We start from the raw sequence: 45705 nt of genomic DNA, 5'->3' as shown, positions 1-45705 counted from the left end.
TCTAGGGTAAACTTTAATTGGGTCATTATTAATCTCTCCTCATTGTTTATCGTCGTTGAAAACATTGTAACCAAGAGGGATTAATTTGACCCTTTTCCTTTTTACACAATTATATGGACTTAATCAGCGATTGAGGTGAATTTGCACAAGGAGTGTTGAATTTGCGGATACAGGCGTTGAATTTGCACATAGGAGAGTTGAACTTGCGTTTATAAGCATTGAATTTGCGGATACGGGTGTTTAATTTGTACTTATAGTCATGGAACTTGCGGATAAGCTTTTTTAATTTGCATATATGCCTAGGAAGGCACTCAATCTTATGAACTTGTACGTACATAGGTTAACTTGTATTCAATCCGTGGATAATAGTTTTTAATTTGTGCAAAATACCAATCATCTTGATTATATTATTTATTTGCAGGAGGTCATCAATCATTGATAATACTCAATAGTTACGAAAAAATTTAGTTACTTGACTTTATTAACTAACTAAAATATAATTACTTACGAAAAGTAACTTAAAATGTTTGATGGAGGAATATAAATGAAATATCAAAATAAACCATACACTTATGTGGAATTAGTAGAGTTAAAAGTAATGGATTTAGAGCGTTCCCTTAGTTTTTACGAAAATATAATTGGATTTAAAGTGTTGAAAAAAATGGACAATAAAGTGCTTCTTACTGCAGATGGAGAAACAGCTTTAGTTTCTTTAGAACAACGAGCAAATTTGGAGCCGAAACAACAAAGAACAACTGGCTTGTATCACTTTGCATTACTTCTTCCAAGTCGTGAAGATCTTGGAGCTATATTAAAACATTTCATTGAGCTTCGTATGCCACTAGGTTCAGCAGATCATTTAGTGAGTGAAGCGTTATATTTAAATGATCCAGACGGAAATGGCATTGAAATTTATCGAGATCGTCCAGATACAGAGTGGACTTGGAAAAATGATCACGTGGATATGGCGACTCTCGCAATTGATGCTCAAGGTGTTTTAGCGGAAGGCGCGAGCAAAAAATGGGTAGGTTTGCCGGAAGATACAGTAATGGGGCATATTCACTTACATGTTGCTAACTTAGATTCTACCGAAAAGTTTTATCGCGCTTTAGGTTTTGAAGTAGTGACTCCATATCCAGGAGCATTGTTTATGGCTACTGGAAAGTATCATCATCATATTGGCTTGAATACATGGAACGGGGAAGGCGCACCTGCTGCTCCTGAAAACATAGTTGGAATGGAAGCATATACTTTAGTATATCCAAGCAATGAAGAATTACATGCTGCGCTTGAAAGCTTAAAAGGAATCGAAGCACCTTTAATAGAAGAAAACGGTGTTTACATTACAAAAGATCCATCACAAAATAAAATCAAACTAATTGTTAAGTAAAATTTATAAAGTGTGTTTCATGTCAATTTTCATTGGCTTTGAGCACACTTTTTTTTATTCACTCGGATAGTTGCTTAGTTCTCTCGCATAAGTCTTTCAATCTCTCGGATAGCAATGCTATTCTCTCGAAACGGATAATAAATACATTTAAAAGTAAATATTCCCACCCCTAATAAAAAAAAGATTCAAAACACAAAGTTTTGAATCTTCTTCTCCCTCATTACAATGCTTTTAGCATTCCGCCATCTACAACAAGGCTTTGCCCGGTCATATATGTGTTTGCTTCCGAACACAAAAATGCAATTATATTTGCAAATTCCTCTGGTTCTCCATATCTCCCAATTGGAATTACGTTTTTATATCCTTCTCGAATTTCATCAAGCGACAAATTCTGCTTTTCAGCCGCAATCTCATCTAGTTCGGTGACACGATCTGTCTGGATTCGTCCTGGGCCGACAGTGTTTATTAATATATTATGCTTTGCATACTCACGAGCGATGCTTTTTGAGAGGCCAACTATTCCTAAACGAAACGTATTCGACAAAATAAGACCATCTAGCACCTCTTTTGTTGAAGAGGAAGCAATATTGACGATTCGACCGAAATTTTGTTCTTTCATAGAAGGGAGCGCTAGACGAATGGAGCGAATATAGCTTAATAGATTTTTCTCAAATGCAGTATTCCAATCTTCATCTGTTACTTGTGCAAACCCACCAGGAGTAGGGCCTCCTGCATTATTTACGAGAATATCTACCCCGCCAAATTTGGCGATAGCTGTTTCGAAAAGTCGAACGATGTCTTCTTCTTTTGTCACATCACATACCGAATAATGAACATTTGGATTGTTACTAATTGTTTTAATTTCCTCTAATGTATGTTTAAGCTCGTCCTCATTTCGACTTGATATGAGCACTTTTGCGCCTTCTATAGCAAATTGTAATGCTGTTGCTTTTCCAAGCCCTTTACTGGACGCTGTTAAGATAACCCGTTTGTTGGAAAGACCTAAATTCATATAACATCTTCCTTTCATAAAGTACTATTATAATCCTACATTGAATTTTCAGATTTGTCTTTATAATAGTTTTGTAAAGATAATGTTAAGAATCTAAAAATACACTCTTTTCTGCGAATCTATATGCTATATTTCCTATTGGGAGGTCGGGTACCTATGAAAAAATGGTCTAGTATTCCGTTGCGAATGAAGTATTTAATAGCTATTTTTAGTTCTTTTATCTTATTTGGTGTAATGACAATTTTATTGGTTATTCAAGTCGTCCACAATCAAGAACTATCCGACAAATTAAAGATTTCTTCGGAAAATGTCGAAAAGGCGGATATAATGCGAGCGGAAGTAGCCAGCCTATACATTGCTATTTCGCATTATGCTGGCGATCCATTACCAGAGTTTGAAAAAGATTATGAGACAAAAAAAGCGAGTCTAGAAGAGCTAGTTGAAACAAGTAGTAAGCGTATCGAACATTTAGACTGGGAAGCATTCACACAAACTTTGAGTAGTATTCAAACGACATACGAAAACAATTTGAAAAAATCCGTTGAAAATAAAGAGAACGTAGCAAAGCGAAGACAATTGCAGTCAATTAATAAAAAACAATTAGAACTAACCCAAATGCTAGATGGGACAAGACAAGAAGAGTCAAACAAACGACTATTAATAATAGAAGAAATGAATAAAAATCAGCAAAATACAATTATAGTAGTTGTCGTTTCTTTCATAATAGCTGGATTTTTATCAATCGCATTATTACTATTAACAAATCGACAAATAAAAGAACAGCTTGCTTCTGTTGCATCTTCAGCAAAAGAAATATCAAAAGGGAATTTACTTATCAAACCTATCCGTATTTCGACAAAAGACGAGATTGGTGAAGTTTCCATTGCTATGAATCAAATGAAAACAAGCTTAACAAGTATGGTACATACAATTAAACAAACTGCTGAAAAATTAAGTAGAGATAGCAACACTTTAAATAATTATTCGAATGAGACTGTAGCAAGCACGAATACGGTACAAGTTGCGATTAATGAAACAAGTGAAAATATGCTTGAACAAAAACAAGCATCCATTGGAATTAGAGCTTTTCTAGAAGAATTTTCTCAGACCTTTAGAGGAGTAACAGAAAAGGTAGTGGAATTAAACAATCATGCGACTTTTGCAGTACAAATAGCCGATGAAAGTGCAGATACAATGAAAAACGCTGCAACAGAAGCTGCGCGATTAAGGTCATTGTTCAAAGCAGCTGATAAAGAAAGACAATTGTTACAAGAGCGAACAGAAGAAATTGCTAGAATGACATCTATCGTGCAAACCATTTCAAAACAAACTAATCTATTAGCTTTAAATGCTGGTATTGAAGCAGCACGTTCTGGTGAACACGGAAAAGGATTTGCAGTTGTTGCAGATGAAGTGAAAAAATTAGCAGATGAAGTATCGAGAACGGCAAATACTATTCATGATATTTCTAACTCCATTAAATTACAAGGACATGAAATGGCAGAAGTGTTTGCAGAAGGACTCACTACATCTAAAAATAATGCAGCATCATTTCAATTATTACATGAAAAATTTGATACTATTGTTTCCTTCATTCATGAATCAAAAAATCAAAATGATCTTATGACGAATTCCATTATTACTATAGAAGAAGAAAAAAATGCTTCTGAAAAGCTTATTTTTGATTTAACAGAATCCATAGAAGAGAATACAATTCATATGGAACAGACCGTCCAATTACTATTATCTAACGTTCAAACGATAGAATCGCTTTCCGAACTTATTAATGACGTAAGCGAACAAGCGAATATTTTGGAAGCATCTACATCTCGTTTTATTGTGTAACAAAAGCCCATGAAGTCATGTTTTTGACTTTATGGGCTTGTTTTTTTTTGAAAAGCGTGTAGTCATCAGCTTTTCAGGCGAAACATATTCAAAAAAGTCTATCTAATATTAGACGTTTTTGTAACACAATTGTTACATAACTGTAAAATTAAAAAGTCATATTCCGTGGTAAGATGGTTTTAGATAATTTTCAGAAAACTTAAGTCTTTTGGAGGAACAATATGAGTTTAAGATATACGTCGAGAAAAATCATTGCTATATTTATATTATCCATACTTTTAGTCACAGCACCTTTCGCAGGAAATACTGAAGCATCAAGTACAGTAGATTCAAATGAACTAGTGGCAACAGCTAAAAACTTAATAGGTATTAAATATCGTGGTGGTGGAACAACTACTTCTGGTTTCGATTGTTCAGGATTTGTGACTTACGTATTCGACAACTTAGGCATTGATCTTCCAAGAACTTCATCTGGTATGCATAGTTCTGGATCAAAAGTTGCGAAAAGTGATTTAATTGCTGGGGACTTAGTATTTTTCAATACAACTGGTAAAGGTGTATCTCACGTTGGTATTTACATTGGTGATGGGAAGTTCATACATTCTGCATCATCCCAAGGAGTATCAGTAAGTCAACTGAATGACCCATACTATTGGGGCAAACGCTACATAGGAGCGAAAAGAGTAGCGAATGTATCAGTGGCATTAAACAAATAAAACATATACTCATATGCTCTATCGTATAATTTACGGTAGAGCATTTTTTTATTGTATTTGTGGGAAGGTATTATTTGATATATCTCATAAACTTTTTCGTATTGAAAAAAGTAAGAGCTGACAAAACTTGATCTTCTGAAAGGAGGAACTAAAATGCTCTATAAAGGATATGAGTATTTCAAATTTACATTTTACAAAGTATTTTCAAAAAGGCACATGCACAATTATTAGTATATGTACTACTCATTTAAAAAATGCATATTTTTTGATTGTTTTTTATTTAATTGGTGATGCTAATAGTATCTACATCATAATTACAAAGTTCGACAAAAAATAAATAATTTCTTTCGAAAAAGAAGGATATTTTAATGAGGATGTAGAAGTATACTATTAGAGTTATATCAAAGGAGGGCTTTACATGCTAAACTTTAACGTTCGTGGAGAAAATATCGAGGTGACTCCTGCAATTCGAGATCACGTTGAGGGGAAAATTGAAAAAGTTGCCCGTTACTTCAACGAAGAAATTCAAGCAACAGCTAATGTAAATCTGAAAGTATATAACGACAAACAAACTAAAGTAGAAGTAACAATTCCGATGAAAAACTTAACTCTTCGTGCAGAAGAGAGAAATGCAGATATGTATGCGGCAGTGGACCTAATCGTAAATAAGCTAGAGCGTCAAATTCGAAAATATAAAACAAAAGTAAATCGTAAATTCCGTGAGCGTGAAGGTGTTGGTACTTACTTTGCTACAATTGATGTGCAAGAATCTCCTACAGATCAAGTGGATGAAGAAGAATACAATATTGTACGCACAAAGCAATTTGACCTAAAACCAATGGATCAAGAGGAAGCAGTGCTTCAAATGAATATGTTAGGGCATAACTTCTATATCTTCACTGATGCAGAATCGAACGGAACACATATTGTTTATAAACGAAAAGACGGCAGATATGGGTTAATTGAAACAAATTAATATTATTTCTCGAACTCTCCTCCATGCAAGAGGAGAGTTTTTTGTTGCTAAGAAAATGATAAAATCAGGTACTGTTGATATCAGCGAAGGGCAGAGTTCAGTATATCTAGATGCGATTTGTTATAATTGACTTGGATAATACATTTAAACATTTCTATTTTATGGTAGAAACATACGATCATGCATCTCCCAAGTTATTTGCACCGCTATGTATCGAATGGTAAAATGTATAATAAGACTGAATGGGAAGTGAATATACATGCTTGGCGTATTAAATAAAGTATTTGATTTAAATAAACGTGACTTAAAACGATTAGAAAAAGTAGCCGATCAAGTGGAAGCATTAGCAAGTGAAATGGATTCCAAGTCGGACGATGAATTACGCGCTAAAACAGACGAATTTCGAACTCGTTATGCAAATGGAGAGACGTTAGATCAATTATTACCAGAGGCATTTGCTGTAGTTCGTGAAGCCGCAAAACGTGTGCTAGGAATGTATCCATTCCGCGTTCAAATTATGGGTTCGGTTGCTCTACATGAAGGAAATATTGCAGAAATGAAAACTGGTGAAGGTAAAACACTTACTTCTACTATGTCTGTATATTTAAATGCAATTCCAGGCCTAGGCTCACATGTAGTAACAGTCAACGAATATTTATCGAGTCGTGACGCAACTGAAATGGGACAACTTTATGAATTTTTAGGAATGACTGTTGGATTAAATTTAAACTCATTATCTAAAGAAGAAAAGCGAGAAGCTTACGCTGCGGATATTACATATTCCACAAACAATGAGCTTGGCTTTGATTATTTACGCGATAATATGGTGTTGTACAAAGAAGATAAAGTACAACGTCCACTTCATTATGCCGTAATAGATGAAGTTGACTCAATTTTAATCGACGAAGCGAGAACACCATTAATCATTTCGGGACAAGCTTCGAAATCAGCACTTCTATACAAACAAGCAAATGCGTTTGTTCGAACTTTAACAAAAGATGAAGATTTTACTTACGAAGAGTCCACAAAAGGTGTGACATTAACGGATACAGGTGTAGAAAAAGTAGAAAATGCATTCAATATTGATAACTTGTTCGACTTAACACATGTCCGTTTGAACCACGCAGTTAATCAATCATTGAAAGCACATGCATCAATGCATTTAGATGTCGATTATGTAGTGCAGGATGAGGAAGTAGTAATTGTAGACTCGTTTACTGGTCGTCTGATGAAAGGACGTCGCTATAGCGATGGATTACATCAAGCGATTGAAGCAAAAGAAGGATTAGAAATTCAAAATGAATCGATGACAATGGCGACTATTACTTTCCAAAACTTCTTCCGTATGTATGATAAATTGTCAGGTATGACTGGTACAGCGAAAACAGAAGAAGAGGAATTCCGTAATATTTATAATATGAATGTTATTGCGATTCCTACAAACCGACCTATTACTCGTGATGATCGCCCGGATTTGATTTATGCGTCTATGAACGGAAAATTTGAAGCAGTTGCTTCTGACATTGCAGAAAGACATAAAATAGGTCAACCAGTTTTGATTGGTACTGTAGCTATTGAAACATCTGAAATTATTTCTAATTTGTTAACAAAACACGGCATTAAGCATAGTGTATTAAATGCGAAAAACCATGAGCATGAAGCAGAGATAATTGCAACAGCTGGTCATATGGGTTCCGTAACAATTGCTACAAACATGGCTGGACGTGGGACAGATATTAAGCTTGGTGAAGGTGTTTTAGAAGTAGGCGGTCTAGCTGTAATCGGTACTGAGCGTCATGAATCACGTCGTATTGACAACCAATTACGTGGTCGTTCTGGACGACAAGGAGATGCAGGGGTTACACAATTCTATCTTTCAATGGAAGATGAATTAATGCGTCGATTTGGTTCAGATAATATGCGTAATATGATGGCGAAACTAGGGATGGATGATTCTCAACCAATTCAATCTAAAATGGTTTCTCGTGCAGTTGAGTCAGCACAAAAACGTGTAGAAGGAAATAACTTCGATTCACGTAAGCGTTTATTACAATATGATGATGTACTTCGTCAACAACGTGAAATTATTTATAAAGAGCGTTTAGAAGTTTTAGAAACGGATAATATGCGTTCACTTGTGGAAAAAATGATGTTTGAAGTTATTAATCGCTTAGTTGGTTCACACACACAATCTGAAAATAAAGCAGAGTGGAGTCTAAAAGGTATCGAGGACTATATTCAAGCGAATTTACTGCCAGAAGGTGTCATTACCCAACAAAATTTAGATGACTTATCTTCAGATGAAATTGTAGAAAAAATCAAAGAAGAAGTAATTCGTTTCTATAATGCAAAAGAAGAAGAAATGACTTCTGAACGTATGCGTGAATTTGAAAAGGTAGTATTACTTCGTTCGATTGATTCTAAATGGATTGATCATATTGATGCTATGGATCAGCTTCGCCAAGGAATTCACTTACGTGCATATGGACAAAATGACCCTCTTCGTGAGTATCAAAGTGAAGGTTTTGCAATGTTTGAAGCAATGGTTGAATCCATTCAAGAAGATGTTGCTAAATATGCAATGAAAGCAGAAATACGAAACAATCTAGAGCGTGAAGAAGTTGCAAAAGGGCAAGCAGTGAATCCGAAAGAAGAAGGAGAAGCTGTCAAGAAAAAGCCAGTTCGTAATCAGACAGCAGTAGGTCGAAATGATTTATGCCCTTGTGGAAGTGGGAAAAAATTTAAAAACTGTCATGGTGCCGTGCAATAACCAAAAGCGTAAATAATGTGTCTGCTCAATAGCCACACCTTTGACTAGCCTGAGCATGACCTAGCCAATAACTGAAAGAAATGTATCTACAATAGAAATTTAGAAATTCGGAGGAACAATTAGTATGGTAGAAATAGCAGTAGTGAGAAATGAATTAGATAGAACAGCAGGGAAACTAAAAGACTTCAGGGGGTCTCTTTGACTTAGAAAACAAAGAAGTACGTATTCAAGAACTTGAAGAACTTATGACTTTTCCTGATTTCTGGGATGATGCACAAGGCGCTCAAAAAGTGATAAATGAGTTAAATGCATTAAAAGGTATTGTAGAACAATTCAATGAATTGGTTTCCACACAAGAAAATTTAGAAATGACACTTGAGTTAATAAAAGAAGAACCTGATGAAGAATTGCAAGAGGAATTAGGTAACGAATTAAAAGAATATAGTACCCAACTTGCAGATTTTGAGCTGCAGTTACTATTAAGTGAACCTTATGACAAGCATAATGCGATTTTAGAATTGCATCCGGGTGCGGGAGGTACGGAATCACAAGATTGGGGTTCTATTTTACTTCGTATGTATCAACGATGGGCAGATAAACATGGTTTTAAAGTGGAAACAATCGATTATTTGCCAGGGGATGAAGCTGGCATAAAGTCAGTAACTTTACTGATTAAAGGCCATAACGCTTACGGTTACTTAAAAGCAGAAAAAGGAGTACATCGACTCGTTCGAATTTCTCCATTTGACTCTTCTGGACGCCGTCATACATCATTCGTTTCTTGCGAAGTTATGCCAGAGTTCAATGAAGAAATTGAAATCGAAATTCGCACAGAAGATTTAAAAATTGATACGTATCGTGCAACTGGTGCTGGTGGTCAGCATATCAATACGACCGACTCAGCCGTTCGTATTACACATTTACCAACAAATACTGTTGTTACTTGCCAAACAGAACGTTCACAGATTAAAAACCGTGAACAGGCGATGAAATTATTGAAATCAAAATTGTATCAATTAAAAATAGAAGAACAAGAAGCACAGCTTGCAGAAATTCGTGGAGAACAAAAAGAAATTGGATGGGGAAGTCAAATTCGATCTTATGTATTCCATCCTTACTCTATGGTAAAAGATCATCGTACAAATGAAGAAAGTGGCAACGTCCACGCTGTAGTAGATGGTGAACTAGACCAATTTATTCATGCATATTTGAGATCAAAAATAAATTAATAGACGAAAAAAACTCCAATGTTATAATTAGATAACATTGGAGTTTTTTATTTGTTCTGAAATAACTGAAGATTAAAAGGTAGGGTGGAAAAGATGAATATTAATGAGTTAAAGAGAAATGATCTAGTGAAAAAGAATTTTATTATGTTTTTAACTTATGCACTAGCAGCAACTTTTGGATTGTTTGCTCAAATTGCATTGAAAGCAGAAATGGCAATAATCATTTCAATTGTGATACCCTTATCCATAGCTATCATCGCTTTTATAATGTCGAAGAAAGTTCTTGCGATGAGAGTCACTTTTCCTTATATTCTCCTTTTAGTTGGCGGAGCAACTGCTGTAGGAATGAGTATTTCCAATGAAGTAAGTATTGGAACAATTGTTTTAGCCTTATTTATTCTAATATTAGGCGGATTACATAATACGCAAGTTGTTTTTCTTATTGGTTATCTATTATCTATTATTGCAGTAATAATAAATGTGTTATTAGATGAAAAAGGAATATTGGTCGACCAAGCTGCAAATGTATTTCTCGTTCAGTTTATAATGGCTTTAGGTATATTTATGCAAGTAAGACTAAGTAAAGAATACTTCAGAAATGTGGAAAAGCTAGTAGAGAATGCAGAAGAAAAAGCGGTAGAAGATGAACTGTTAACAGAAAAGCTCTCAAAAGCCGTAACTATTATTTCTTCTAATTTAGAGCAAATACGTACAAGCATGCATGCTTCTAATAATGCACAGCAAGAAATGCTTCAAGCGGTAAATGAAGTAAGTGTTGGGTCTCAAAGGCAAGCTGATCATGTAATAGATATTGTGAAGCATACAGAGGCAACATTCGATTCAATAAAAGAAATGATTAATCATTTAAATGCGATTGTCTATCAAGCTGAAACCGCTGAAAAAAATGCATCAGATGGATCACAAGCGATGAATACGATGAAAGAGGAAATGGATCAGTTTACAGTATTTTTTGTCGAGTTAAATCAAACCTTTAAAGAGCTGTCAGAAAAAATTAATGAAACAAATATTTTTGCAAATGAGATTCGACAGATTACGGAGCAGACAAATTTACTGGCCCTTAACGCATCCATTGAAGCAGCAAGAGCAGGGGAACATGGAAAAGGATTTGCTGTTGTGGCGGAAGAGATACGTAAACTTGCAGGTGTTACAAACCAAACATTAGAAAAAATAGATGGAAATTTATATGAGGTTAATAAGTATAATGAAGCAGCACTGGGTAAACTAGAAGACGGTGTTGCTCGGATTAATATGCAAGTGCATGCAGCAGAGACATCCAATCATTCATTTAATAAATTGTTTGAAGTAATGCAGTCCTTACAAAAAATGTTAGCTCAATTTTTAATAGATGTTGATATTATTGCTAAAAATAGTGAATCGATTCATACAAGTACGAATGAATTTGCTGCAATTATCGAAGAAAGCACTGCTACTGTGGAACAATTAAATGCAACAATAGTCAACATTACTGCAGATCAAAGGTCTATTTCTACTTATATAGATCGAACGTACGAAGAAACACAATCAATTCAACGATAAAATATAGAAGATGTCCAAAAATCTTGGGCATCTTTTTTCAATGAGTGTTCAAACAATTCCAAAATGATTTATATTAATACGAATAACCAAGATGAAAGTAGGAATGCTATTAATAAGAGAATAACAGAGGAGTGACTAAACTTTCCAATAAAAGGGGATGTTAAGTGTTGGTAATGCCAAAATTCGATTTGTCATACTGTTTGGTAGTACGTTCACTAAATTGAAACATTTGGTAAAAGCTTGGATTCACTTGCGTTTGTTATTGTTTGGATGCATATGATGTCCGTAGGGAAGGTTTTAAAAGAGCCTTACTTTGGTATAATAAAAGTGTAATTCAAAAGTGTAATTCAATTATTGTTGAGGGAGAGGAAAACATGAAGAAAAAGCTTTTAGCAGTATTATTTGCAGCAGTTTTAATGTTAGCAGCATGTGGTGGAGCTAAAGAATCAAAACCAGCAGATACTTCAACAGACACAGGTACAACTACAACTACTGAAACTGCATCAGTAGATCCAGAAAAAATTGTAAAAGCGAAATGTACAAGTTGTCATGGTGGAAATCTGGAAGGTCAAGGTAGTTTCCCTGCACTAAGTGATGTAGGATCTCGACTTTCTAACGATGAAATTTTAAATGTTATTGAAAACGGTAGAGGCGGAATGCCAGGTGGACTTATTACTGGCGATGATGCAAAAGCGGTTGCAGATTGGTTAGCGACTAAAAAATAAGCTGTTCAAAATGGCTTTACTTTCTAAAAATTAGTTACTAAAAATGAACTGATTTCAGATTAAGACAAAAGGTTTCGGAAATGTTGGACATTCCCGAAACCTTTTCTAATTTTCAAATTTGCCACATGGGGTTGTCCAACAATCCAATAAATAAGAAAATCGTTGAAACGGTTCCCTTTCCGGAGGCCACTGAAAAAGTGTCATTCAAATAAATTATCTATCTGCTAGGAGAATTTAGCGCTTTGGCATTCGCTTTCCGCGGGCGAGAATGAGCCTCCTCCTACGCTTCGCTTCGTGTGGGGTCTCGTCTGTCTCACTTTTCCCGCAGGAGTCTCATGCGTCGCGCTAAATTCTTTAAATGAACTACAGCAAATAGTTCCTATAAAAATAATAACTTTGAGTTTTTCAGTGGCCACCCTTTCCGCAGGCGTTGCCTCAGCCTCCTCGCTTCGAGGGCACTGAAAAACCTACGTTTTTATCATTTCAATCTTTATAAATGAAAAAATAAGGCACTTCTTGCTCGTTATTTAACAAAAAGTGCCTTATTTACTTATTCTTGCTCGTTTTTGCTTAAAAGCTTCAAGATTCTCTTCAAATTAACTGCAAATATCGTTGTTGCCCCTTGAATTTGCATGGCAAATAGACCTACGCTTGATGCTGTATCATAGCCGTGTCCATTCTTCAATTCACAGTTTTTCGCTTCAATTTTATAATAGTAAGTACTTGAACATCCGAATTGGGGGAACGGCATTCCGACCATTATCTAAACAATATTTTGTTTTCAACTCCTCTAAAACGAAGGAGAAGTCTACCAATTCATTTATTTGATGAAGTATATTATCTTTAGGAACGACCAAATCTTAAATCGCCATGAATGGGCTAAAATTAAGGGTTTCTTGGTTAGAAACCATTTTACACACCACCATTAGTTAGTCTCTCTATTATAAACGAAGAAGGTTTTTAGAAGAATAGGTGGATGCTAGTTGATTGGAGGGGAAGGCGGCGACTCCAGCCGGAATAGTATGAGCTGAAGACCCTGGACTGAGCGTAGCGAAATTAATTATTGCGACGAGCTTGCGCAGGAGCAAGGGAAGCGGCTGAAGCCATGCCGGCGGAAAGCGTCCGCCTGGAACGGAAATCAACGATTTCCCAATAAAAAGAGAGTATGTGAACAACTTGTCATTCACAATACTCTCTATGAAATCTCTTGGAGGACTTTTTCAGTGCCCTCAGCGTAGCGAAGAGGAGGCTTGGCGATTCGTTCGCGGAAAGCAAGTAGCTTTTTCCGGCCTTAATTAGTATTCAGCCTTAAATCAGTTGCCCAAAAAAGCAACTGATTTTTTTTGACAATAAAAGAAGGAATATGGATGAATTATGTAGAATGTAAGTATTATTAGGTAATTTGTATGTGTGCAAAATAACCTATGCGGGATGAAACATGTAAAATAAGGTGGAGAACATCCCTAATATTACCTACAAATTGAAATGTAATTGTAACAAACGAACAGGGTTCTAATGTTATAATAGCAATGTCGAATTTTATAAAGTGAAACTAATTAGGTGGTTTAAAAATGATCGAAATGATAAATGTCTACAAAAAGTATCCGAACGGAATCGTTGCTGCTAATGGTATTGATGTAGAAATTAAGCAAGGTGAATTTGTTTATGTTGTCGGCCCAAGTGGTGCAGGAAAATCGACTTTCATCAAAATGATGTATCGAGAGGAAAGACCAACTACAGGAGATATACTAATAAATGGAGTTAATTTAGCGACATTAAAAGCCAATAAAGTTCCATATTTACGAAGACAAATTGGAGTGGTATTTCAAGATTTTAAATTACTACCTCGCTTAAATGTATATGAGAACGTTGCATTTGCATTGGAAGTTATTGAAGAATCTCCTAAAGTAATTCGAAAGCGTGTTATGGAAGTATTAGAACTGGTAGGACTGAAGCACAAAGCAAGAATGTTTCCTACAGAACTTTCTGGTGGGGAACAGCAACGAGTATCGATTGCTCGTTCTATTGTAAATACACCAAAACTTGTGATCGCAGATGAACCGACAGGAAACTTAGATCCAGAAACATCATGGGAAATTATGAATATTTTCGAAGAAATTAATGCTCGAGGAACTACAATTATTATGGCAACACATAATAGAGAAATTGTAAATACAATGAGACACCGTGTTATTGCTGTTGAGGGTGGATTAATCACTCGAGACGAATACGGAGGAGAATACGGTTATGAAGGGTAGAACAATAGGAAGACATTTTAGAGATAGTTTGAAGAGCATAAGTCGAAATGGTTGGATGACCTTTGCTTCTGTCAGTGCAGTAACAGTTACATTGCTACTTGTTGGTGTATTTGTCATGATTATGATGAATTTAAATAAAGTAGCGGATGACCTCGAAAGAGATGTAGAAATAAAAGTAATTGTTGATTTAACAGCGGATGAGGCATCTATTACAAAATTAGAAGAAGAAATTAAAAAGGTTTCTGGAGTCGCTGAAGTGGTGTATTCGCCAAAGGAAGATGAGCTTAACAAACTAATGCTGGATTTTGGTGATGATTTACGTTTGTTTGAACAACAAAACCCTTTACATAATGTTTTCTATGCTAAAGCAGTAAACCCGCAAGAGACAGCGGCTGTAGCAGAGAAAATAAATAAGTTAGATAATACATTTGAGGTCAAATATGGAGAAGGGAAAATAGAAAAACTATTTTCTTTCTTGAACACTAGTCGAAATGTTGGGATAGTACTAATCTTAGCGCTATTATTTACAGCAATGTTCTTAATCTCCAATACTATTAGAATTACGATCGTTGCTAGACGAAGAGATATTGAAATTATGAAGCTTGTAGGAGCTACAAATTGGTTCATTCGAATCCCATTTATTTTAGAGGGAATGTGGCTTGGTATTCTAGGTGCGATTTTGCCAATAACGTTAGTTACAGTACTCTATTACAATATTCATAAAGTATTAGAGCCAAAGCTTGCCCAGGGAAATCTATTTGAACTGCTCGATTTTTCTCCATTCATCTACCAAGTAAATGGCTTGATCTTATTAATGGGTGTACTAATCGGGATCTGGGGAAGTTTCATGTCAGTACGAAAATTTTTACGAGTATAAGAAGGTAGCTTGAAAGGAGCAATAAGTTTTGAGAAAACAGTCTAAATGGGTGCTACGAGTTTTAGCAGTGGCTACATCAGCTGCACTTTTAATTTCAGGACCAAGTGCACTAGCTAATTCTTTGAATGACTTGAAAAAAGAACATAAACAATTAGAACAAAAGAAAGATACGATTAACTCAAACATTAAAGAAACAGAAAACAAAATTGATCAAAATGAGTCGAAAATTGATCAAATTATGGCACAAATTCAAGCATTAGATACAGAAATTTTGGAAACAGAAAAGAACATTTCAACCGTTTTAAATGAAATAAAACTAACGACAACCGAAATCGAAACATTGCATGCTTCAATTACAGAATTGGAACGAAAAATTGAAGAACGTGATGCACTTTTAAAGGAACGTATTCGTGCAGTTCAAGTAAATGGCGGATCTGTTAGTTATTTAGACGTATTACTTGGTGCAAATAGTTTTATCGATTTCATTGACCGTTTTTCAGCTGTAAATACATTAATGGAAGCTGATCGAAACATTTTAAAAGAACAAGCAGACGATAAAAAACAACTAGAAGAACAAAAAGCTAGTTTAGAGAAAAAATTACAACAGCAAGAAGAAAGCAAAAGCAAGCTTGTGAGTTTGAAAGATTCTCTAGATAACCAAAAGGCTTCTAAAGGAACTTTAGTAGACCAATTGGAAGCAGAGCAAAGCAAGCTAGAGCAACAAAAAGAAGTAATGGAAACAGAATATGAAGAGATTTTAAATTTAAGCCAAGATGTGCAAGATAAAATAGTCGCTGAACAAAAACGTCTTGCAGAAGTTGCAAGAAAAGCAGCGGAGGAAAAGAAACGTAGAGAAGCGGAAGAAAGAAAACGTCAACAAGCTGCTGGTGGTGGATCAAATGTAGCTATTCCTGATGTCTCTGCAGGTTCTTGGACGAAGCCTGCGTCTGGAAGGTTTACTTCTGGTTATGGCTATAGAGTACATCCGATTTACGGAACAGGAAAAATGCATTATGGAGTTGACTTCGCAAACAGCACTGGAACTCCTGTAGTTTCTGCTGCAGATGGAGTAGTATCATATGCCTCGCCATTAAGTACATATGGTAATGTCATTATGGTAACACACTCAATTGATGGTCAGATTTTCACATCTTTATATGCACATTTGAGTAGTATTAAAGTAAATGTTGGACAAGTAGTTTCAAAAGGAGATCTAATTGGTGCAATTGGAACGACTGGTAACTCTACGGGACCACATTTACATTTCGAAATTCATTTAGGAAACTGGGAAGGTATGGCGAAAAACTCAGTTAATCCATTAAGATATATCTCTATATAAAAGAGCGGCTTATGCCGCTTTTTCTTTATATCTGGATAAAGGACATACAAGAGAAAGAAGTGAAATATTTGCAAGTTACTGAATGGTATATTGTTGGGTCCATGACATTGTCATCTGCTTGGGTGGCAGTTCTTGCAGCTTTTTTCCTAACTTGGATTGTATTATGGAAGTTGTATGACAAACAAATGAGAGAAATTCTTGTAGACGTTGCTTTCACATTTATTATCGTATGGAAGTTAAGTGTGATTCTTACTGATTTTAGTATGGTTATCAAATTTCCACTATCGATATTATATTTTAATGGAGGAAAGACGGGAGTCATTTTAGGTACACTATTTGCTTCTTTTAAACTTTATGTTTCACTGAAAAAACGAAATTTTTTGCTCCAAGATATTCAAGCTGTTCTAGTTGGATATATTAGCATTCAAACTAGTTATCAAATTTTGCAGGTACTTTTAAATGAAGGTTTATGGTGGCAGGAAGCGATTACAACTATTTCTTTTAGTATATATGTCGTTTTTGTTTCATTTTGTTTGCCGAAAATGGAAAAAGTAAACCAATTTATTAGTATTGCCTTCGTATTTATGCATATAATAGTAGCAGTGCTTCAACCTAATGGATTTTTTCAAACACCTTTATTTGTAACAGTATTTTTTGCATTCTTTATAAACTTCTTGTTGTATAAAAGTGAACGCTTGAAAAAATGAAAATTCGGAGGAAATATTGTGAAGAAAATAGTTGGTTTAGTAATCATCGGATGTCTAGTTGCCATCGCTACAATCTCTTTTGTTCGAAATAATGTAGACAAAACAGAAGCATTTTCCAATGAACAAATGGGAACTGATCTAGCTACAAATCCTGCGAATGAGGGTATTGGGAAAGGTGATAGTGCACCTAACTTTACGCTTACTACACTAGATGGTAAAAAGGTAAAATTGTCTGATTATAAGGGGAAGAAAGTTGTATTAAACTTTTGGGCAACGTGGTGCCCACCTTGTAAAGCAGAAATGCCACATATGCAGAACTATTATGAAGATATGGCGGAACAAGAAAACGTGGAAATTTTAGCAGTTAATTTGACAAGTTCCGATGTTGGAATTGATAAAGTGAAAGCGTTTCAAGAGGATTATGCCTTAAGTTTTCCTATCCCTTTAGATGAGGAAGGTAAAGTAGGAGAAACTTATCGAGCTATTACGATTCCAACTACATATATGATTGATACAACTGGAACTATCCAAAATAAAATTGTCGGTCCAATGGATGAGCAAATGTTGGCGGATTTTGTTAAAAACCTTAAATAAGAACCGATTTTTGCGCGAGTATTAAACTCTACTTTCACCACATATATTAGTGGAAAAGTAGGAGGTATAGCTTGCGCAAAAGTCGGATTTTTTTATACGTTTTTTTGTTAATTATTTTGCTTGGTGTTTTGTATTTTTGGATTGGGAAGCCTTCGGATAAACAAGCATCATCAATCGTTAGTAACAGTCAAGTGATTGATGAAGCGTTTCAATTAATAAAAAAAGAAGCTGTGTTTTCCAAAAAAGATAATATTATCGTTGAAGGTGCAATACGTGGGATGGCAGAAGCTTTAGAAGATCCTCATAGTACGTATTTAACAAAAGAAGAGGCCTTGGCACACGAAGCATCACTCGCAGAGGAACGCGTCGGAATTGGAGTAGAAATAACACTCTCTGGTGGAAAATTTATTGTCGTTTCTCCTTTGAAAGATTCACCTGCATTCAAAGCAGGATTAAAGCCACAAGATGAAATTGTTCGGGTTAATGGAGAAAGACTGGATGGAAAGACAATGGCAGAGCTCGTAAAAATGCTTAGCGGAGAAAAAGGTACAAGTTTGAAAATGACAGTTTATCGTTCAAGTGAAGAACGCCATGTAGAGCTACATATGAAACGAGAAACGATTGCCATGCATACTGTAACGAGTGAAGTGTATGAAGCCGATGACTTTTCTATTGGAATCGTCACAATTTCTTTATTTGGAGAAAAAACAGGTGAAGAATGGCTGAAACAAACAAAAGCATTAGTAGATAGAGGAATAGATGGATTACTAATCGACGTAAGGGGAAATCCGGGGGGATATTTATATAGTGTTTCTTCCGTTATTGGTACTTTACTTGAAAATGGAAAGACATTCGCATATATGCAGGATGCAAAAGGTGTACTAGAGATGTTAAATACAGAAAGTAAGGAAAAGCCTTATCTAAAGAAAATTCCAGTAGTTTTATTACAAAACGGTGGAAGTGCATCTGCGAGTGAAGTGTTAGCAGGAGCGTTAAAAGACAATAAACGTGCGATGATTATTGGAGAAACAAGCTATGGGAAGGGAACTGTACAAGAAACACATCCACTCTCTAATGGTGGAAAGTTGAAAATCTCTACACATAAATGGCTAACTCCAAAACAAGAATGGATTCATAGTAAAGGGATAGAAGCAGATTTAAAAATAGAGCAAGATGAATTGTATACAATGGATGTAAAATATCTTCATGGCGAATTTCGTGTTGGCGATTATGGTGAAGAAATAAAATACGTGCAAAATGTACTAGCAGCTTTAGGATATAATATTGTTCGAAAAGATGGCTACTATGATGAAGATACGACAGATGCAGTGGATAAATATCGTCAAGAGCGAAGCCTCAGTCCTAAAAAAGAAATAGACGATGCATTATTTCAATCACTTTCCAAAACAATTGTCGAATATAAAGCAAGGAAAGAAAATGATAAACAATTACAAATGGGAATAAGTTATTTAGTGCATGAAATGAAAAAATAAAGTTATTCTAAAATCCTATACGCAAAGCACTCCTCGTTTGTTACAATGAAAGGAAAGGTAGTTGCAAGGGAGGAGGTTGCGTATGGTAGAAGAAATTTTAATCGAATTGGCAAAAGGAATAGGGCGGTTTTTCCTCCATCCAGCTGTATATATCACGCTTCTTTTCTCCATATTAATAGGTTATTTTCGCGTAAAGAGAGAAAGAAAGCATTTTCGAACAAGAATCCTATGGGGATGGACAGAATCGAAGCGCTTACTAGAGGGGTATGTTTGGGCAATTATTCTATCTGTCATAAGTGTTGGTGTAGGGATTGTCGTTCCAATTCCTTGGCTTTACATATTTAGTGCTTGGTTGATATTATTTATTTTGATTTTCACATACCAGCTTGGTTCCGTTATTTATGCGATGGCATTGGGTTCAATAACATTGTATGTAATGTATGTATACGATTGGTCTTTTGATATCCTACCGTGGAAATTAACAGGACTTGATATAATGCAAGAAGCAGTAATTCCAATAGCAATTTTAGCAGGATTATTAGTAATAGCGGAAGGAATCCTCATTCAGAAGCATGGCAATTCGAATGCTTCCCCTAAATTAGTAGCCACTTCAAGGGGAAGTGAAGCGATAGAATACGTGACGAAGCGGTTATGGCTTTTACCAGTGTTGCTAGTAATACCAGGAGATGTCATTTCTACATATATTCCATATTGGCCACAATTCAGGCTTGGTGAATCTACTTTTTCGCTTATTTTGTTTCCATTTGTCATTGGATTTCAGCAAAAAAGTAGACGAACTCTACCTGTTCAATTTTTTCAAGATTATGGGAAAAAGGTTTGGTTACTAGGAATTGTTATTACAATAATAGCGGCAGTAGGTTATATTAACCCAATTATTAGTGGAATTGCACTCGTATTTGGTGTATTAGCAAGATTAATCATTTCGTATATCTTATATAAGAAAGAAATGTCAGGAACGTTTGCCGTTTCTCCACAGTCGGATGGTGTTATGATAGCAGGAGTTCTAGCAGATTCACCAGCCGAGAAAATGGGACTTCTTATCGGAGAACGTATTGTCAAAGTAAACGGACAAAAAGTGACAGACGAGCAAGAATTATATGAGGCAGTTCAAATAAATGCAGCACATTGTCGCCTAGAAGTGTTAGATATTAATGGAGAGCTCCGTTTGCGTCAGCATATTTTGTTTAGACACGATCATTATCGTCTAGGCTTAATATTAGTAAGATAGAGGAGGGCCTATGGAAACATTATCTTTATCCACTCAAATAACATTAGCTATTTTTGCTCCGGCACTGCTCGTCGTATTATTTACACGCATCACATTTAATCATTATGTCGCGTTAATATTGACAGTTGCCTTATTTGCAGCTTCTGTTTATGCAGGTCACACACATAGATGGTGGATATATATTTTAGATGCAGCATCCTTAACGTTAGGATTTTGGTATGCTACCCATATGAAGAATCGAAATAAAAATAAGAAAAAATCCGCCTCTCATTAAGACGGATTTTTCTTATTTAAAATGAAATAATCATTGAAAGAAGTGATTTTCGCTGCTGGCGAACGCTTTCCGCGGGCGTGGCTTGAGCCTCTTCGGTCGCTATGCTCCCTGCAGGGTCTCAAGACTCACGCTATTCCCGCAGGAGTCGTCGCCCTCCGCTCCAATCAACAAGTGCTCACTTTTCCAAATTTCTCTGAATCGCAAACTCAAGAGCGCAAATCGCAAGCTCATCCTATCGAATCGCAAAATCACACCAACGAATGCCTATTTCGCACCGAACTCTATTATTTATTGCTCTTGTTTTCGGGAAAGTGCCGCTTCAAATTCTTTTCGAACATTATGCAATAACTCTGCGTCTGTTAAAATTCGATAACCAACCACTGCTAATGCTTTTGCACCTTTAATAACCGCTTCGTCACCTAATTCTGATTTTGCTGCATCTCTAAATTCAATCGTATGTGCTATTAGATCATCTGGTCCAATTTTAATATGGGGATGGGCTGTTGGTACAACATAACTGATGTTACCTGCATCGGTTGAACCTTTACCTTTTCGTTTTTCCGTATGGACAAATTCTCCTACTGCTTCAAGTTCCGTATGAAGAACCTCATCTAATACGGAATTTAATACGAAGTCTTGCACTTCATTTTGAAAACGTTCAATTTTCACAGAGGCTCCTGTTGCTAATGCTGCTCCATTTGCTATGGCTTTTACCTTTTCCGAAACGTTTTCTGTTTTATTCCAAGTGTCCGCTCTTATATAAAAACGAGCGGATGCGTAGTCGGGAATAATATTCGGTGCATCTCCACCATGTGTAATAATGCCATGTATCCGGACGTCAGATGGCAATTGCTGTCGGAGTGCATTAATACCATTAAAAAGTTGAATAACTGCATCCAGTGCGTTGATTCCTTGTTCTGGTGATCCGGAAGCATGGGCAGCTTTTCCATAGAAATGAAAATCTAATGGATCTACTGCAAGTGTTTCTCCTGTTAGAGAGGTTTTGCCACTTGGATGTATCATGAGAGCGACATCGATGTCTTTTAAGAAGCCATGTTTTACAAAACTACCTTTTGCGCTTCCGTTAGGTCCACCTTCTTCTGCAGGGGTGCCAAGAACGACAACTCGACCTCCCGTTTGTTCAAGCGTTTCTGCTAATGCAATTCCAGCTGCAACACTAGTTGTTCCAATAATATTATGGCCACAAGCGTGACCAAGACCTGGTAATGCATCATATTCTGCTAGAAAAGCTACGGTTGGACCTTCTTTTCCATTTTCCTTAACTGCAAAGAACGATGTTTCGTGTCCAGCAACCGCCTTCGTAACATGAAATCCTGCATTTTCCAGAAGCTCAATATGTCTACCACTCGCGTAGACTTCTTCATTTCCGATTTCAGGATTTGCATGGATGTCCTGGCTTGTTTGAATGTACAAATTTCGATTATCTTCGATGGATTTTTCAATTAGTAATCTACTATCAACTGTTATACTCATATTTTTTCCTCCTTTATTTTAATAAATCGTTGAATGTGTTATCTAATTCTTCTTGAGATAATTTCACAAGGAATGAACCGCCTTTTGTATCTTTTGTAACGGCATCTTTAATATCATCTTCTTGATATAGTTCTACAATTCGTTTGAATGTTTCGTTGTTTTTATCTTCTTCACGAGCAGCTATCAAGTTAACATAAGGGTAAGTAGATTTGTTATCTCCTGATTCTTTGAAAATTGGATCTTCTCCAGGAGAGAAGCCAGCTTGACCAGCTACACCATTATTTATAATTGCTGCAGTTACATCTGGTAGAACACGTGGTGTTTGTTGAGCGACCATCGGAATAATTTCAAGATTTAATGGGTTTTCTGCAATTTTCGAAGGATCTCCAAATTGACCGAAATCATCTGCCAGTGTTATAAGTTTTCCGGCTTCTAGTAGACGAAGTGCACGAGCTTGGTTTGAAGGATCATCTGGAATTGCAATTTTATCTCCTTTTTTAATTTCCGAAATATCTTTTATTTTTTCCGAATAAAGTCCAAGTGGTGCAAACATAGTGGAGCCAATTGGAACGATATCATTGCCGCTTTCTTTTACGGATTGGGCAAGGAATGCCAAGTGTTGAAATGCATTCAAATCAATATCTCCTTGTGCAAGAGCATTATTTGGCAATGTGTAATCCGCAAACTCTACTAACTCAATATTAATACCTTCCTTTGCTGCTTTTTCTTTTAAGATTGGCCATTGAACACCATCCGAACCGTTTACTCCGATTTTTACTTTTACTTTTTCTTTGTCTGTGGATGCTTCGCTATTGTTGTCATTTCCACAAGCTGCAAGTACAAGTGCTGTAATAAGTACCAATATGAATAAGCTTAATTTTTTCATTTTCTTTCTCTCCTTTAGTCCAAACCTAGTCGAATTTTTCGTATTAACGTCTCATGAATTTTCTTGATAGCGTATTGCCAAGCCATTGAGCTAGCTGAACTAGAATGATTAATATTATTACTGTTACAAGCATGACGCTTCCATCAAAGCGCTGATATCCGTAAGTCATAGCAACATGCCCTAAACCGCCTCCGCCAACTGTTCCCGCTACTGCGGAGAAATCAATTAGACTGACTGTAATAAACGTAAGTCCTAAAATTAAAGGACCGAGTGCTTCCGGTATTAAAACAGTAAATATGATGCGCAGTGGACTTGCACCCATCGCTTGTGCTGCTTCTATTACTCCAGGGTCAATACTGACTAAATTATTTTCAACAACCCGTGCTATTGAAAAGCTTGCGACAATCGTCATGGGAAAAATAGCAGCTGCTGTTCCTATAGTTGTCCCTATAACCAATCTAGTTAGTTGAGAAATTGCAACTAAGAAAATAATGAAGGGAATAGGCCGAATAATATTAATCAAAATATTTAACACTTGGAATACAAGCTTGTTTTCTAAGATGTTTTTTTCTCGTGTTACGAAAAGTAATAAGCCGATTGCTATTCCAAGAATGGAACCAAAAACGAGGGTGGCAATTACCATGACAACTGTTTCACCAGTAGACTCGACAATTCTCGGCCAAAATGTAGTCCAATCAACCTTCATGTTGCACAACCTCCTCTATGTCAACGATTGTTTTTAGTTCGTCCAATGTATTTTGAATTGCATCTTGGTTACCTTCAAAAGAGATGAGTAAATTTCCGAAGAGCTTTTCCTGCAGTTCTCGAACAGAGCCATAAACGATATTGAAATGAACTTGGTGTTTTTGAGTAACTTGAGAGAGAACTGCATCATTCGTAATGTCTCCTTTAAAAATGACCCGAAATAACTTTTTGCCACCTCTTAATCGCCATTCGTTCAAAATATTTACAGAAGGCAAATCTTGTTGAACAGATTGAATAAAACGCTGAGTTGTTAAATGCTGTGGATTTGTAAATACATCAAATACATCTCCTGATTCAATTACTTCACCGTTCTCCATAACCGCTACTTTGTGACAAATGGATTGAATGACGTGCATTTCATGTGTAATAAGCAAAATTGTAATGCCAAGATCTTTATTGACCTTTTTTAATAATTTTAAAATTTCCGCTGTTGTTTCCGGATCGAGTGCAGAAGTTGCTTCATCGCAAATAAGTATATCTGGTGATGTGGCAAGTGCTCGTGCAATTCCTACACGTTGTTTTTGGCCACCTGATAATTGATTTGGAAAGTCATTTGCTTTATCAGAAAGACCTACGAATCTTAGGAGCTCCTCTACTCGATTTTTTATTCCCTGTTTTGATAAACCGGTAAGCTTAAGCGGATACGCAATATTTCCGGCAACTGTTCGAGAGTTAAATAAATTAAAGTTTTGGAAAATCATCCCGATGTTCTGTCTTCGTGCTCGCAGCTCTTTCGATGACAGTGAGTTTACATCGATATTTTGAATGTAAACAGTTCCCGTTGTCGGTCGCTCTAATAAGTTTACTAGTCGCAGCAATGTGCTTTTACCAGCACCGCTAAACCCGATAACCCCAAATATTTCTCCTTCGTTCACTGTTAGAGAAACATTATTGACTGCATGCACCTCCCGTTTGCCAAGACGAAAAGTCTTGGATACATTTTTGAAATCAATCATGTCACAACCTCCTGTTATTTCAATGATGATTCTTTACAGACAATCGTTGCAGTCATCTTACTTTCTAAAAAGGAACGAAAAAGAGCTTTCTTAATCTTATCTAAAAATTGGATAAGAAAAAGAAAGCTCTTCGATTATACGAAAAACCATCTCGTTCTCATCTTTCAAGCGATACTAGCTTGCAGGAATTGGCACAGTTTTCAATAATATGAATCTGTTGCCGAAACGTCAAAGGGCCTGTCCCTCGGTTTCTCTTGATAAGAAAGTGATGTACTATGTAATTGTTGTAAGAATTGATACCAACTTTAAACATTATAAATATCGTAGTCAAGTAAATTTTAAAAATAAAATAATTCCGAATAATCAGAACAACAAACTGTAAATTGCTAAAACACCGATAGTACCTAATACAACGACCATTACATTAGATGAAATTATTGCAAGTGTAAATGCAACAACTCCGCCAATAAATCCAAACAGAAAATTTCCTTCTTGCACATATAAGATAGCTGGGAATATTAGTGCTCCAAGTACTGCAAAAGGTATATTACGTAAAACCCCAGAAATAACGGGAGGTAATTCTTTCCCTTCTAAAAAAGTAAGTGGGAAAGCTCTCGGAATATATGTGACAAGAGCCATTCCGAGCAACATCCACCAATACCATGCATCCATCCCTTTAGGCTCCTTTCGGCAAATTTAGCCAATATTTTTATAATGCTAAACGACGAGCTCATCAGTCCACATTTTCTAGGTCAATGAATACTCAGAAACTGTCATTTACTTTTTTCTGCATACAACTTTTCCATACGTTCCTTGTCGGGGCTGACAAAGGGGCTTGAGCTTTTCTTAAAAAGATAAGAAAGTATAAAAACTTGGTATGTCATGAACACAGTATTCATGGTCTTTTGTCGAAGGAGTCCGTTACAAGCGGACGCTTTCCGCGGGCGAACGACGAGCCTCCTCCTACGCTTCGCTACGTGCGGGGTCTAGTCTGCTTCGCTTTCCCCGCAGGAGTCGCCGCTTTTCACTCCATCCATCTAGTTTAGAAGAATGGATCATGTTCTGTCTATTTATTGATTTTACGGAGTACATCCTTCTGCATTTTATAGTGATAATTGTAAACATTCAGCGCTGAGTCGAATCTTTTGAGCAAGTTTTTCTCTTTTAGAAATAGAGTAAAAGAGTCATGCTATCTTTGTTTCGCTTACGATTCAAATGATCGTCATTCTACTTATAAACAGTTGCAATTATGAATAGATCCATACAAGTTGATGAGAGCGCAGTCGGCGACTTCTGCGGGAATAGCAGATGTTTTCTGCACCGAAAGCGAAGCGGCAGGTGCATGAGCATAAGGCCCCGCAGGAAAGACACTGGCCGAACTTTATTTGGCCGGTGTCTTTGCGACGAGTAATCGCAGGAGAACATGTTTTTGAAGTGACGAGGAGACTGAAGCCATGCCCGCGAAAAGCGTCCGCCGTAGCGGGAATCAACGGTATTTCTACGGTTACTCTTCTTATTAGGACAGGGCGTCTTTTGTCCGACCTTTCTTATTTGTATAAATCATTTCGACAAAAATAGACGAACCTAAAGTTGCTACTAAAATTGCCCAGCCAGTTGATAACAATCCTGTCCAATAAAAAAATCCATTAATTATGGCAGCTAGAAGGGCAAGCATTACAACTTTTCGATTATTACGCATAGAAGGAACAAGTAAACCTACGAACATCGCATACAGGGCAATAGACATAGCTGCTTGTAAAAAAGCAGGAAGATTGGCTCCGATTAAATGGCCAACTGCTGTGAAAACTACCCAACTACTATAAGCGATTAATGCTACCCCAAAGGCAAAAGGTGTACGAATATTGTCTTCTTTTTGGGTTGCCAACACAGAAAATGATTCGTCCGTGATTCCAAATGCATAAATACCTTTGACCCATTTTTTTTCACTTTGCATCTTTTCGTTAAGCGCCGCCGTCATTAAGAAGTGGCGAATGTTGACGACAAATGTATTTAAAACAATTAAAATAGGATCAACACCTTTTGAAATAAGCGTTAACGACATATACTGAGATGCTCCAGCATAGACAAATATACTCATTGCAGTAGCTTCCAAAATAGATAATCTAGTTGTTTTCGCCAATAAACCAAATGTAATTGCAACTGGGAAATAACCGATGGCAATACTTATGCCAGCTTTCAAACCTTGCATAAATGAATTATTATACAAAATAAGTTTCACCTACCAAAAATCATAATGAACAAATTATACTATAGTGAATTAGTTTTATATATACAATTATAGGGAATAGTATATACATACATATTGTGGAGGAGAGCAACATGCCTAGCTGGTTTTCATTCGAAACTTTAACAAATTTGACTCAAGATTACCGGGCACTTGGACCGTTGATTGGTATCCTTCTACCGTTTTTAGAAGCTTTTTTACCTTTCTTACCTTTAATCGTTTTTATCGTTGCTAATGTAAGTGCATATGGAGTCTTATTTGGATTTTTGCTTTCATGGGCAGGATCGGTTGCGGGTGCGTATACCGTTTTTTTAGTTATTCGCAAATACGGACGAGCAAGAGTTTTAGGATTTATTACGAGGCATGAAAAGATTCAAAAATTAATATTATGGGTAGAGAGGAATGGATTTGGACCACTGTTTCTTTTAATATGCTTTCCATTTACTCCTTCGGCACTTGTTAATATTGTTGCTGGTTTGTCTAATATGAAAAAAAAGACGTATTTATGGACAGTTACTTTAGGTAAATTAATCATGATTTCAGTCGTAAGCTTCATTGGAGCTGATATTAAAGCATTAGTAACCCAACCAGTTCGAACAGCTATAGTCCTATTGATTATCATATTACTTTGGTTCATCGGAAAAAGGATTGAAAAAAGAATTGAGAAGAACGTGGAAGAAGATTTAAGAACAACAAAACATGATAGAAGAAGCAAAAAGGAGCATACAATTGAATAATGCTAAAAAAGAAATAATAGAATGGGCACTAGCAATCCTTGTTGGAATTGTAATAGTACTAATTATTCGTTCTTTTATTGCAACCAATTATGAAGTAGTTGGTAAATCTATGATGCCTACACTTCATGATCAAGATAAAGTGTTCGTCAATAAGCTAGCAAAAATAGATAGAATGGACATTATTATTTTTCATGGCGACCAAAACGAAGACTATGTGAAGCGAGTAATTGGAGTACCTGGCGATACAATTAAGTATGAAAATGATACGTTATACATCAATAATAAAAAAGTGCCAGAGAAATTTCTCAATTCTTATTCTGCCTATGTACATCCAGAAGAAAATTTTACAGAAGACTTTAATTTACTCGAGTTAACAGGAAACAAAACAGTTCCACCTAATATGTTGTTTGTATTAGGAGATAATCGAATCTCTAGTTTAGACAGTCGCTATTTTCATTTTATCGATGAAAAAGATGTGATTGGCAAAGTCGAGGCGAGGTATTGGCCAATTTCGAGTATAAGTGTAAATTTTGATACCGAATAATTTCCCACTCTACTGTATGTTTTGTACAATAGAAGGAAGGGAATTATTCGGTTTTTTTATTAAAGAGAGTAGGTGGCAATATGTCATTAAGAATTATTAGTGGGCGATCCGGGGCTGGCAAAACATTGTTTATTCAACGTGAAATAATCGATACTTTAGAAGTGGCTCCTTTAGGACATCCACTTTTTTATATAGTGCCTGACCAGATGTCCTTTTCCAGTGAATATAGTCTTGCGGCAGAATCCGGACTTCAAGGTTTATTACGAGCACAAGTTACAACATTTAAGCGATTAGCTTGGCGTGTATTGCAAGAAACAGGTGGAATTGCGAAAGAAGAAATTAGCGGTTTCGGTTATCGAATGCTTATCCGGAGCTTGCTGGAGGAAAATAAAGATCAATTTAAATTATTTAAACGTGCTGCGACAAAACGTGGATTTACAGATCAAATGGAAATGCTTTTAAAGGAATTTAATCGTTATTGTTTAGATTATGAAGCAATGTCGAATGTATTAGATGATTTGGAAAATGTAAATGCTCCGAAAACATTAATTGATAAATCATCAGATTTAGTGATGATGTTAGAGTTAATGGAGCAAAAATTAGGAACAAGCTATATTGATGGAGAAGGTTATTTAACTTTACTTGCTGCAAAAATAAAAGATTCTTCGTTACTAGAAACGACGGATATATATATTGATGGGTTCACATCTTTTACTACTAGAGAGCTAGAAATTATTTTGGAGCTAATGAAAAAAGTAAAACGCATCACCATAGCACTTCCAATGGAATCTACCTCTGATGCTCTGGACGAACAGTCATTATTTTATCAACCTGCTAATACATGCAATAGATTATTAGATATGGCAAACAGTGAAAATGTGGAGATCGAAGATAGAATACATCTAACAGAACAAAAACGTTATATTTCAAAAGAGCTTGCTCATATTGAAGCGAATTTCGAGCAACTTGCGCCTAAAGAATTTACATCAGAAGACAATCTAACCATAATAGAAGCAGCAAATCGACGTGCGGAAGTTCATGCAGTTGCTCGTCATATTCGAGACCTGATGCAACAAAGAGAGATTAGATATAAAGAAATGGCAATTTTACATCGAGATGCGGAAACATATGAAGGATTAATCGAAACCATATTTCCACAGTATGATATCCCTGTTTTTATTAGTCAAAAAAAACCGATGCTGCATCATCCGCTAATCGAGCTGAGTCGTTCTGTATTAGAAATTATTCGGACAGATTGGAAGTACGAGCCGATGTTCCGAGCGATTAAAACAGATTTATTTTTTCCAGTTACAGCTTCGAAACGTGAATGGAGAGAACGAGCAGATCGTTTAGAGAACTTCGTATTATCTTTTGGTATATATGGAGATAGATGGTTTGATGAAAAACGTTGGATCTATAAAAAATATCGTGGCCTGGAGTTTTATTCAAAAGTTCAAACAGATGAAGAAATAAGTGTACAAGCAGATCTACATGCAGTAAGAGATATTGTAATAGAACCGCTAAAAACATTAGCTGACCATTTAGAAAATGCTAAAACAGGCTTAGAAATCGCGACAGCGTTGTTTACATTTATGGAGTCGCTGCAAGTTTACGAGAAATTACAAAGCTTAAAGCAATTGGAAGAGGAGAATGGCCAATTATTACACGCTTCCGAACATGTACAAGCTTGGAATGAATGGGTTAATGTACTAGATCAATTCGTTTTAATGTTCGGAGAGAAAGAAATGTCAGTAGAAGATGCTGCGAGAATCCTTGATGAAGGATACGATCAATTAGCTTTTTCGAGAATTCCTCCAGCTGTGGACCAAGTAATAGTTGCAAGCGCAGACATAGCAAGGCTAACGAATATGAAAGCTGTTTTTGTAGTTGGTGTAAATGATGGGGTGTATCCAAAAAGAATGGATCATGAAGGATTACTCTCTGACACCGAAAGAGAATGGTTTCTACAAATAGGATTTGAGCTCGCTCCGACTTCGAAAATGCGTTTGCTCGATGAAAATTATTTAGTTTACAAAGCGTTTACGTCTGCTTCCCATTATTTATTTGTTTCGTATCCGATTGCAGATAGCGAAGGGAAGTCGTTGCTCCCATCCCCATATATGAAAAAGCTTTATCAATTGGTAAAAGATGTTCCAATACAATTGGCGGCGATTGATCCAAGCGATCTTGCTGAAGAAAATGTTGAGATGACAACTATAAGTCATCCAAGAACAACCTTACCCTATCTTGTCATGCAGTTGAGGGAGGCGCGAGAAACAGGGGAACTATCCGAAGTTTGGCAATCTGTTTATCACTATTACATGGATGATCCATATTGGTCGAAATTATTAAAAAGAATTGTTAAACCTCTTATTCATGGCAATAAAACGGAAAGACTTTCTCAGAATATCACGTCGGCACTTTATGGTGAAACGATAATTTCAAGTGTTTCTCGTGTCGAGAAATATTATAGCTGTCCATTTGCTCACTTTGCATCATATGGATTGAAGTTAGAGGAACGTGCAGAATATCGCTTGGAAGCACCTGCAATGGGTGATTTATTTCATGCTGCTTTAAAATGGATTTCCGATGAAACAAATCGGTTGAATCTTACTTGGGCACAGCTTTCCAAAGCACAATGTATAAAACTAGCAAAAGAGGCAGTCCAGTACATCGTACCTGTTTTTGTCCATCAACTATTATTAAGTACTAATCGATATCGTTATATTCAACGCAAATTAGAACAAATTGTAGCATCTACACTTATCGCGTTAAGTCAACATTCTAAAGTATCCAGTTTTGTTCCAATTGCAATAGAAGCTGGATTTGGTCCAGGAGAGACTTTGCCTGCATTAGAAATACCTCTAAAGCATGAAAGAAAAATGCAATTACGAGGAAGAATCGACCGAGTTGACGCCGCGAATGTCAATGGAAATATGTTTGTGCGAATTGTTGATTATAAATCTTCCAGAAAAGGTATTGACTTAAACGAGGTATATCACGGTTTATCACTTCAAATGTTGACGTATTTGGATGTCGCAATGGAGAATGCACCAGTATGGTTACAGGAGGATGCAGAACCTGCAGGCGTTTTATATGTTCATCTTCATAATCCATTTATTCAATCCAAAAAAGAAATGGAAGAAGCGGAATTGGCAGATGCCATTTATAAATCGTATAAAATGAACGGCCTGCTACTGGATGAGCCTGAAGTTATTATGGAGATGGATGAACATATTGAAGGGTTCTCGAAAGTAATTCCGGTCAGAATGAATAAAGATGGGAATCTATCAAAATCTTCTTCGAAAGTAGTAGATCAAGAAGACATGAGACTAATCCAATCATTCGTTCGGAAGAAACATGAACAAGCTGGGAATGGGATGAATGCTGGAGATACACGTGTATATCCGTACCGTTTGAAAGATAAAATGCCATGTACGTATTGTTCCTATCGTAGTGTTTGTCAGTTTGATCCGCAAGACCCAGAACAATCCGTTCGTTCGTTGAAAGCAGAACAACCAGAAGTTGTCACAGAAAAAATGAGAGAGGAGATGGATACTAGTGAACATTCCTAATATGCCAGAGCAATTAACGTGGACCCCCGATCAATGGAAAGCAATTTGGGCAACAGGTTCAGACGTACTTGTTTCTGCAGCTGCTGGTTCAGGAAAAACGGCGGTATTGATCGATCGTCTTATCCAAAAAGTAATTGCAAAAGATAATCCAATCAATGTCGACGAACTACTTGTTGTTACATTTACTAACGCATCTGCTGCGGAAATGCGCCACCGAATGGGCGAAGCATTGGAAAAAGCAATTGGGCTCGATCCATCATCTACTCATTTACGAAAACAGCTAAGTCTTTTAGGGAAAGCACAAATTTCCACGCTTCATTCTTTTTGTTTAAATATTGTTAGGCAGTACTCATATATGTTGTCTATTGACCCAGGCTTTCGTATTGCAAATGAAACGGAAGCGGCATTAATGCGCGACGATATATTAGCTGAAGTATTGGAAGAAGCCTATCAGGAAGAAAACCCAGAACCGATGTATAGACTTTCCGATAGTTTTACATCTGATCGAGACGACCAGTCGATAGAGACGATGATTGATAAATTATATACGTATGCAAGAGTGCATCCAGAACCGAAAAAATGGTTATTAGCAATACCGGAAGCATATACATTGAATGACGATTTAACTATCGATGAGCTTCCTTTCATTGAACCCTTAAAGCTTGCAATTATTCACCATTTAGAAGAAGCAATTTCGGTAACAGAAGAAATTCGTAGGGTAGCGCTACAACCGGATGGCCCAGCCCCACTTGCAGAAACTGCTTCCAATGACCAAGCGATGATCCAAGAAGCAATTTCGCTAATGAAAATCAGCTCTTGGCAAGATGTATTCCGTTATTTTCAGTCCATATCGTGGGGAAAAGCTGCTTCCATCAAAAAAGATTCTTGTGACGAAGCACTTAAAAAACAGGCGACGAGTAAGCGTAATAAAGTGAAGAAGATCGTCAATGAAGTGAAAGAAAATTATTTTACTAGAACACCTGAACGATTATTAGAAGAGATGCGATTAATGGCTCCCCAATTAAAAACATTAGTAGAATTAGCCATTTCGTATGGAGAAAGATATACTGCAGCAAAAAATGATAAAGGACTCGTCGATTTTTCTGATTTGGAGCATTATGCCCTAGAAATCTTAACGGAAAGCAAAGAAAATGGGGAACTATGTCCGTCAGAAATTGCAAAAGAGTATCAAGCACGTTTTAAAGAAGTATTAGTCGATGAATACCAAGATACGAACAGATTACAAGAAACAATTTTACAATTAGTGAAAAGCGGAAATGAAAAAACAGGGAATATGTTCATGGTTGGTGACGTGAAACAATCGATTTACCGATTTCGTTTAGCAGAGCCAATGCTCTTTTTAGGAAAGTATTTAACTTTTGGACATATGCCGATTGATTCAGGTGTGAAAATCGATTTAAATGCAAACTTCCGTAGTAGAAAAGAAGTACTTCATGCAACGAATTATATTTTCCAACAAATTATGGGTGAAAAGGTTGGAGAAATTAACTACGATGATGCTGCTTCATTAAAACCGCAAGCACCGTATGACGAAGCAGAATCTGCTGTTGAATTGGCGCTGTTATATGAAGTAGAGGATGGAAGCGTAGAAGCGGAGGATGAAGAGGAAGTTGCAGTAAATGCGGAAGAAGAGTTGAAAAAATCACAAGCAGAAGCTCGTTATATAATTTCAAAAATAAAAGAAATGATAGAATCAGGGGCAACTGTTTACGACCCTTGGAAGAAAGCAACACGTCCTCTTCAATATAGCGATATAGTCATATTAATGCGTTCCATGACTTGGTCGCAGGAAGTAACGGACCAATTTAAAGAGGCGGGTATTCCATTATATGCTGAGCTTTCAAAAGGTTATTTTGAAGCTATAGAAGTGCTCATTATGCTTCATACACTCCGCACGATTGATAATCCGTATCAAGATATTTCACTTGCATCCGTACTTCGTTCTCCTTTTGTAGGATTAACGGAATCAGAACTTGCGCTTATACGTTTATCAGCACCGAAAGAGCCTTTTTACGATGCATTAAAATTATTTGTATCTACTGGTGGTGCGGGTTTATCTTCAGAAACAGGTGAGAAACTGCAGCGTTTTTTATTGCACTTTGAGGATTGGAGAAATTTAAGTAGAAGGGGTTCCCTAGCAGAATTAATTTGGCGAATCTATTTAGATACTCATTATTACGAAATGGTAGGGTCCATGCCCAACGGCAAGCAAAGGCAAGCAAATTTACGTGTCTTACATGATCGGGCAATCGATTTTGAAAAAACTTCATTTCGAGGGTTATTTCGTTTTTTACGTTTCATCGACCGCATGCGTAAACGGGGAGATGATTTAGGAGCTGCACGTGCAATTAGTGAAAAAGAAAATGTCGTACGTTTAATGACAATTCACTCATCAAAAGGATTGGAGTTTCCAGTTGTATTTTTAGGAGGCATGGGGAGACCATTTAACCAAATGGACTTTAATGAACCTTATTTATTTGATCAAGAATTTGGACTTGCTGTAAAAGCAATCGATCCGGATAAACGAATTTCCTTTACTTCATTGCCGTTTTTATCTATGAAAGAAAAAAAGCAAATGGAGTTAAAAGCGGAAGAAATGCGTGTTTTATATGTTGCAATGACTCGAGCGAAAGAACATTTATTCCTTGTATCTTCTGTAAAAGATTTAGCGAAGACCCTTGAAAAATGGGAGGATGCACAATCCATTCTACCGAATGAAATGCTACCAAACTATATCCGAGCTAAGGCAAAAGGATATTTAGATTGGATTGGTCCTGCTATTGCGAGACACGCAGATTATAATCAACTTGCAGAAGTTATTGAAGCGAACATAGTAGAAAGTGAATCCAAGTGGAAACTAGTTACGAAAAGTATGGACGAGTTGAAGCTAGGTGTGCCAGTGGAAGAAAAAGAAAAGATTACCCTTGATCGACTTATGGTGAATGGAAAGAACGAATTACTTTCGGATATCCAGGCTCGTTTTGATGCAACGTACCCTTTTGAGCCTTCTACGCATAAAAGGTCCAAGCAGTCAGTTAGTGAGATGAAGAAAATACAACAGTTGATAGATAGAGAGGAACAAGACTACTTCCAAACGAACAATTCTACTGGAAGTGCAACCCAAATAGCGAAACGCCCTTTTTTCCTGCAACAAGAGTCTAAGCTCACAGGAGCGGAAGTCGGAACAGCCATTCACGCATTTATGCAAAATGTAGATTTAGCACAAATAAAAACGGTAGACCAAGTAGAAGAATTCGCTGAAACTCTTGTACAAAGAGAAATCATTACAAAAGCAGAACAAGCTGCCATCGATTCTACCAAAATAGTAGCTTTCTTTCATTCAGAAATTGCAGAGCGATTAAAAAAAGCAAAGGAAATTATGCGTGAGCTTCCATTCACTTATTCATTATTAGATAAAGATGGGGATAGTCAAATTATTCAAGGTGTAGTCGATTGTTTATTTTTAGAAGAAGATGGAAGTTGGGTATTACTCGATTACAAGACAGATCGAGTGCAACATTTCTTGTCGAACGAATCATTATTAAGAAATGAGATGGAAAATCGCTACAATCTACAACTCACTCTTTATGCTCAAGCTATCGAATCTATTATGAAAGTAGAAATAAAAGAAAAGATTCTTTATTTATTTGATATTAACAAACAAGTGCAATTATAGGAGGAAAAAAATTGTTGATTCAACCAACAGAGGTGAAAGAACGAGTAATATCAATTGATGTGATGAGAGGTTTTGCACTTCTTGGTATTTTTATCGTAAATATGCTGTTTTTTCATTCTCCATATATTTATTTTAATCCGTATACATGGTTTCACATTCCAGGTGATTTTGAAACATTTAAATGGATTGATATTTTTGTTCAAGGTAGTGTTTATCCGTTGTTTTCAATGCTGTTTGGGTATGGACTTGCCATGCAATTCATGAAAACACAAGAAAAAGGAACATCTTTTGCTAAGTTGGCAGTTCGTAGACTGTCCGTATTACTACTAATAGGATGTATTCATGCATTTCTCATATGGTCCGGGGACATTTTAATTACTTATGCTCTTGCCGGTTTTGTCTTATTATTAATGATGCGTTTAAAGCCCATTTGGTTACTTCTGATAGCAGGTGTATTATTTTTACTTCCTAATGGGTTATTAAATGGAATGGTGTATTTACTTGCAAAATTTAGTCCGAACGATGTCATTATTTATACAGGTATACAAGATATAGAATCATCGATTGTTGCTTATTCACAAGGTTCTTGGACTGATATTTTCTTACAACGTCTAGATGATTGGTTATATATGACGCAAGGTGGAGCAATTGTTTTCACAATATTTATTATCATTGTGCCGCTTCTATTAGTCGGAGCAGCCGCTGCTAAACTTCGATTAATCGAACGTGCTCGTGAATTAAAAGTGTTTTGGATTGTAACAATTATTATTACTTTAGCAGGCGGTACAGCAATTAAATGGATTCCATTTGTTTCGGAACCGAATCTGTTTACAGTATCTGTACAGGATACATTTGGGGGACCGTTACAAGCAATTGCTTATGCTGGAATCATTGCGTTACTTTGTACGATACCCTTTATAAGTAAACTGCTCTCACCATTTGCTAAAGCTGGTCGAATGTCAATGACCATATATTTAATGCAATCTCTTATTGCGACTACTATTTTCTATTCGTATGGATTTGGTTTATATGGAAAAGTAGATATTCAAACAGGTACGTGGATGGCTGTAGGAATTTATGTATTGCAACTTGTTTTTGCAGAGGTATGGTTTATGAAATTTAAACAAGGTCCAGTAGAGATGCTATGGAGAAAACTTACGTATGCAACATATAAAAGAATCTAAGTTCCTTTGATGGTCTAGCCTACAAGCGCCATAAGCTTTTACAAATTAGAAACACCATGAACCCAGTGTTCATGGTGTTTTTTTTATAGGAATAGAACAGGTTTTCCGAAGCTTACCGCTATCCTGAGGGCACTGAAAAAGTCCATATAATTAGGTTTGTCAGTCAGAATTGTACAATAACCCAAGAGAAGAGATAAGAAAATCGTTGAAAGGCTCCCTTTCCGCGGGCGTTGCCTTAGCCTCCTCGCTACGCTGCGGGGTCTTCGGCTAACGCTATTCCCGCAAGAGTGTCGCCATTTTCAACGATTTTCTAAAATGGTAGAGTAAATATATAATAAAATAGACAGTTTCTCAGTGCCCTCCTCACTAGACTGAAATTAGAACAGTAAAAAGATATCTTAGAAGGTCGTGAACGCTTTTACAAAATCTTATACAAGATATAATGGGGGCATCTTCCGAAGCAGATAGGTTTTTCAATATCTCTTCTTTCGGAATGATCCGTACTCACCAGGAATAGTGGAGACGAGATGCGCTTAAAGAGCGCTTGGGCATTTCAAATATTATTTGTCGAAAATAGATGAAAACAAAGTCAACTTGTAATAGAATATTTATAAGATTCAAAAATATTTGAAGGAGTGTCGAGACAATGAAACTATTATCGTACCGATTAAATGATCAAATCTACTTCGGACCAAAAGTAAAAAAAGAAGAAGCTGTATGGGATGTATTAACTATTCAGAAGACGCTCCAAGTGTTACCGAGTTTTCCTGCTACGATAGTAGAAGGAATTAGTCTAGGAATGGACTTTGTCGAACAAATCCGGAAATTAATAGAAGTTGCTTCAAAAGATGAAAATGTAGAAAACTTTAAACGTGCATTCACAGAAATTGAATGGCTATCTCCAATTCCACGCACTCCGAAAAATATTATGGCTGTAGGTAAAAACTATGCGGATCATGCAAAAGAAATGGGTGGAGTGGCGAATGATTTTGTTGTATTTACAAAATCACCAACATCAATTGCTGCCGATGAACAAACACTTTCTATTCATGCTGATAAAACCTCTTCATACGATTACGAAGGTGAACTTGCTATCGTCATTGGAAAGAAAGGCAAAAATATCCCTTCCAAACTTGCGTATGATTATATATTTGGCTATACTATCGCGAACGATCTAACTGCTCGCGACCTACAAAAAAAACACCAACAATTTTTCTTAGGAAAAAGTTTAGATGGTTCATGTCCATTAGGACCTTATGTAGTAACAAAGGATGAGCTGCCAAATCCGCAAGAATTGTCAGTTGTTACGAAAGTAAATGATGAAATTCGTCAAAACGGAAAAACATCTAATATGGTATATTCTGTGGAACAAATCATATCAGAAATTTCAAGTGCAGTTACATTAGAGCCGGGAGATGTTATTTTAACTGGGACTCCTGCTGGGGTAGGCAATGGATTTAATCCTCCAAAGTATTTAAAAACTGGCGATATTGTGAAAGTTTCTATTGAAGGAATTGGTACTTTAGTGAACAAATTCGAGTAATACTTTTCATTTGATGGTAAGATATATATGATAACTTAATTCAGTCGAGGGCGGATTCCTCAGATTTTGAAGGGAATTTATTGAGCAAGCTCATGCCAGCGTGGTGTAAGCTAGTTAGTCGTTGTCACAAGTTGCGACGTTCTAAAGTTCTATTTATTTCTTGATCTGGAGGCAATGTTTTCTGCAACAAGTTTGGCGCAGGAGCAAATACGTCAAGGTGAATTTGATTAAACTGTCGAGGTGAAAAAAATGGACTTTTTAGCATCAACACATTTACACATTACAACATGGGTAATTGCAGTAATCTTGTTTTTAGTAGCAATTGCTATGGCAAACCCGAAAGTAGTTCATATGATTCTACGATTAGACTATCTTTTGATTATTGCAACTGGGCTTGCATTATTCATCAAGGGAATGGATTATGGACAAGGAATGCTTTATGGTTTGAAATTTTTAGCAGGTATTTTAGTAATTGGTATGATGGAAATGGCGTTAGTGAAAAAGCAAAAAGGAAAACCTTATACAACATTTGTTATTCTAGTTTTCGTATTCTTCTTCATCGCTCTTTTCCTAGGGTTCAAATTGCCAATGGGTATTAATTTCTTAGCTTAAATTAGAGGAATTGTCTACAATCTGAAGCTTCCACTATTGTGGAAGCTTCTTTCTTTTATAATGGAGTTATGCTATTTTGAGAATAGATTAGGAAAAGGAGTGAGGCAACAAATGCTAGGCATATTCTTACTAATATTCGTTCTTATTTTGATGATTTTATTTGCTGTTGCTTCCTTTCTCGTTTCGAAACGACAGAAAGAACAATTCGATCTGGATGATTTTCACAAAAGTATTATGAATCCGCTTGATCATTCGGTAAAGCCACCAAAATAAGAGGTGGCTTCCAGACTATAGACAAACTCGAAAAAATGAGTCGTCTATAGTCATATTATTTTTATATAGGATAGTTCAGGTTTTCCGAAGCTAACTGCTCGCGAGCGCCGAGCTGATTCGTCTTTGGCTTGGGGGCAATGAAAGACTGTCTATTTTATATAAAATCGATTCAATCTAATTGAGGGTGGAAAGAACCACAGGATTTCCGCGGATGAATCGCCAAGCCTCTTCCTTGCTACTATCTATTCTTTAAATAATTACTTATTCATTTCTAGAAAATCGTTGAAAAAGGCGACACTCCTGCGGGAATAGCGTTAGCTGAAGACCCCACAGCACAGCGAGGAGGCTGAGGCAACGCCCGCGGAAAGGGAGGCCACTGAAAAACCAAAATTCAGAAAATAAAGTCACCACTTGAGAAGTATATTTGTATCAAAATTGGCATGACGTCCCCATAAACACCCTAAAAAGTGAAGGAATTATGGGATTTCGTTTTTATTTTTTGAAAAAAAGTGACTTTTTCAGTGGCCTCCGGAAAGGGAGCCGTTTCAACGATTTTCATATTTATTAGGATAATGGACCAGCCCAACTGGCACCTTCGAATGATAGAGACTTATTCATTTATAGAAAATCATTGATTAAGGCGACACTCCTGCGGGAATAGCGTTAGCCGAAGACCCCCGCAGCGTAGCGAGAAGGCTAAGGCAACGTCCGCGGAAAGGGAGCCGTTTCAACGATTTTCTTATCTATTGGGTTATTTTACAACTCCGTGTGGCAAAGCTTATTATAGGCACTTTTCCAGTGCCGACAATAGGCTCTGCATGGTATCGGTTGTCTCTCTTTTCCCGCAGGAGACGTGCGGAAGCTTCTCCAAAATTGACAAGTTTTATTTTTAGCCTATCAATTTTAAGGGAGAGAATATTAAAAGTAATTTTCAATGAGTTTTGGGACAGACTTTCTTTTGACACAGTTTAGACGCATTAAGAATAGTTTTTAGGACTTTTATGTTTAAACAATAGCGATTAAATTGCAGCTTTGATAAAATAACGTTGATATGTTCCAATTAATGTCTAGCTATAGACGCTAGCTGCTCCAACTCACGGCTTGATGCAGCTCGAATTGCGTCTGCCGCTTTTCTAAACTAGGGAGGACTTTACGTGAACTTTAAAAAGTGGCTTGTGACCAGTTTACTAATAAGTGGGCTTTGGTTAACAACGACTCAAAATACAAATGCTGAGGCCGAGGCTTCTATACATAACGAAAGTATATATGATTTATATGTGGACCGTTATTTTAACAAAGTAATTGCGAATGATTACGATGTAAATGCAAAAGATCCAAGTGCATTCGCTGGTGGAGATTTTCTTGGAATAATTGAGAAAATGGATCATATAAAAGAAATGGGATTTACGATTATTTCAATTGGACCAGTTTTTGCTACAGAAACGTATGATGGAAAACGAATATTAGATTTTAATGAACTTGAAAAAAGATTTGGAACACCAGAAGAGTTTCAAGAACTTATAAAAGTAGTTCATAAAAATGGTATGAAAATCATGGTAGAATTTCCGATGAATAATTTTAGTGAAAATCATGTTTGGAATTCGGATCATACGAAAAAAAATTGGATTGTGCAAAATGAAAATGGAGTTATTCAAGTAGACTTAGAAAATGCGGAAGTTCAGAAAGCATTAAAGGAAACAATTATTGACTTTGCTAAAAAGTATGATATTGATGGAGTAAAATTTTCGGAATTAGATGGTGCTCCTACAACTTTTGTGAATGACATTATAAATGGATTAAAAGAAATAAGAGATCCAATGTATGCGATTGCTTTAGAAGAGTCAGAGGCCAACTTTGATACAAATTATTCAGACTCACTGCTTGTCAATTTTAGAGATGCTTTTAAAAATACTGATTTACCAACAGAAGGTATTGCTCAAACAAATGAGAATGATTTACTAATGATAGATCATTTACTTACAGAGAGATTTACTTACTATAGTGCGCTTGAGAATATGTTTCCACCGACTCGTATTAAAACAGCGCTTGGAGCAATTCTTACAATGCCTGGTGTTCCATATATGAGTTATGGTACTGAAATAGCGATGAATGGACAAAGTGCATTAGAAAGTCATCAAGTCATGAATTTTAGAGTAGACGAAGATATTATGGAATACTTGAAAGACATAAACTCTATACGCAATAAATCGGAAACACTTCGTACAGGAAAGACAGAACTGTTGAAAAATGAGAACGGTTATCTTGTTTTTAAACGATACTCAGACGAGGAAACGTTTATCGTTGTTATTAACAACACAAGTGCTACACAGCGAATTGATCTATCGAGCGAGATAGTTGGAGAAAATGTAGAACTTCGAGGATTATTTGAGCAGGATCTAGTTCGCCCTACTGATGATGGAAATTACAGATTAGTACTTGATCGAGAACTAGTAGAACTGTATCAGGTCACTGAGCTCAAAGGCTTAAACAAATCATATATTGCGGCAATGGCGATTGCCTATTTATTGTTTATCGTATTTTTAGTTATTGTATGGAAAAAAGGTAAACAACGAAGATTGAAAGAAAATTAAAGAAAAAAGAGGTTGCCTTATTGTAATTTTTCTACATGAAGGCAACCTTTCTTCTTTTTACGAGTTTCGTTTAAACTTGATATAGTTAAAAATATATAATTCCATTAATCTTGTAATTTATTTAAAAAGAATAATGCTAATGTCCCAGGTCCTGCGTGTGCACCAACAGTTGAACCGATAAGATGAATCTCGATATCTTTAGGATGGAATCGTTCTTCGATTAATTGTTTCAGTTCTAAGGCAGTTGCTTCATCATCACCATGACTAATTGCAATAGTTTGTTCCTCTAAACGATCTCCACGATCTCCCATGACATCAATCATGCGTTTAATTACTTTTTTGCGCCCACGAATTTTTTCAATTGGAACAAGTTTCCCTTCTTCCACATGAAGCAATGGCTTAATATTAAGTAGTCCGCCAATAAATGCACTCGCTTTGGAAACTCTTCCCCCACGGGCCATATAATCTAAGTCTTCTACTGTGAAAAGATGCTCCATATGAGCTGCGGCAAATCTAATTTTTGCTTCGATTGATGGTAGGTCCATTCCAGCATCTCTTAAACGTACAGCTTCCTTAACAAGAAGACCGTAGCCTAGTGAAGCACATTTCGAATCAATAATAGTTAATTTTAAATCCGGATACGAATCTAGTAACTGTTCTTTCATCATTACTGCAGTACTATATGTTCCAGACAAAGCAGAAGAGAAGGCAATATATAATCCTTCTTCTCCAGATTTAGCAAGATCTTCAAAAATTCTTAAAAATAGCTCAGGTGAAGCTTGAGATGTTTTTGGATGTTTTCCATCTCTAATTGCTACGTAAACATCTTTTGAATCAATTCCAACAATATCTTCAAATTCCTGATCGTCAATTTGAACTCTAAGTGGAACTAATTCTACATTATGTACCTCAAAAAAAGATTTTGGTAAATCACTCGCACTATCAGCAAATAACTTCATTTTCATCCTCCTAAGTATTTACTATTTTTTAAGTTTAATCGGTCTATCAAGAATTCTGCAATACCATCGTCATTATTTGATAAAGTGATTTCATTTGCGATATTCTGAAGTGGAGCAATTGCATTACCCATTGCAACACCAACTCCTGCAAACTCAATCATTTCTAAATCATTGTCTTCATCGCCAAACGCAATGATTCTATCCTTTGGAATATTTAAATAATCGGAGACGTGAGCTAATCCAACTGCTTTATTTAAGCCGTTTCGAATTACTTCAATTACATCCCAAGGAGCTCCCCAACGACGATGATCAATTACTTCTGCATGAACATCTTCCAAATGTTTGCGAACTAAATCAACAGAGTCTTCTTCAGCGTGAATTAGTAAGCTCGTCGGATCACTTTTTAAAAAGGTTCGTAAGTCCCCTGTTGTAATGAGCGGATTTCCAAGTGCAAATGCAGAAATCATATGTTCATCATGATAGTGTAAGTATACGTCATCTAAAACTTCTGCGAGCATATTTTTAATAGAAAAATTTTGGACAGCTTCTACAACCTCTTTTACTACATTAAGTTCAATAGGTGTATGGATAGAATTCCAGGCAGTATTCGTCGGATGATGGACAAATGCCCCATTAAAATTGACAATAGGTGTATTTAATCCTAGTTCTTTATAATACATTTCACTTGATCTATAGGGTCTTCCTGTTGCAATCATTATTTCATGACCTTCTTGTTTTGCAAGTAATAGTGTTTTTTTCGTTTTTTCTGATATTACTTTCTCATCAGTTAATAAAGTTCCATCCAAATCTAACACAATTAAGTGGCGTTGCATTTAGAAAACTCCTTTCCTTCTATACATAGAGTGTATCGTTTTCATGTATTTACGTCAAAATGAAAAGACATATACTTTTGTAAATTCCAATTACTTTGTTAAAATAATAATTGAATAAAGAAGGTGGGTTATAAAATGATCGTGAATTCGGAGTGTTGGGATAATATTCCTTTACTACATATATATAATGATGAAATAAACAATGATTCGCCTATCATTATCTTTTTGCATGGTTTTGAAAGTGCGAAGGAGCATAACTTACATTATGCATATCGATTAGTTAACCAAGGATATAGGGTTTTATTACCTGATGCTCATTTACATGGAGAGAGGGAAGAAAAACTAGATGAAGTAGAAATTAGTCTTCGCTTTTGGGAAATCGTATTAACTTCTATTGAAGAGGTAGGAAAGCTTAAACATGAATTAATCACACGAGGATATTGGAAGAATCAAAAAATAGGGCTAGCTGGTACATCAATGGGTGGAATAACAACTTTAGGCTGCTTAACAGTATATCCTTGGGTTGATGCTTCTGCTATTATGATGGGAACACCAGGCTATGTTCAACTTGCGAAAGCACAAATAGCTGGATATGAACAAAAAGGTTTTCACATTCCATTGAATGAGGAAGAAAAAGAAAATATGTTTCGAACATTATCTAAGTTCGATGCTACATATCATATAGAAAAACTTGCTGATAGACCGATGTTTTTTTGGCACGGTGAGAAAGACGCTGTAGTACCTTTTACTTCAACTGCTGAATTTATTAAAGAATTTACAGAACAGTATGGCTCTAAAAATTTAGTATTTATGAAAGAAAAATCCGCAGGTCATGCTGTTAGTCGTAAAGGATTGCTAGCAGCAACAAAATGGCTAGCAGACAATTTGGCATAACTAGTGTAGTTTGTTATGATGGATGAAAGTGGTTAGGAGGTTTTATACGTATGGAACAAGAAATGAAAGATAGTATGATGAGTGCACTTGAAAATGTCATTGACCCTGAGCTTGGTATTGACATTGTCAATTTAGGTTTAGTATATGATGTCGAGTTAACAGAAGAAGGAATTGCAAAAGTTACAATGACTCTTACTTCTATTGGATGCCCAATGGGTCCAATGATTGTCGATCAAGTCAAAACAGCACTTGGTGAGTTACCAGAAGTAAAAGAAACAGAAGTCAATATCGTTTTCAGTCCACCATGGTCAAAAGAGAATATGTCTCGTTATGCGAAAATTGCATTAGGGATTAGATAATTACCAATTGAACTCAAAAATTTTATATTCAAAGTTCGTACTAAAAGAAAAGAGCAGTTTCTTCTGTAGTTATTAATAGAAGAAATTGCTCTTTTAATCTATTCGACATATATATAACGGACAATTTTCACATTCGATTTCTTTACGTAAATATTGGATGTTATGAATCGTTATAATTCCTTTGCTAAATGTAACGACACCGGATTTTTTCATATCGTTCAACATACGATTGACAACTTCTCTACTTGTTGCACAAAAATTGGCAAGTTCTTGATTGGTCAAATAATAATTAATGATAATGCTACCGTCCTCTTGTTGGATTCCGTAAGTGTTACAAAGACGAATCAACGTAGAAAAAAGAGCACCTTTTTTTCCATGTAATAATAAATCTCTAAATCTAGTCTCGTTCTTTAAATTATTTACTTGAATAACTTTCATCCACTCCATTAGTAGTTCTGGAGAGGTTTTTAGAAAATTTTCAAGTTGAGCTCGAGAGAGAGTAAATACATACGTAGGCTCTATTGCATTGGCTGAAACAGAATGATAA

General features: G+C 36.2%; 38 protein-coding genes, 1 pseudogene and 1 riboswitch (1 of these 40 running past the window's edge). Of the genes and pseudogenes, 27 read left to right on the top strand and 12 right to left on the bottom strand.

Annotated features, from left to right (window positions below):
• The first annotated feature begins 544 nt into the window (after positions 1-544).
• Positions 545-1390, top strand: coding sequence for a VOC family protein (locus tag FG384_RS08920; protein WP_142642247.1), 846 nt, complete (start codon positions 545-547; stop codon positions 1388-1390).
• A gap of 220 nt (positions 1391-1610) precedes the next feature.
• On the opposite strand, the gene FG384_RS08915 is transcribed toward FG384_RS08920, so the two are convergent.
• Positions 1611-2402: an SDR family oxidoreductase gene (locus FG384_RS08915; protein WP_142642246.1), complete on the bottom strand. Its 792-nt coding sequence runs from the start codon at positions 2400-2402 to the stop codon at positions 1611-1613.
• Between the two features lie 156 nt (positions 2403-2558).
• Between FG384_RS08915 and FG384_RS08910 the strand changes: the two genes are divergently transcribed.
• From FG384_RS08910 to cccB, 7 genes are all read left to right on the top strand, one after another.
• Positions 2559-4247, top strand: coding sequence for a methyl-accepting chemotaxis protein (locus tag FG384_RS08910; protein ID WP_166462415.1), 1689 nt, complete (start codon positions 2559-2561; stop codon positions 4245-4247).
• A 221-nt stretch (positions 4248-4468) separates the two neighbouring features.
• A complete protein-coding gene (locus FG384_RS08905) occupies positions 4469-4963 on the top strand; it encodes a C40 family peptidase (RefSeq protein WP_142642244.1) in 495 nt (164 codons plus the stop codon).
• A 418-nt stretch (positions 4964-5381) separates the two neighbouring features.
• Positions 5382-5939 carry a ribosome hibernation-promoting factor, HPF/YfiA family gene (gene hpf / locus FG384_RS08900; RefSeq protein ID WP_142642243.1) on the top strand — a complete coding sequence of 186 codons (558 nt, stop codon included), beginning with the start codon at positions 5382-5384 and terminating at the stop codon, positions 5937-5939.
• 259 nt (positions 5940-6198) lie between these two features.
• Positions 6199-8709 (top strand): preprotein translocase subunit SecA, encoded by a 2511-nt coding sequence (secA, locus tag FG384_RS08895; protein WP_142642242.1) that lies wholly within the window; start codon positions 6199-6201, stop codon positions 8707-8709.
• A gap of 124 nt (positions 8710-8833) precedes the next feature.
• Positions 8834-9938, top strand: a protein-coding gene (prfB, locus tag FG384_RS08890; protein WP_142642241.1) for a peptide chain release factor 2 whose coding sequence is annotated in 2 segments (ribosomal slippage) — positions 8834-8908 and positions 8910-9938 — 1104 coding nt in all. Because the reading frame shifts where the segments join, the coding sequence is not laid out codon by codon here.
• Between the two features lie 93 nt (positions 9939-10031).
• The gene (locus tag FG384_RS20295; protein WP_142642240.1) at positions 10032-11495 is read left to right on the top strand and encodes a methyl-accepting chemotaxis protein; all 1464 of its coding nucleotides are present in this window, start codon (positions 10032-10034) and stop codon (positions 11493-11495) included.
• A gap of 374 nt (positions 11496-11869) precedes the next feature.
• Positions 11870-12220 (top strand): cytochrome c551, encoded by a 351-nt coding sequence (gene cccB, locus FG384_RS08880; protein ID WP_142642239.1) that lies wholly within the window; start codon positions 11870-11872, stop codon positions 12218-12220.
• A gap of 550 nt (positions 12221-12770) precedes the next feature.
• Here cccB and FG384_RS08875 read toward each other — a convergent pair.
• Both FG384_RS08875 and FG384_RS08870 read right to left on the bottom strand, forming a co-directional pair.
• The gene (locus FG384_RS08875; RefSeq protein WP_205961769.1) at positions 12771-12971 is read right to left on the bottom strand and encodes a hypothetical protein; all 201 of its coding nucleotides are present in this window, start codon (positions 12969-12971) and stop codon (positions 12771-12773) included.
• A pseudogene (locus FG384_RS08870) lies at positions 12931-13077 on the bottom strand (transposase); the annotation flags it as partial. The pseudogene FG384_RS08870 and the gene FG384_RS08875, both read right to left, overlap by 41 nt.
• Positions 13078-13791: 714 nt before the next feature.
• Between FG384_RS08870 and ftsE the strand changes: the two are divergent.
• From ftsE to FG384_RS08825, 8 genes are all read left to right on the top strand, one after another.
• Positions 13792-14478: a cell division ATP-binding protein FtsE gene (gene ftsE / locus FG384_RS08860; protein ID WP_142642237.1), complete on the top strand. Its 687-nt coding sequence runs from the start codon at positions 13792-13794 to the stop codon at positions 14476-14478.
• Positions 14468-15355 carry a permease-like cell division protein FtsX gene (gene ftsX / locus FG384_RS08855; protein WP_142642236.1) on the top strand — a complete coding sequence of 296 codons (888 nt, stop codon included), beginning with the start codon at positions 14468-14470 and terminating at the stop codon, positions 15353-15355. The genes ftsE and ftsX overlap by 11 nt, the downstream gene beginning before the upstream one ends.
• Positions 15356-15383: 28 nt before the next feature.
• Positions 15384-16694: a murein hydrolase activator EnvC family protein gene (locus FG384_RS08850; RefSeq protein WP_142642235.1), complete on the top strand. Its 1311-nt coding sequence runs from the start codon at positions 15384-15386 to the stop codon at positions 16692-16694.
• A 59-nt stretch (positions 16695-16753) separates the two neighbouring features.
• Entirely contained in the window at positions 16754-17401 is a 648-nt protein-coding gene (locus FG384_RS08845; protein WP_142642234.1) for a hypothetical protein, read from the top strand.
• A gap of 15 nt (positions 17402-17416) precedes the next feature.
• Positions 17417-17995 carry a redoxin domain-containing protein gene (locus FG384_RS08840; RefSeq protein ID WP_205961768.1) on the top strand — a complete coding sequence of 193 codons (579 nt, stop codon included), beginning with the start codon at positions 17417-17419 and terminating at the stop codon, positions 17993-17995.
• Positions 17996-18066: 71 nt separating this feature from the next.
• The gene (locus tag FG384_RS08835) at positions 18067-19488 is read left to right on the top strand and encodes a S41 family peptidase (protein WP_142642232.1); all 1422 of its coding nucleotides are present in this window, start codon (positions 18067-18069) and stop codon (positions 19486-19488) included.
• An 82-nt stretch (positions 19489-19570) separates the two neighbouring features.
• Positions 19571-20737: a PDZ domain-containing protein gene (locus FG384_RS08830; RefSeq protein ID WP_142642231.1), complete on the top strand. Its 1167-nt coding sequence runs from the start codon at positions 19571-19573 to the stop codon at positions 20735-20737.
• A 10-nt stretch (positions 20738-20747) separates the two neighbouring features.
• Positions 20748-21011, top strand: coding sequence for a CsbA family protein (locus FG384_RS08825; protein ID WP_142642230.1), 264 nt, complete (start codon positions 20748-20750; stop codon positions 21009-21011).
• Between the two features lie 288 nt (positions 21012-21299).
• Here FG384_RS08825 and FG384_RS08820 read toward each other — a convergent pair whose 3' ends face one another.
• The 6 genes from FG384_RS08820 to FG384_RS08795 all read right to left on the bottom strand — a co-directional run bounded on the left by FG384_RS08820 (position 21300) and on the right by FG384_RS08795 (position 27321).
• Positions 21300-22505, bottom strand: coding sequence for a M20 family metallopeptidase (locus FG384_RS08820; RefSeq protein ID WP_142642229.1), 1206 nt, complete (start codon positions 22503-22505; stop codon positions 21300-21302).
• Positions 22506-22518: 13 nt separating this feature from the next.
• Positions 22519-23391 (bottom strand): MetQ/NlpA family ABC transporter substrate-binding protein, encoded by an 873-nt coding sequence (locus FG384_RS08815; RefSeq protein WP_142642228.1) that lies wholly within the window; start codon positions 23389-23391, stop codon positions 22519-22521.
• Positions 23392-23434: 43 nt separating this feature from the next.
• Positions 23435-24097 carry a methionine ABC transporter permease gene (locus FG384_RS08810; RefSeq protein WP_142642227.1) on the bottom strand — a complete coding sequence of 221 codons (663 nt, stop codon included), beginning with the start codon at positions 24095-24097 and terminating at the stop codon, positions 23435-23437.
• Positions 24087-25112, bottom strand: a complete 1026-nt coding sequence (locus FG384_RS08805) for a methionine ABC transporter ATP-binding protein (protein ID WP_142642226.1) — start codon at positions 25110-25112, stop codon at positions 24087-24089. The genes FG384_RS08810 and FG384_RS08805 overlap by 11 nt, the downstream gene beginning before the upstream one ends.
• Before the next feature lie 154 nt (positions 25113-25266).
• Positions 25267-25376, bottom strand: a riboswitch (SAM riboswitch).
• Between the two features lie 99 nt (positions 25377-25475).
• Positions 25476-25784, bottom strand: a complete 309-nt coding sequence (locus tag FG384_RS08800) for an AzlD domain-containing protein (protein ID WP_142642225.1) — start codon at positions 25782-25784, stop codon at positions 25476-25478.
• 844 nt (positions 25785-26628) lie between these two features.
• On the bottom strand, positions 26629-27321 hold the full coding sequence (locus FG384_RS08795; RefSeq protein ID WP_142642254.1) for an AzlC family ABC transporter permease: 693 nt from the start codon (positions 27319-27321) through the stop codon (positions 26629-26631).
• 131 nt (positions 27322-27452) lie between these two features.
• On the opposite strand from FG384_RS08795, the gene FG384_RS08790 reads away from it, so the two are divergent.
• From FG384_RS08790 to FG384_RS08755, 9 genes are all read left to right on the top strand, one after another.
• Entirely contained in the window at positions 27453-28094 is a 642-nt protein-coding gene (locus FG384_RS08790; RefSeq protein ID WP_142642224.1) for a TVP38/TMEM64 family protein, read from the top strand.
• Positions 28087-28638 (top strand): signal peptidase I, encoded by a 552-nt coding sequence (gene lepB, locus FG384_RS08785; protein WP_240793380.1) that lies wholly within the window; start codon positions 28087-28089, stop codon positions 28636-28638. The genes FG384_RS08790 and lepB overlap by 8 nt, the downstream gene beginning before the upstream one ends.
• A gap of 80 nt (positions 28639-28718) precedes the next feature.
• Entirely contained in the window at positions 28719-32213 is a 3495-nt protein-coding gene (addB, locus tag FG384_RS08780) for a helicase-exonuclease AddAB subunit AddB (RefSeq protein WP_142642222.1), read from the top strand.
• Positions 32194-35910, top strand: coding sequence for a helicase-exonuclease AddAB subunit AddA (gene addA, locus FG384_RS08775; protein WP_420849954.1), 3717 nt, complete (start codon positions 32194-32196; stop codon positions 35908-35910). Before addB ends, addA begins: the two co-directional genes overlap by 20 nt.
• An 11-nt stretch (positions 35911-35921) precedes the next feature.
• On the top strand, positions 35922-37094 hold the full coding sequence (locus tag FG384_RS08770) for a DUF418 domain-containing protein (RefSeq protein WP_142642221.1): 1173 nt from the start codon (positions 35922-35924) through the stop codon (positions 37092-37094).
• A 646-nt stretch (positions 37095-37740) separates the two neighbouring features.
• Entirely contained in the window at positions 37741-38637 is an 897-nt protein-coding gene (locus FG384_RS08765) for a fumarylacetoacetate hydrolase family protein (protein ID WP_142642220.1), read from the top strand.
• A 249-nt stretch (positions 38638-38886) separates the two neighbouring features.
• The gene (locus FG384_RS08760) at positions 38887-39249 is read left to right on the top strand and encodes a YisL family protein (RefSeq protein ID WP_142642219.1); all 363 of its coding nucleotides are present in this window, start codon (positions 38887-38889) and stop codon (positions 39247-39249) included.
• A 111-nt stretch (positions 39250-39360) separates the two neighbouring features.
• Entirely contained in the window at positions 39361-39522 is a 162-nt protein-coding gene (locus tag FG384_RS19785; RefSeq protein ID WP_166462414.1) for a hypothetical protein, read from the top strand.
• Between the two features lie 1154 nt (positions 39523-40676).
• Positions 40677-42113, top strand: coding sequence for an alpha-amylase family glycosyl hydrolase (locus FG384_RS08755; protein ID WP_142642218.1), 1437 nt, complete (start codon positions 40677-40679; stop codon positions 42111-42113).
• 104 nt (positions 42114-42217) lie between these two features.
• On the opposite strand, the gene FG384_RS08750 is transcribed toward FG384_RS08755, so the two are convergent.
• Both FG384_RS08750 and FG384_RS08745 read right to left on the bottom strand, forming a co-directional pair.
• A complete protein-coding gene (locus tag FG384_RS08750) occupies positions 42218-43072 on the bottom strand; it encodes a DegV family protein (RefSeq protein WP_142642217.1) in 855 nt (284 codons plus the stop codon).
• A 2-nt stretch (positions 43073-43074) separates the two neighbouring features.
• The gene (locus tag FG384_RS08745) at positions 43075-43905 is read right to left on the bottom strand and encodes a Cof-type HAD-IIB family hydrolase (protein WP_142642216.1); all 831 of its coding nucleotides are present in this window, start codon (positions 43903-43905) and stop codon (positions 43075-43077) included.
• A 135-nt stretch (positions 43906-44040) separates the two neighbouring features.
• On the opposite strand from FG384_RS08745, the gene FG384_RS08740 reads away from it, so the two are divergent.
• Together FG384_RS08740 and FG384_RS08735 are read left to right on the top strand one after the other, a co-directional pair.
• The gene (locus tag FG384_RS08740) at positions 44041-44799 is read left to right on the top strand and encodes a prolyl oligopeptidase family serine peptidase (protein ID WP_142642215.1); all 759 of its coding nucleotides are present in this window, start codon (positions 44041-44043) and stop codon (positions 44797-44799) included.
• A gap of 50 nt (positions 44800-44849) precedes the next feature.
• Positions 44850-45158, top strand: coding sequence for a metal-sulfur cluster assembly factor (locus FG384_RS08735; RefSeq protein ID WP_142642214.1), 309 nt, complete (start codon positions 44850-44852; stop codon positions 45156-45158).
• A gap of 93 nt (positions 45159-45251) precedes the next feature.
• Here the strand turns inward: FG384_RS08735 and FG384_RS08730 are convergent, their stop codons facing one another.
• A protein-coding gene (locus FG384_RS08730) for a Crp/Fnr family transcriptional regulator (RefSeq protein ID WP_142642213.1) crosses the window boundary here: on the bottom strand, positions 45252-45705 show its 3' portion. It continues 242 nt past the right edge of the window; the window shows 454 of its 696 coding nt (coding positions 243-696); its start codon lies beyond the right edge, outside the window — the gene reads right to left on this strand; its stop codon occupies positions 45252-45254.

Source organism: Psychrobacillus vulpis, assembly GCF_006861825.1.
Taxonomy (GTDB): Bacteria; Bacillota; Bacilli; order Bacillales_A; family Planococcaceae; genus Psychrobacillus; species Psychrobacillus vulpis.
Note: the sequence above shows the minus strand (reverse complement) of the source record. Positions and strands in the feature narration are given on the sequence as shown.

What these genes read in the sequence shown, in the direction of transcription:
- FG384_RS08790 (WP_142642224.1), top strand. Translation starts at nt 27,453, where the DNA reads ATGCCTAGCTGGTTTTCATTCGAAACTTTAACAAATTTGACTCAAGAT.
- FG384_RS08735 (WP_142642214.1), top strand. Translation starts at nt 44,850, where the DNA reads ATGGAACAAGAAATGAAAGATAGTATGATGAGTGCACTTGAAAATGTC.
- FG384_RS08830 (WP_142642231.1), top strand. Translation starts at nt 19,571, where the DNA reads ATGGTAGAAGAAATTTTAATCGAATTGGCAAAAGGAATAGGGCGGTTT.
- addB (WP_142642222.1), top strand. Translation starts at nt 28,719, where the DNA reads ATGTCATTAAGAATTATTAGTGGGCGATCCGGGGCTGGCAAAACATTG.
- secA (WP_142642242.1), top strand. Translation starts at nt 6,199, where the DNA reads ATGCTTGGCGTATTAAATAAAGTATTTGATTTAAATAAACGTGACTTA.
- FG384_RS08740 (WP_142642215.1), top strand. Translation starts at nt 44,041, where the DNA reads ATGATCGTGAATTCGGAGTGTTGGGATAATATTCCTTTACTACATATA.
- FG384_RS08760 (WP_142642219.1), top strand. Translation starts at nt 38,887, where the DNA reads ATGGACTTTTTAGCATCAACACATTTACACATTACAACATGGGTAATT.
- FG384_RS08905 (WP_142642244.1), top strand. Translation starts at nt 4,469, where the DNA reads ATGAGTTTAAGATATACGTCGAGAAAAATCATTGCTATATTTATATTA.
- FG384_RS19785 (WP_166462414.1), top strand. Translation starts at nt 39,361, where the DNA reads ATGCTAGGCATATTCTTACTAATATTCGTTCTTATTTTGATGATTTTA.
- FG384_RS08795 (WP_142642254.1), bottom strand. Translation starts at nt 27,321, where the DNA reads ATGCAAGGTTTGAAAGCTGGCATAAGTATTGCCATCGGTTATTTCCCA.
- hpf (WP_142642243.1), top strand. Translation starts at nt 5,382, where the DNA reads ATGCTAAACTTTAACGTTCGTGGAGAAAATATCGAGGTGACTCCTGCA.
- FG384_RS08875 (WP_205961769.1), bottom strand. Translation starts at nt 12,971, where the DNA reads ATGCCGTTCCCCCAATTCGGATGTTCAAGTACTTACTATTATAAAATT.
- FG384_RS08910 (WP_166462415.1), top strand. Translation starts at nt 2,559, where the DNA reads ATGAAAAAATGGTCTAGTATTCCGTTGCGAATGAAGTATTTAATAGCT.
- FG384_RS08820 (WP_142642229.1), bottom strand. Translation starts at nt 22,505, where the DNA reads ATGAGTATAACAGTTGATAGTAGATTACTAATTGAAAAATCCATCGAA.
- ftsE (WP_142642237.1), top strand. Translation starts at nt 13,792, where the DNA reads ATGATCGAAATGATAAATGTCTACAAAAAGTATCCGAACGGAATCGTT.
- FG384_RS08920 (WP_142642247.1), top strand. Translation starts at nt 545, where the DNA reads ATGAAATATCAAAATAAACCATACACTTATGTGGAATTAGTAGAGTTA.
- FG384_RS08815 (WP_142642228.1), bottom strand. Translation starts at nt 23,391, where the DNA reads ATGAAAAAATTAAGCTTATTCATATTGGTACTTATTACAGCACTTGTA.
- ftsX (WP_142642236.1), top strand. Translation starts at nt 14,468, where the DNA reads ATGAAGGGTAGAACAATAGGAAGACATTTTAGAGATAGTTTGAAGAGC.
- FG384_RS08750 (WP_142642217.1), bottom strand. Translation starts at nt 43,072, where the DNA reads ATGAAGTTATTTGCTGATAGTGCGAGTGATTTACCAAAATCTTTTTTT.
- FG384_RS08765 (WP_142642220.1), top strand. Translation starts at nt 37,741, where the DNA reads ATGAAACTATTATCGTACCGATTAAATGATCAAATCTACTTCGGACCA.
- FG384_RS08825 (WP_142642230.1), top strand. Translation starts at nt 20,748, where the DNA reads ATGGAAACATTATCTTTATCCACTCAAATAACATTAGCTATTTTTGCT.
- FG384_RS20295 (WP_142642240.1), top strand. Translation starts at nt 10,032, where the DNA reads ATGAATATTAATGAGTTAAAGAGAAATGATCTAGTGAAAAAGAATTTT.
- cccB (WP_142642239.1), top strand. Translation starts at nt 11,870, where the DNA reads ATGAAGAAAAAGCTTTTAGCAGTATTATTTGCAGCAGTTTTAATGTTA.
- FG384_RS08805 (WP_142642226.1), bottom strand. Translation starts at nt 25,112, where the DNA reads ATGATTGATTTCAAAAATGTATCCAAGACTTTTCGTCTTGGCAAACGG.
- FG384_RS08915 (WP_142642246.1), bottom strand. Translation starts at nt 2,402, where the DNA reads ATGAATTTAGGTCTTTCCAACAAACGGGTTATCTTAACAGCGTCCAGT.
- FG384_RS08745 (WP_142642216.1), bottom strand. Translation starts at nt 43,905, where the DNA reads ATGCAACGCCACTTAATTGTGTTAGATTTGGATGGAACTTTATTAACT.
- FG384_RS08810 (WP_142642227.1), bottom strand. Translation starts at nt 24,097, where the DNA reads ATGAAGGTTGATTGGACTACATTTTGGCCGAGAATTGTCGAGTCTACT.
- FG384_RS08800 (WP_142642225.1), bottom strand. Translation starts at nt 25,784, where the DNA reads ATGGATGCATGGTATTGGTGGATGTTGCTCGGAATGGCTCTTGTCACA.